The organism is Paenibacillus sp. FSL W8-0194 (assembly GCF_037969745.1).
Taxonomy (GTDB): Bacteria; Bacillota; Bacilli; order Paenibacillales; family Paenibacillaceae; genus Paenibacillus_AQ; species Paenibacillus_AQ cookii.
Map to the genome: position 1 here is coordinate 1280515 of NZ_CP150205.1, position 57671 is coordinate 1338185.

52 protein-coding genes and 2 riboswitches (2 of these 54 only partly in view) are annotated in these 57671 nt (G+C 56.9%); of the genes, 43 read left to right on the top strand and 9 right to left on the bottom strand.

The genetic code is table 11. The annotated features are described in order from the left end of the window. Together trxA and uvrC are read left to right on the top strand one after the other, a co-directional pair. On the top strand, positions 1-219 hold the 3' portion of the coding sequence (gene trxA, locus MKY58_RS05465; protein ID WP_339323768.1) for a thioredoxin. 99 nt of this gene lie to the left of the window's left edge; only the last 219 of its 318 coding nucleotides appear in the window; its start codon lies beyond the left edge, outside the window; its stop codon occupies positions 217-219. A 204-nt stretch (positions 220-423) separates the two neighbouring features. Next, positions 424-2313 (top strand): excinuclease ABC subunit UvrC, encoded by a 1890-nt coding sequence (gene uvrC / locus MKY58_RS05470; protein ID WP_339323769.1) that lies wholly within the window; start codon positions 424-426, stop codon positions 2311-2313. Here the strand turns inward: uvrC and MKY58_RS05475 are convergent. After that, the gene (locus tag MKY58_RS05475; RefSeq protein WP_339323770.1) at positions 2282-3979 is read right to left on the bottom strand and encodes a type II CAAX endopeptidase family protein; all 1698 of its coding nucleotides are present in this window, start codon (positions 3977-3979) and stop codon (positions 2282-2284) included. The two genes, uvrC and MKY58_RS05475, sit on opposite strands and share 32 nt — an antisense overlap. Before the next feature lie 260 nt (positions 3980-4239). Next, positions 4240-4380: riboswitch (cyclic di-AMP (ydaO/yuaA leader) on the top strand. 62 nt (positions 4381-4442) lie between these two features. On the opposite strand from MKY58_RS05475, the gene MKY58_RS05480 reads away from it, so the two are divergent. The 3 genes from MKY58_RS05480 to MKY58_RS05490 are packed head-to-tail and all read left to right on the top strand — an operon-like array spanning position 4443 to position 7780. Then, on the top strand, positions 4443-5786 hold the full coding sequence (locus MKY58_RS05480; protein ID WP_339323771.1) for a TrkH family potassium uptake protein: 1344 nt from the start codon (positions 4443-4445) through the stop codon (positions 5784-5786). A gap of 46 nt (positions 5787-5832) precedes the next feature. Next, positions 5833-6501: a TrkA family potassium uptake protein gene (locus MKY58_RS05485; protein ID WP_036710861.1), complete on the top strand. Its 669-nt coding sequence runs from the start codon at positions 5833-5835 to the stop codon at positions 6499-6501. A 16-nt stretch (positions 6502-6517) separates the two neighbouring features. Continuing rightward, on the top strand, positions 6518-7780 hold the full coding sequence (locus tag MKY58_RS05490; RefSeq protein ID WP_339323772.1) for a cation:proton antiporter: 1263 nt from the start codon (positions 6518-6520) through the stop codon (positions 7778-7780). Between the two features lie 93 nt (positions 7781-7873). On the opposite strand, the gene MKY58_RS05495 is transcribed toward MKY58_RS05490, so the two are convergent. Then, entirely contained in the window at positions 7874-8785 is a 912-nt protein-coding gene (locus tag MKY58_RS05495; protein ID WP_036710860.1) for a LysR family transcriptional regulator, read from the bottom strand. A 219-nt stretch (positions 8786-9004) separates the two neighbouring features. Between MKY58_RS05495 and MKY58_RS05500 the strand changes: the two genes are divergently transcribed. The 4 genes from MKY58_RS05500 (at position 9005) to MKY58_RS05515 (ending at position 13085) form a co-directional block, all read left to right on the top strand. Beyond that, on the top strand, positions 9005-9673 hold the full coding sequence (locus MKY58_RS05500; RefSeq protein ID WP_036710857.1) for a succinate dehydrogenase cytochrome b558 subunit: 669 nt from the start codon (positions 9005-9007) through the stop codon (positions 9671-9673). 15 nt (positions 9674-9688) lie between these two features. Next, a complete protein-coding gene (gene sdhA, locus MKY58_RS05505; protein ID WP_339323773.1) occupies positions 9689-11434 on the top strand; it encodes a succinate dehydrogenase flavoprotein subunit in 1746 nt (581 codons plus the stop codon). A gap of 15 nt (positions 11435-11449) precedes the next feature. After that, positions 11450-12214 (top strand): succinate dehydrogenase iron-sulfur subunit, encoded by a 765-nt coding sequence (gene sdhB / locus MKY58_RS05510; RefSeq protein ID WP_339323774.1) that lies wholly within the window; start codon positions 11450-11452, stop codon positions 12212-12214. Between the two features lie 229 nt (positions 12215-12443). Beyond that, complete coding sequence (locus MKY58_RS05515) at positions 12444-13085, top strand: ion channel (protein ID WP_339323775.1); 642 nt, start codon at positions 12444-12446, stop codon at positions 13083-13085. 14 nt (positions 13086-13099) lie between these two features. Here the strand turns inward: MKY58_RS05515 and MKY58_RS05520 are convergent, their stop codons facing one another. Continuing rightward, entirely contained in the window at positions 13100-14479 is a 1380-nt protein-coding gene (locus MKY58_RS05520; protein ID WP_339323776.1) for an aldehyde dehydrogenase, read from the bottom strand. 156 nt (positions 14480-14635) lie between these two features. On the opposite strand from MKY58_RS05520, the gene MKY58_RS05525 reads away from it, so the two are divergent. From MKY58_RS05525 to MKY58_RS05535, 3 genes are read left to right on the top strand one after another with little or no spacing between them, the layout of a single operon-like run. Further along, on the top strand, positions 14636-15502 hold the full coding sequence (locus MKY58_RS05525; protein ID WP_339323777.1) for a metallophosphoesterase: 867 nt from the start codon (positions 14636-14638) through the stop codon (positions 15500-15502). A gap of 31 nt (positions 15503-15533) precedes the next feature. Beyond that, entirely contained in the window at positions 15534-16172 is a 639-nt protein-coding gene (locus tag MKY58_RS05530; protein ID WP_339323778.1) for a GNAT family N-acetyltransferase, read from the top strand. Next, positions 16150-17118 carry a DMT family transporter gene (locus tag MKY58_RS05535; protein ID WP_339323779.1) on the top strand — a complete coding sequence of 323 codons (969 nt, stop codon included), beginning with the start codon at positions 16150-16152 and terminating at the stop codon, positions 17116-17118. The genes MKY58_RS05530 and MKY58_RS05535 overlap by 23 nt, the downstream gene beginning before the upstream one ends. A 172-nt stretch (positions 17119-17290) precedes the next feature. Here the strand turns inward: MKY58_RS05535 and MKY58_RS05540 are convergent, their stop codons facing one another. Then, positions 17291-18100 (bottom strand): histidinol-phosphatase, encoded by an 810-nt coding sequence (locus MKY58_RS05540; protein WP_339323780.1) that lies wholly within the window; start codon positions 18098-18100, stop codon positions 17291-17293. Positions 18101-18136: 36 nt separating this feature from the next. Beyond that, complete coding sequence (locus MKY58_RS05545; RefSeq protein WP_339323781.1) at positions 18137-19039, bottom strand: LysR family transcriptional regulator; 903 nt, start codon at positions 19037-19039, stop codon at positions 18137-18139. A gap of 429 nt (positions 19040-19468) precedes the next feature. Here MKY58_RS05545 and MKY58_RS05550 point away from each other — a divergent pair, with 429 nt between their 5' ends. The 5 genes from MKY58_RS05550 to MKY58_RS05570 all read left to right on the top strand — a co-directional run bounded on the left by MKY58_RS05550 (position 19469) and on the right by MKY58_RS05570 (position 24373). Continuing rightward, the gene (locus MKY58_RS05550) at positions 19469-19927 is read left to right on the top strand and encodes a chemotaxis protein CheX (protein WP_339323782.1); all 459 of its coding nucleotides are present in this window, start codon (positions 19469-19471) and stop codon (positions 19925-19927) included. Positions 19928-20073: 146 nt separating this feature from the next. After that, positions 20074-20847: an SDR family oxidoreductase gene (locus tag MKY58_RS05555; protein ID WP_339323783.1), complete on the top strand. Its 774-nt coding sequence runs from the start codon at positions 20074-20076 to the stop codon at positions 20845-20847. Between the two features lie 126 nt (positions 20848-20973). Then, on the top strand, positions 20974-22365 hold the full coding sequence (locus tag MKY58_RS05560; RefSeq protein WP_339323784.1) for a DEAD/DEAH box helicase: 1392 nt from the start codon (positions 20974-20976) through the stop codon (positions 22363-22365). Between the two features lie 35 nt (positions 22366-22400). Beyond that, a complete protein-coding gene (locus MKY58_RS05565; protein WP_339323785.1) occupies positions 22401-23147 on the top strand; it encodes an ABC transporter ATP-binding protein in 747 nt (248 codons plus the stop codon). Positions 23148-23149: 2 nt separating this feature from the next. Next, the gene (locus MKY58_RS05570; protein WP_339323786.1) at positions 23150-24373 is read left to right on the top strand and encodes an ABC transporter permease; all 1224 of its coding nucleotides are present in this window, start codon (positions 23150-23152) and stop codon (positions 24371-24373) included. Positions 24374-24708: 335 nt separating this feature from the next. On the opposite strand, the gene MKY58_RS05575 is transcribed toward MKY58_RS05570, so the two are convergent. Then, positions 24709-26007: an aminotransferase class I/II-fold pyridoxal phosphate-dependent enzyme gene (locus tag MKY58_RS05575; RefSeq protein WP_339323787.1), complete on the bottom strand. Its 1299-nt coding sequence runs from the start codon at positions 26005-26007 to the stop codon at positions 24709-24711. A gap of 136 nt (positions 26008-26143) precedes the next feature. Next, positions 26144-26803 (bottom strand): pyridoxamine 5'-phosphate oxidase family protein, encoded by a 660-nt coding sequence (locus MKY58_RS05580; RefSeq protein ID WP_212948150.1) that lies wholly within the window; start codon positions 26801-26803, stop codon positions 26144-26146. A 156-nt stretch (positions 26804-26959) separates the two neighbouring features. Here MKY58_RS05580 and MKY58_RS05585 point away from each other — a divergent pair, with 156 nt between their 5' ends. The 4 genes from MKY58_RS05585 to MKY58_RS05600 all read left to right on the top strand — a co-directional run bounded on the left by MKY58_RS05585 (position 26960) and on the right by MKY58_RS05600 (position 31459). Then, positions 26960-28411: a PLP-dependent aminotransferase family protein gene (locus MKY58_RS05585; RefSeq protein ID WP_339323788.1), complete on the top strand. Its 1452-nt coding sequence runs from the start codon at positions 26960-26962 to the stop codon at positions 28409-28411. Between the two features lie 59 nt (positions 28412-28470). Beyond that, the gene (locus tag MKY58_RS05590; RefSeq protein ID WP_036710836.1) at positions 28471-29256 is read left to right on the top strand and encodes a helix-turn-helix domain-containing protein; all 786 of its coding nucleotides are present in this window, start codon (positions 28471-28473) and stop codon (positions 29254-29256) included. Between the two features lie 314 nt (positions 29257-29570). After that, positions 29571-30581, top strand: coding sequence for a phosphotransferase (locus MKY58_RS05595; protein WP_339323789.1), 1011 nt, complete (start codon positions 29571-29573; stop codon positions 30579-30581). Positions 30582-30592: 11 nt separating this feature from the next. Beyond that, on the top strand, positions 30593-31459 hold the full coding sequence (locus MKY58_RS05600) for an SDR family oxidoreductase (protein ID WP_339323790.1): 867 nt from the start codon (positions 30593-30595) through the stop codon (positions 31457-31459). Here the strand turns inward: MKY58_RS05600 and asd are convergent. Further along, positions 31456-32262, bottom strand: coding sequence for an archaetidylserine decarboxylase (asd, locus tag MKY58_RS05605; protein ID WP_212948130.1), 807 nt, complete (start codon positions 32260-32262; stop codon positions 31456-31458). The genes MKY58_RS05600 and asd overlap by 4 nt on opposite strands. 328 nt (positions 32263-32590) lie before the next feature. Continuing rightward, positions 32591-32702: riboswitch (TPP riboswitch) on the top strand. A gap of 105 nt (positions 32703-32807) precedes the next feature. Between asd and MKY58_RS05610 the strand changes: the two genes are divergently transcribed. Genes MKY58_RS05610 through MKY58_RS05620 form a run of 3 tightly spaced genes read left to right on the top strand, consistent with a single transcriptional unit; the run spans position 32808 to position 35753 of the window. Beyond that, positions 32808-33416 (top strand): ECF transporter S component, encoded by a 609-nt coding sequence (locus tag MKY58_RS05610; RefSeq protein ID WP_339323791.1) that lies wholly within the window; start codon positions 32808-32810, stop codon positions 33414-33416. Next, a complete protein-coding gene (locus tag MKY58_RS05615; RefSeq protein ID WP_339325062.1) occupies positions 33409-34947 on the top strand; it encodes an ABC transporter ATP-binding protein in 1539 nt (512 codons plus the stop codon). The genes MKY58_RS05610 and MKY58_RS05615 overlap by 8 nt, the downstream gene beginning before the upstream one ends. Next, on the top strand, positions 34944-35753 hold the full coding sequence (locus MKY58_RS05620) for an energy-coupling factor transporter transmembrane component T (protein ID WP_339323792.1): 810 nt from the start codon (positions 34944-34946) through the stop codon (positions 35751-35753). Before MKY58_RS05615 ends, MKY58_RS05620 begins: the two co-directional genes overlap by 4 nt. 25 nt (positions 35754-35778) lie before the next feature. Here the strand turns inward: MKY58_RS05620 and MKY58_RS05625 are convergent, their stop codons facing one another. Next, a complete protein-coding gene (locus tag MKY58_RS05625; RefSeq protein ID WP_339323793.1) occupies positions 35779-36861 on the bottom strand; it encodes a YheC/YheD family protein in 1083 nt (360 codons plus the stop codon). A 305-nt stretch (positions 36862-37166) separates the two neighbouring features. Between MKY58_RS05625 and MKY58_RS05630 the strand changes: the two genes are divergently transcribed. The 19 genes from MKY58_RS05630 to MKY58_RS05720 all read left to right on the top strand — a co-directional run. Next, entirely contained in the window at positions 37167-38324 is a 1158-nt protein-coding gene (locus MKY58_RS05630) for a glycosyltransferase family 4 protein (protein ID WP_339323794.1), read from the top strand. A 64-nt stretch (positions 38325-38388) separates the two neighbouring features. Then, positions 38389-42888, top strand: coding sequence for a WIAG-tail domain (locus MKY58_RS05635; RefSeq protein WP_339323795.1), 4500 nt, complete (start codon positions 38389-38391; stop codon positions 42886-42888). Positions 42889-43091: 203 nt separating this feature from the next. Continuing rightward, positions 43092-43922, top strand: coding sequence for a glycosyltransferase (locus MKY58_RS05640; RefSeq protein WP_339323796.1), 831 nt, complete (start codon positions 43092-43094; stop codon positions 43920-43922). Between the two features lie 5 nt (positions 43923-43927). Further along, positions 43928-45040, top strand: a complete 1113-nt coding sequence (locus tag MKY58_RS05645) for a glycosyltransferase family A protein (protein WP_339323797.1) — start codon at positions 43928-43930, stop codon at positions 45038-45040. Further along, entirely contained in the window at positions 45037-45795 is a 759-nt protein-coding gene (locus tag MKY58_RS05650) for a glycosyltransferase family 2 protein (RefSeq protein WP_339323798.1), read from the top strand. The genes MKY58_RS05645 and MKY58_RS05650 overlap by 4 nt, the downstream gene beginning before the upstream one ends. A gap of 27 nt (positions 45796-45822) precedes the next feature. Beyond that, positions 45823-46554 carry a sugar phosphate nucleotidyltransferase gene (locus MKY58_RS05655; RefSeq protein WP_339323799.1) on the top strand — a complete coding sequence of 244 codons (732 nt, stop codon included), beginning with the start codon at positions 45823-45825 and terminating at the stop codon, positions 46552-46554. Then, positions 46551-47669: a GT-D fold domain-containing glycosyltransferase gene (locus MKY58_RS05660; protein ID WP_339323800.1), complete on the top strand. Its 1119-nt coding sequence runs from the start codon at positions 46551-46553 to the stop codon at positions 47667-47669. The genes MKY58_RS05655 and MKY58_RS05660 overlap by 4 nt, the downstream gene beginning before the upstream one ends. Positions 47670-47723: 54 nt before the next feature. Next, positions 47724-49067 carry a glycosyltransferase family 2 protein gene (locus tag MKY58_RS05665; protein WP_339323801.1) on the top strand — a complete coding sequence of 448 codons (1344 nt, stop codon included), beginning with the start codon at positions 47724-47726 and terminating at the stop codon, positions 49065-49067. 133 nt (positions 49068-49200) lie between these two features. Then, a complete protein-coding gene (locus MKY58_RS05670; RefSeq protein ID WP_339323802.1) occupies positions 49201-49488 on the top strand; it encodes a nucleoside-diphosphate sugar epimerase in 288 nt (95 codons plus the stop codon). Positions 49489-49518: 30 nt separating this feature from the next. Next, positions 49519-49857 carry a restriction endonuclease subunit S gene (locus MKY58_RS05675; RefSeq protein ID WP_339323803.1) on the top strand — a complete coding sequence of 113 codons (339 nt, stop codon included), beginning with the start codon at positions 49519-49521 and terminating at the stop codon, positions 49855-49857. Further along, positions 49854-50129, top strand: a complete 276-nt coding sequence (locus tag MKY58_RS05680) for a hypothetical protein (protein WP_036714360.1) — start codon at positions 49854-49856, stop codon at positions 50127-50129. The genes MKY58_RS05675 and MKY58_RS05680 overlap by 4 nt, the downstream gene beginning before the upstream one ends. A 24-nt stretch (positions 50130-50153) precedes the next feature. Beyond that, on the top strand, positions 50154-50513 hold the full coding sequence (locus tag MKY58_RS05685; RefSeq protein WP_339323804.1) for a hypothetical protein: 360 nt from the start codon (positions 50154-50156) through the stop codon (positions 50511-50513). Between the two features lie 375 nt (positions 50514-50888). After that, complete coding sequence (locus tag MKY58_RS05690; RefSeq protein ID WP_339325063.1) at positions 50889-51893, top strand: DUF3880 domain-containing protein; 1005 nt, start codon at positions 50889-50891, stop codon at positions 51891-51893. 116 nt (positions 51894-52009) lie between these two features. Then, on the top strand, positions 52010-53122 hold the full coding sequence (locus tag MKY58_RS05695; RefSeq protein ID WP_339325064.1) for a glycosyltransferase: 1113 nt from the start codon (positions 52010-52012) through the stop codon (positions 53120-53122). Between the two features lie 144 nt (positions 53123-53266). Next, positions 53267-54685 (top strand): glycosyltransferase family 4 protein, encoded by a 1419-nt coding sequence (locus MKY58_RS05700; RefSeq protein ID WP_339323805.1) that lies wholly within the window; start codon positions 53267-53269, stop codon positions 54683-54685. Positions 54686-54697: 12 nt separating this feature from the next. Next, positions 54698-55789 carry a UDP-N-acetylglucosamine 2-epimerase (non-hydrolyzing) gene (gene wecB, locus MKY58_RS05705; protein WP_339323806.1) on the top strand — a complete coding sequence of 364 codons (1092 nt, stop codon included), beginning with the start codon at positions 54698-54700 and terminating at the stop codon, positions 55787-55789. Beyond that, a complete protein-coding gene (locus tag MKY58_RS05710) occupies positions 55782-56765 on the top strand; it encodes a polysaccharide biosynthesis protein (protein ID WP_339323807.1) in 984 nt (327 codons plus the stop codon). Before wecB ends, MKY58_RS05710 begins: the two co-directional genes overlap by 8 nt. Continuing rightward, positions 56765-57613 carry an SDR family oxidoreductase gene (locus MKY58_RS05715; protein WP_339323808.1) on the top strand — a complete coding sequence of 283 codons (849 nt, stop codon included), beginning with the start codon at positions 56765-56767 and terminating at the stop codon, positions 57611-57613. Before MKY58_RS05710 ends, MKY58_RS05715 begins: the two co-directional genes overlap by 1 nt. Further along, positions 57574-57671: the beginning of an NAD-dependent epimerase/dehydratase family protein gene (locus tag MKY58_RS05720; protein ID WP_339323809.1), read on the top strand. The gene runs 835 nt beyond the window's last position; the window shows 98 of its 933 coding nt (coding positions 1-98); it begins with the start codon at positions 57574-57576; its stop codon lies off the right edge, out of view. Before MKY58_RS05715 ends, MKY58_RS05720 begins: the two co-directional genes overlap by 40 nt.

Consider the following 57671-nt stretch of genomic DNA (forward strand, 5'->3'; position numbering starts at 1 on the left):
AAAATGATCGCTCCGATTCTGGATGAGCTCGCAAGCGAAATGGGCGACTCCGTCAAAATCGCGAAGTTGAACGTGGATGAAAATCCGGAAACGGCTTCCCGTTTCGGCGTGATGAGCATCCCGACGCTGATCTTCTTCAAAGACGGCCAGCCGGTTGACAAAGTGGTTGGATTGAATTCCAAGGAAAACCTGAAAAACATCATCTCGAAACACCAGTAATTCAAGCCATATGCATGATCAGCCATAAGATGCGCCTCCGGAACTTCCGGGGGCGCTTTGCTGCGTTCACATAGCCGCCTTTTTTCAGGCATGTCGTACATTCTCCTATAAAAATGCGCTTTGGATTTTGGAGAATTCCCCATATAATAAAAGTTATATTTCCGATTCTTGATACATGTTATGGAGAGGGGGAGAGCGGAATATATGGACGAAAAAAAGACAGAAACGTTAGCCGAGCTGGAAAAAGCGCAGGAAAACATCCGCAACAAGCTGGCGCTGCTGCCGGATTTGCCCGGATGCTACCTCATGAAAAACGCGGCAGGCACCATTATCTACGTCGGCAAGGCCAAAGTGCTGAAAAACCGGGTCCGATCCTATTTTACCGGCAGCCATAACGGAAAAACCCAGCGGCTTGTAGCGGATATCCGCGATTTCGAATATATCGTCACCGGGAGCAATATCGAGGCGCTCATTTTGGAATGCAACCTGATCAAAATGCACCAGCCCAAATATAACGTGCTGCTGAAGGACGACAAAACGTTCCCTTACATCAAAATCACCTACGAGGCGCATCCCCGCCTGGAAGTCACGCGGCGCGTGCTGAAGGACAAGGCCAAATATTTCGGGCCATACCCGAACGCGTACGCCGCCCAGCAGACCAAAAAGCTGCTCGACCGGATGTATCCGCTCCGCAAATGCGGCGTCATGCCGAAGGAGGTTTGCCTGTATTACCATATGGGCCAATGCCTCGCGCCTTGCGAAAAAGAAGTCGACCCTGCGGAATACGAACGGATTACCCAGGAAATACAGTCGTTTCTGAGCGGCGGGCATGAGGAGATCAAAAAAGAGCTGCAGCGGAAGATGGAAGAGGCGGCCGAAGAATTGTATTTCGAACGGGCCAAGGAACTTCGCGACCAAATTATGAACATCGACGCCATCATGCAGAAACAAAAAATTACGACGTCCGACGCAAAAGACCGCGACGTGCTTGGTTTCGCCGTCGACAAAGGCTGGATGTGCGTGCAGATTTTGTACATGCGCCAAGGAAAGATGGTTCAGCGCCATGCTTCGGCGTTTCCGTTTTACGGCGAGGCGTACAGCGATTTTATGTCGTTCGTGACCCAATATTACAGCGACAACCCGGCCCTGCCGCAGGAAATACTGCTGCCCGATTCCGGGAAGGATGCCGAAGGCTCGGACAAGGCGGCGGAAACAGAAAACGGCGGCGACGTTCTGGATGCGCACAGCGCGGCTGCCTCCCTCCAGGAATGGCTGGGCGTCAAAGTGCTCGTGCCGCAGCGCGGCCAAAAACGGCAGATGGTCGGCATGGCCGTGGAAAACGCGAAGGTGTCCTTGGACGAAAAATTCCGGCTGATCGAGCGGGACGAGGAAAGAACGCTGAAAGCGGCAGCTAACTTGGGCCAATATATCGGCATCGAACATCTTCACCGTATCGAAGCTTTCGACAACTCGAATATCCAAGGGGCCAATCCCGTGTCCGCCATGGTCGTTTTCATCGACGGGAAGCCGGATAAAAAGGAGTACCGCAAATATAAGGTCCGCACCGTGCAAGGACCGGACGATTACGAAACGATGCGCGAGGTCATCCGCCGCCGGTATGAACGCGTGCTGAAGGAGAACCTGGAAATGCCCGATCTCATCGTCGTGGACGGAGGCAAGGGCCAAATTTCGGCCGCGGTCGACGTGCTTGAAAACGAGCTCGGATTGTTCATACCCGTATGCGGACTCGTCAAGGACGCCAAACATAGAACGGCGCAGCTTATGGTCGGCGACCCGCCGGAGCCGGTCGACCTGCCGCGCGACAGCCAGGAGTTTTATTTGCTGCAGCGGATTCAGGACGAGGTTCACCGTTTTGCCATCTCGTTCCACCGCGAACAGCGGGGCAAGTCGATGGTGGCGTCCAAGCTCGATTCGATCCCGGGCATCGGCGAGAAGCGGCGCAAGCTGCTGCTGAAGCATTTCGGATCGCTGAAAAAAATAAAAGAGGCCAGCATCGAAGATTTCCGGCCTCTTTCCATCGGAGACAAGCTCGCCAAACAAATTATTGCAGCCCTCCGGGATGAGGAGTCATGACATATGGCTCCTCTTTCTTTTTGTTGCGGTTGTACAGGTAAACGATATAAGCGACGACGGCAGGCATGACGATCGTGACGATGCCCGCGATGATGTCCGGCACGTCGCCCAGCGCGAACAGGCTGAAGCTCATCAGGACGCTGTCGAAGACGACGTGGCTGAACATGGCGGCGATATAGCCGTGCTTCAGGAAAATGAAGCTGAACAGCAGCCCGATGACCGTCAGTTCGATCGGACGCGTAATGACGGGGTAAATCGGATAAAGCGTGTGTCCGAGCGCCCAAATCAGCGTCGTGATCAGACAGGCGGCAAACGTGCTGCGCAGCAGCTTTTTCAGCATCGGAATGCCGAACAGGCGGTAGACCGCTTCCTCGGAAATGCCCGCCATCCACGCCATAATCGGCAGCAGCCAAGGATATAACATGTTGTACGGCGATTGCGTGGCATCGGTCGTCGACCAGCTGTGGATCGTTTTGTCGAGCACGATGTAAATGACGGACTGGACGCCCATCAGAATAAACGCCCATAGGTACCCGGTGTACATGCTGTGCAGCACGTAAGGCCCGTAGCCGGGTTCTTTGGCTTTGGCCCAGGCATTGATGCCGGCTTTGCGCCATAATCCGTCCCCGCCCACGAGCGAGAAGTACAAAAGGGCAGCCATCACCAGGTTAAAGAAGGTCTGGAAACCGAGCATGAAGACAAGGCCGAAATTCGAAACCCCCTCGCCTTGAAATACCGGCAGCATGTTGTACGTGCTGAACGTGGCGACCGCAAAATAAAACACGCTCAGGAAAATGCCCCTCTTGAACGACGTATGGGCCCGGGTCAACGCGCTGTATACGATGGCCAGTACGCCTAGCACGAACGTCAGCAGACCGTAGCCCAAGATGGTCAGCCATTTGGCTTTGGACGTTTCCTTTTCGACGTAGGCCGCATGCGCCTCCGGCACGCTAAAGGTCTGTTCGAAGGAATGAACTTTCCCTTCCTCGAACGTCAATTTGACTTGAAGGCTTGAACGGCCGATCGCCCGGTTCGGGTCGGTGTATACGAGTCCCGCCTCGTTCTCTTTGGTCGACAGCTCCAGCTTGCCCGGGTCGTGACCCATTTGCTGCAGCCAAGGTGCGGCAAGCTCTTCTTTTTTCTCCAGCGACAGGCCGCCTTCCACGATTTTCAGCTTGGTTTCGCGTTTGGTTTTATTCGGGTCCGCCATGGCCGCGGCATAATTCGAATAGCGGGGCGTAACGGAAAAAGCGACGACCTTGCCCGAATTCATATGTACGTCGATATTGGCGTAACCTTCGTTTTGGCGTTCGGCCAAACGGACGCGGAACACGTCGTAGGGATAACTTTTTTCAAACGTTTTGTTGTATTCGTTCAGCAGCTTTTCCCGCGACAAATAGCCGTATAGATCCGAGTTGGACTGGTACGTGATGACCGCGTCCTTGCTCGGGTCCGGCTCCAAATGCAGCGTGTTTTGCATGAAGGCCTCCGCGGCGCGTTGGGCCTCCGCCTTGCTGATGACCTTCGTGTTTTGCTGCTCCAGCGTTTCCGAGGCGGTGGAAGGGAGAATCTGGAACAAGACGAATAAAACGAGTCCGATGACCGCAAAAATGCCCAGCCATTTGTAATTGGCTTTGAGCCGCAGCGGTTGTCCGACGGGATTCATGAAATGCCCCCTTTGTTTGGATTGTAAAGATATATACCTAGTATAAACGTAAACATAGCATACGATGTCCCTCGAAAGCCAGTTTTCTCCCTCATTGGCCGTGAAAAAATGATGAAAATCGTGGAAAGTGATTGTAAACGCGAGAGAAAGGCAGACTTTTATGAGATTTGCGATGCAATCGGGCCGTATTCCCACGTATTCATTCGAATAATGGCTTTGTGATGTAAAACGAATAGGATTATAATCTTTGAAGCAAATGAATAATCCGTACGCCGAATTTCGATATGAAAACGGGGGAACCATTATTTTGGGGTGAATTTCGCTTTTATCCATAGCGAATAGGGCAACCTGTGCATGCCCGAATCCGTCAGCTAACCTCGTAGGCGTTATGCAGCAGGAACCAAACCGAAAGGCATTGGATTTCCGATGCTTTTTTTCTTTTGACTTTTTTAAAGAGGTGACTATGTTGACAGCGAAAATCAGGTGGTTTCGATTGGCTCCCCCGCAAATTCTTGTATTGGGGTTCGCCGGCATTATATTGATCGGAGCCATACTTCTCACCTTGCCGATTTCGAACACGACGGGCAAGCCGCTCCGGTTCATCGATGCTTTGTTTACGGCGACTTCGGCGACTTGCGTTACCGGTTTGGTTGTTAAGGATACGGGAACGTTTTTCAGCACCTTCGGACAAGTCGTTATTATGCTGCTGATTCAGGTCGGGGGGCTCGGTTTCATGACGATGGCCACCTTGTTTTCCCTCGTGCTGAAGCGGAAGATTTCGCTGCGCGACCGCCTGATCCTCCAGGAAGCGATGAACCAGAACACGATGGAGGGCATCGTGCGGCTGATCCGGAAGGTGCTTATCTTTTCGCTCGTGATCGAAGGCTGCGGAGCGGTTTTGTTCGCCATCCGCTGGTCCTTTGACATGCCGGTCGGCCGGGCGGTGTACTTCGGGATATTTCACGGGGTATCGATGTTCAACAACGCGGGCTTCGACCTTTTCGGCCATTTCAACAGCCTGACGGGGTATGTGTACGATCCGCTCGTCAATATCGTCGTCATGTTTTTGATCGTTTCGGGCGGGATCGGATTTATCGTCATGTCGGACCTGGTGGATTACCGGCACAAACGGAAGCTTTCGCTGCATACGAAAATCGTGCTGTCCATGACCGGGGCGCTGATTCTGATCGGGGCGATCGTCATTTTCGTTTTCGAATTCACGAACCCGAAAACGCTCGGTTCCTTGAATTGGGGCGGCAAAATTCTTGCGTCGTTTTTCCAATCGGTCTCGCCGCGGACCGCGGGGGCCAACACGCTGGATCTCGCAAGCATGCGGCAAGCGTCCCAGTTTTTCATGGTCATCCTGATGTTTATCGGCGCATCGCCGGGATCCACCGGAGGCGGGATCAAAACGACCACCTTCACCATTCTGGTCGGCGCGGTCATCGCCATGATCCGCGGACGCGACGATATCGTGCTTTACCGCTACCGCCTGGCGCAGGATCGCATCTTTAAGGCGCTGACGATCACCTTCCTCGCGTTGTTTCTGGTGGTCGGGGTGTCGATGGTGCTTTCGACGACGGAGGACAGCAACTTTTTGACCATTTTGTATGAAACGACTTCGGCTTTCGGGACGGTCGGGCTTTCGCTTGGACTTACGCAGCATTTGACGCTGGTCGGGAAAATATTGATCTGTCTCACGATGTTTGCGGGACGGCTTGGGCCGCTGACCCTGGCTTACGCACTTGGCCCGAAAAAAGGCAAAGAGCTGTACCGGCATCCGGAAGGCAAAATCATTATCGGCTAGTTTCAAAGAAAACAGAAATTGATTAAATAAGGAGTATCAGGAGAGAATGAAAACACAGCAGTTTGTCGTCATCGGTCTGGGACGTTTCGGCTCCAGCCTTGCACTCGAGCTCGTCGATTTGGGATACGAGGTGCTCGGGGTCGATAAAAACGAGGAAGTCGTCAGCGACATGAGCGAATATTTGACGCATGCCGTCGTGGCCGACGCCACGGACGAGGAAGTCCTCAAATCGCTCGGGATCCGCAATTTTGACTGCGGCATCGTCGCGATCGGAGACGATATCCAGATGAGCATCCTGGCCGCGATTTTGCTGAAGGATTTGGGCGTGCGCACGGTCGTGGCCAAGGCGATTTCGGTGCTTCACGGGCGCGCGCTGGAGAAGCTGGGCGTCGACCGGGTCATTTTTCCGGAAAAGGACATGGGGATCCGGGTTGCCCATCAGCTTGTGACGCCGAACCTGCTCGACTACATCGAGCTGTCCAAGGAATACAGCATCGTCGAAATGAAGGTGCCTGAAAAACTGGACTGCAAAACGTTAAACGAAATCAACACCCGCGCCAAATTCGGCTGCAGCATCGTAGCGATCCACCGCCAGGGAAAAGTGATCGTCGCTCCGACCGCAATGGATCAGCTCCGCGCCGGCGACATTATGGTGATCATCGGCGCGAACGACAACATCGACCGGTTCGAAAGCGAAGCCGTCAATGCAGACTAGATGGGAGTAAGTTAACGTGGAAACCCAGACGACCGAAATCATTCATCATATTTTAATCCTGCTGCTCTTTATCATTACCGTCGGGATGTTGGCCGGAAGGCTGGCATCCTGGCTTCGTTTGCCGGACGTTGCCGTGTTTATCATCGCCGGCATGGTGCTGGGGAGAGGTCTGCACCTGATCCATGCGGAAAGCAGCTCGCTGATCAATCAGTTTATTTTGACGGCCGGCTCGGCTTTGATCCTGTTCGATGGCGGCCGGAACCTGAGCTTTGGCGGACTGCGAAAGGTTTGGATCACCCTGTCGCTATTGAGCGTCCCCGGCGTAATTATTACGACAGGCATCGTGGGCGCCGCGGTGCATTTTTTGTTTGGGCTCGATTGGATCGTTTCGTTTCTCGCGGCCGCCGTCATTGCCTCGACCGACCCGGCTTCGATCATTCCCGTCTTTAAACAGGTGAAAATCAAGGAACGGGTCAGGGAAACGGTCGAAAGCGAATCGGCGTTCAACGACGCGACCGGTTCGATCCTGACGTTTTCGCTGCTTGCGGCGGTTACGGGAGGAAAGGCGCTGCAAGCCGGGGACATGGCTTGGGAATTCGTCAAAACGGCCGTCGGCGGGATTGCCGTCGGGGCGGTCGTTTCGGTCGTTCTCACCTATTTGGTCGCCCATTTCCGCCTCGGCGTGTTAAAGGACTATACGACCATCGCGATGCTCGTCGTTGCACTTTCTTCCTATTTAATAGGGGACATGCTGCACGTCAGCGGATTTATGGCGACGTTTGTCGCCGGGCTGGTCTGGGGAAATGCGGACACGATGGGTTTGTCGATGGACGACAAGCTGGAGGAAACCGGGGCTTTTGCCGACAATACGAGCATCATGATGCGGATGCTGATTTTCATTATGCTCGGCAGCCAGGTGGATTTTCAGGCGCTCGGCGATTATTTCTGGCCTAGCTTTGCGGCGGTCCTGGTGCTCATGTTCGTGGCCCGACCGCTTACCATCCTGCTCTGCGCGCTGCCTGACCGGAAGGTCAAATGGACTTGGCGCGAGCTTCTGTTCATGATGTGGGTACGCGAGACGGGGGTCATTCCCGCGGCTTTGTCCGGCATGATCGCGGGAATGGGCGTGGCGCATGCCGGGGCGATTTCGGCGATGACGTTCATGGCGATCATGCTCACGATTTTGCTTCAGGCAAGCACGACCGGCCTTGTCGCCCGCAAATTGGGGCTCGAAATCAAATCTGACGGCCAACCCGCATCCGCCGGCTCAAAAGCATAGAACGAGAGGTTCGCCGCTCAAAAAAAGCTGCTTCCGGCCGTAACGAAACGACGGCGGAGAGCAGCTTTTTGGTGTGCAACAGAGGTTAGTTTTTTATGAATGATGCTGCCGGGCAAGTTGGCCGAAGATCGATTTCGTTTCTTCCACCCAGCGTTTGGCGCCGGCGCTGAGCCCGCCGTTGTCGGGATAAATAAGCGAGGTCGTACGCCGCGTTTCCTTCAAATCCGGGACATGGATCGTGGCGAGATCGTTATCCTCGAGCAGCTGGCTCCGCAAATACGATTTCGGCAGCAGCGCGGCGGCCTTGCAGGCCGGAAGCAGCCGGACGATCGCTTCGAACGAGTCCATCTCCATCCGGATGTCCGGCACGACGCCGGCGCGATGAAAAAGATCGTCGGTCAGTTTACGGTACCAGGTTCCGGTTGAGAATATGATCATAGGAAGGCCGTGAAGCATGTCCATGCTTACGTCATCCTTTTCGAGCAGCGGATGGCTTTTCGGAAGCACCAGCTCCAGATGGTCGTCGAACAATGCGGTGCAGCGCAGCCCGGGTTCCTCGATGGAAGAGGCGACGATGCCCGCGTCAAGCTTTTTGTCGCGCACGGCGGAGACGATTTCATGCGTTTTGCCCGTGATCAGCTTCAGCTCGGCCGTCGGGTGTTTTTCCATGAACGCGGTCACGAGCGGCGGCAGGGTCGTCTGCAGGGTGGTGAGGCTGGCGCCGAGCGTAACGGAAATTTGATCGTCGCCTTTGTATTTGGAGATCATTTGCATGAATTTGAGCTTTTGCTGCCGCTGCTCCAATGCGAAGTTGTAGGCGGTTTGCCCGAAAGCGGTAAGCTCCAGCCTTTTGCCGCGCCGATTGAACAGGCTGACGCCCAGCTCGTCCTCCAGCTTTGAAATTTTGCGGGACAGGGCCGGCTGCGACAAATTCAATATCCGGGATGCTTTGTTCAGGCTGGATTGTTCGACAATCGTCGCAAAGACGTCCAAATCCTCGAACATCAGATTCACCTTCCTTCCCATGGAATGGGGGTCAACGTTTATTACATATGCATCTAAATTATAATGATTAATAATTATATTGCAATTCCATTATAAGAAAAAAAAGAGTAACATGAAAAGTGCCACAAGTTGTTCACACTTTCGTGTGCGAACTTCCGTGAAATGTCGGAAAATGAAAAATTGAAAACGTTATAATGTGAGAAAGGGGCACGTCAATCTATGAATGGTTATTATTCCAGAAAGCTGCATTCGCTTCTTGGAGTCATTCCGCTCGGCTTGTTTTTCATCGAGCATGCGCTGACGAACTTCGGCGCATTCGAAGGAGGGCTCGCGCGTTTTAACGCCGGCGTCAAGCTGATCAATGATCTTCCGCTTCTCTGGTTGCTCGAGTGGGGGCTGATCTACCTGCCGCTGATTTACCACGGCGTGTTCGGTTTGTATATCGCCTACCAAGCCAAGCCGAATAACGGGCGCTTTCAGTATTCGCGCAACTGGCGTTACCTGTTCCAGCGGATAACAGGTGTCATCACGTTCGTGTACATCATCTGGCACGTATACGAAACCCGTATTCAGTTGGCGCTCGGCAACATTACCCATGAACAGCTGGGGAGCACGATGCACGACATCTTCGTCCAACCGGGACTGTTCATCCTGTACCTGATCGGCGTCGTATCGGCTTCGTTCCACTTCGCCAACGGCCTCTGGTCTTTCTTCGTCAGCTGGGGCATCACGGTCGGGCCTCGCGCGCAGCGCGTATCGTCTTACATCTGCATGACGTTGTTCGTCCTTGTAAGCGTGATGCTCGTGTTGTCCATGATCGCATTCCGCGGCGCGGAATTCCAGGAAGCAACCGCTTGGCTTGATACCGTAAAGTCAGTTCTTAGTTAAGGAGAGTGAGCAAAAATGGCATCAAACAACATCATTATCGTGGGCGGCGGTTTGGCCGGCTTGATGGCTACCATCAAAGCGGCGGAAGCGGGCGTCCATGTTCACCTGTTTTCGCTTGTCCCTGTTAAAAGATCGCACTCCGTATGCGCGCAGGGCGGCATCAACGGAGCCGTCAACACGAAAGGCGAAGGCGACTCGCCATGGATCCATTTTGACGATACCGTCTACGGCGGGGACTTCCTTGCCAACCAGCCTCCGGTCAAAGCGATGTGCGAAGCGGCTCCGGGCATCATTCACCTCATGGACCGGATGGGCGTCATGTTCAACCGGACGCCTGAAGGTTTGCTCGATTTCCGCCGTTTCGGCGGAACGAAACACCACCGTACGGCCTATGCCGGCGCAACGACGGGCCAGCAGCTGCTGTACGCGCTGGATGAGCAGGTTCGCCGCCACGAGACGGCCGGACTGGTCACGAAGCATGAAAACTGGGAATTCCTTCAGGCCGTCATCGATGACGAGGGCGTTTGCCGCGGCATCGTCGCGCAGGACCTGCGCTCGATGGAAATCCATACGTTCGCAGCCGATGCGGTGATCCTCGCCAGCGGCGGTCCCGGCATCATTTTCGGCAAAACGACCAACTCGGTCATCAACACGGGGACGGCGGCAAGCGCCGTTTACCAGCAGGGCGTATATTACGCCAACGGCGAATTCATCCAAATTCACCCGACGGCCATTCCAGGGGATGACAAGCTGCGCCTGATGTCCGAATCCGCGCGCGGCGAAGGCGGCCGGATCTGGACTTACAAGGACGGCAAACCTTGGTACTTCCTGGAGGAAAAATATCCGGCTTACGGCAACCTCGTTCCGCGGGATATCGCAACCCGGGAAATTTTCGACGTGTGCGTCAACCAAGGCCTCGGGGTCAACGGCGAAAACACCGTCTATCTCGATCTGTCGCATAAAGATCCGAAGGAATTGGACGTCAAGCTCGGCGGCATCATTGAAATCTATGAAAAATTCGTCGGCGACGATCCTCGCAAAATCCCGATGAAAATTTTCCCTGCCGTTCACTATTCCATGGGCGGCATGTGGGTCGACTACAACCAAATGACCAACATTCCGGGCCTGTTTGCGGCCGGCGAATGCGAATACCAATACCACGGCGCCAACCGCCTCGGAGCGAATTCGCTCGTATCCGCGATCTTCGGCGGCATGGTGGCCGGACCAAAAGCGGTCGAATATATCAAAGGCTTGAAGAAGTCCGCGGCGGACGTATCCTCGATCGTCTTCGACCAGTACAAAAAGAAGCAGGAAGACAAATACGAAAACATCCTCAAGATGGACGGAAACGAAAACGCCTATGTGCTGCATAAAGAACTGGGCGAATGGATGACCGCCAACATGACGGTGGTTCGCTACAACGACAAGCTGGAAAAAACGATCGGCAAAATCAAGGAATTGAAAGAACGCTACAAAAACATCAACATCAACGATAAATCGCGCTGGAACAATCCGGGGGCATCCTTTACCCGCCAGCTGTGGAACATGCTTGAGCTGGCCGAAGCGATGACGCTGGGAGCGCTGCTGCGCAACGAAAGCCGCGGTGCGCACTACAAGCCGGAATTCCCGGACCGCAACGACGAGGAGTTCCTGAAAACGACCAAGGCGGCCTGGACGCCGGACGGTCCGGAAATTTCCTATGAGGCGGTCGACGTGTCGCTCATCCCGCCGCGGATCCGCGACTATTCCAAAGACAAGTAAGAAGGGGGATTTGACATGGCGGAACAAACTGCTTCTACCAAAAAAGTGAAGTTTATCATTACCCGTCAGGACAGCCCGGAATCGGCGCCGTACACCGAGGAATTCGAGCTTCCTTATCGCCCGGGGATGAACGTAATCAGCGCGCTGATGGAAATTCAGCGCAATCCTCAGAATGCCAAAGGCGAAAAAGTCGCCCCGGTATGCTGGGAATCCAACTGCCTCGAAGAGGTTTGCGGCGCCTGCTCCATGGTGATCAACGGCAAGCCGCGCCAGGCGTGCGCGGCGCTGGTCGATAAGCTGGAGCAGCCGATCCGCGTGCAGCCGATGCGGACCTTCCCGGTCGTTCGCGACCTGGTCATCGACCGCAGCCGGATGTTCAACGCTTTGAAGCGCGTCAAGGCGTGGATTCCGATCGACGGCACGTACGATCTGGGTCCCGGACCGCGCATGGCCGAGAAAAAACGCCAATGGGCATACGAGCTGTCCAAGTGCATGACCTGCGGCGTTTGCCTCGAAGCCTGCCCGAACGTCAACGACAAATCCGACTTCATCGGGCCGGCGGCCATTTCCCAGGTTCGCTTGTTCAACGCCCATCCGACGGGCGAAATGAACGCGGACGAACGGCTGGACGCCCTGATGGACGACGGCGGCATCGAAGGCTGCGGCAACTCGCAGAATTGCGTGCGTTCCTGTCCGAAAGGCATTCCGCTCACCACATCCATCGCGGAAATCAACAAGCAGACGACCAAGCATTTGTTCAAAAAATGGCTTAGCGTATAACGTTCAGCCCAAGCGTAAAGCCCCTCCGCCATCGCTGCAGTGAACTGCAGGGCGGAGGGGCTTTTTGCTGCGGAATCGCTCAAGGATCGGCCGTACGGACGAAATATGTGACGAAATGCCCGCCCGGGGGTAATGCAAATTAAAGAAATTTTTACAAATCCAAGGCTTACCGGGGCCGCAAGGACAAAAAGCACCCGGGACTCCGTAACGGGCGGGAGCGTGTTCGATCATGACGTGGTGGATGTGGCTTTTGAATATCGCGGGTTTATTGGCGTTGATGGCCGTTTTTTACCGGCTGGAGAAAAAATGGACGAGCAAGGCGGTGCTGCTGGCGCCCGTCATCATTTACGTGCTGGTGTCGCTGGAGGATTTGTTCGGCCTGATCGACCTGATGAGCATCGTGCCGGGACGCGGGGGCATGAGGGCGCTAATCCTGCTGTTTTGCCTTGCCTCCGTCATTTTTTACATATTGTACATTTTTAACGGCATTGCCGAGTCCGCGCTGAAAAAAAGGAAGTTTTACATGAAGACGCTGCTGATTCGGATCAGCGCGGCCGCACTCATGTGCGTGTGCTTTTTTACGATCATTTATACGTCGATTTACAAGCTGTTCGGACAAAATGCGTTTGACGGGGAAAACATCGGCAGCGATCTTGTCAGCCAGCTGGTTTCTTTCCTCTATTTCAGCGTGGCGACCTTTGCGACCGTCGGATATGGCGACATATCGCCCGTGGACAGCACGTCCCGGCTGGCGGTCATCATGGAAGTATGCTTCAGCTTCATTACCGTGGCGTACGCTCTGTCGATGCTGACCGAATTCCGGCGGATTTTTAGCCCGGGACCCGACGACAAGCTGCCGGAGGAGCTGTAGCGAGGGGCCAGGCTTTACGGCTTCATCAGCTTGCGCAACAGTTTGAGCCCGTTTTTGGAGGACGGGTAACGGAAGGCGATATCGAAACGGGTCGTCTGCTTCAGGACGCTTTTGTAATGCGTGAAGGTGTCGAAGCTGCCTTTCCCGTGATAGGCCCCCATGCCGCTTTCGCCGACGCCGCCGAACGGCAGGTAGGGGGTGGCGATATGCATCAGCGTGTCGTTGACGCAGCCGCCGCCGTAGGAGACGCTGCCGACAACCGCCTTCTCGATCCCGGCATCCCGGGTGAACAGATACAAAGCAAGCGGCTTGGGACGGGCGTTAATCATGTCCACGGTTTCCTGGATGTCGTCGTATTCCAGGATCGGCAAAATCGGGCCGAAGATTTCCTCCTGCATGACGGGCATATCCCATGCCGCTTGATCCAGAAGCGTCGGCTCGATGCGGAGACGGTCCGGATCCGTCCGGCCGCCTGCGGCGATGCTGCCGCTTTCCAGGAAGGATACAAGCCTTTTGAAATGTTTTTCGGAAACGATGCGGCTATACGACGGGTTAAATAACGGATCGGGTCCGTAAAGCTCCCGGATGGCTTCCCGCAGGTGCGGGATGAGCTTGTTTTTGATGCTGCGGTGCGCCAGCACATAGTCCGGGGCAATGCAGGTCTGGCCGGCGTTCGTGAATTTGCCGAAAACGATGCGCCGGGCGGCGAGCTTAAGCTCGGCATCTTCGTGGACGATGCAGGGGCTTTTGCCGCCGAGCTCGAGCGTCAGCGGAATAAGCCGTTCGGCGGCTGCCTGCATGACGATTTTGCCGACGTTGACGCTGCCGGTAAAAAAGATGTAGTCCACGGGCTGGGCCAGCAGCTCCTGGCTGACATCCGGCCCGCCTTGCACCACGGCCACGTATTCCTCGCCGAAGATGCCGCCGAGCATGTCGGCCAACAGCGCCGACGTGGCGGGGGTGAGCTCCGAAGGCTTCAGCAGCGCGGTGTTTCCGGCCGCCAATGCCCCGATAAGCGGGGATACGGCGAGCTGGAACGGGTAATTCCACGGGGCTATAATCAGCGCGGTGCCGTAAGGTTCGGGGATGATTCGGCCTCGGCTTCCGATATGCGTCAATGCGGTTCGGACCCTTTTGGGCGCCATCCAGCGGCGCAGATGTTTGAGCGTAAAGGCCAATTCTTCGTACACGATGCCGATCTCCGTGGAAAAGGCTTCGAACTCACTTTTGTTCAAATCGTTGTTCAGGGCTTCGATGATCCTTTTCTCGTTTGCGGTCAGCGCGTCCCGCAGCTTTTTGAGCTGCTCCAAACGATAAGCCAAGGGGCGCGTCATGCCGCTTTTGTAAAAATGTTTTTGTTTCTGAATCAGGCTTGACATGGTATCGTTAGACATAGGGAATCATCCTTTTCCTTTGATCTATTTGGATTGATGGAGAACGGATAAGTATTTTTGGCAAATGCCGTTCTTTCTGGAAACGGTCTCAGGGTTCGAATCATCAACGTAAAAAGACGCTTTTCTTATCATTATTATACAGGGAGCGGGCAAGCGATGAAAAACAGTCCAAAGTCCGGCAGGATGACGCGCAGGGCGTTTTTGAAGCGCTCGGGGGCGGCTATTTTGGGCGCCGGCATGCTGGCCGGGGGATACGCCTCGTTTTGGGAGCCCGTGCAGCTGGACATCGTCCACCCGTCCTTCCGCTGCCCCAGGCTTCCGGCCGCATTTGACGGGATTCGGATTGCGCATTTCAGCGACCTCCATCTGGGTTTCTACTCCAGGAAAAGCGTGATTGCCCGGCTCGCCGAAGCGATCGAAAGCGAAGCGCCCGATCTGGTCCTTTTTACCGGGGATGCGGTGGATTCGGAGGCGGACGCTTTGCCCGAGTATCTTCCGCTGCTGGCTTCCATGAACGGGGCGCTCGGCAAGTTTGCGATCCTCGGCAACCATGATTACATGACCCGCCCGGATTTGGTCGCCGACATGCTGAAGGCCGCAGGCTTTCAAGTCTTGAGAAACGGGAGCGCCCTTGTGGAGCGGCGAGGAGAGGCGATCGCCATCGTGGGCCTGGATGACGGGTTAAAGGGTTTCCCGGACCCCGTAAAGGGGCTTGGCGGCGTTCCCGACGGCCTGTTTACGCTGCTGATGATGCATGAGCCGGATTATGCGGACACGGCGGCCGCGTACCCGTTCGACATGCAAATATCCGGACACAGCCATGGAGGACAGGTCCGGGTTCCGCTCATCGGAGCGATGCTCACGCCGCCGGGAGCAAGACGTTACGTGATGGGAGCCTACGCGGTCGGGGAGCGGGCCATGCCGCTTTACGTCAACCGCGGCATCGGCGAAACCCATTTGCCGATACGTTTCCTGTGCACGCCGGAGCTGACCATGATGACGCTGAGGTCGGGAAACGCCTGAATCATGCAGCGATGCAAAGGAGAGGAAGCGGATGTTCGCGGAAAAGTTTCGGTTTTCGCCCGAATTGACGGGGGAGCGCCTGGCGCTCCGGCAGGTCGAGAAAAAGGATGCCCCCGCTTTGCTTGGCATCCTCTCCGATCCGCAGGTCATGAAATACGTCACGCAAGGATCGCTGTTCAGCTTCGGGCGGTCGCGCCGCGTGGCCGCGGAGCTATTGAACGACAGCCGTCCGGATTCGATGCATTACGGCATATGGATTCCGGGGACGAACGTTCCCGTCGGGGTCGTGTCGCTGCAAAACTGGAGGCAGGAGCAAATGGACGCCATGATCGGCTACATGCTCGACCGGAGGTTTTGGCAGCAGGGATTGGCGACCGAAGCGGTAGGCGTGCTGCTGCAGTATGTTTTTTCCGGGCTGCGGCTGCATCGGGTAGAAGGGCGGTGCCATGCGGTCAATACCGCTTCGGAACGCGTCATGCAAAAAAACGGGATGGTGCTGGAGCGTACGTTCTCCCATAAAAGGATGTTTTTTGCGGCACCGCTCGAGATGAAAATTTACAGCCTTACGAACCTGCAATACCAGGCCCTTCAGGACAAGGGCATGATAAGCGACGGTAAGGATTTGAAGGGAGATTCAGCACAGCAAAGTGAAGGCAGAAAGATGGTTTAAACATCCGGCAGGCATTTTGATCAGCTCAGCGGGGGCAACCCTGTTGTGGGGCAGCGCGCTGCCGGTCATCAAGATCAGCTATGGGCATTTTCATATCGATTCCAAGGACGTGTTCGGGGAATGGGTGTTTGCGGGCTACCGGTTTGCGCTGGCGGGACTCATTTTGATCCTTCTGGCCATGCTGACGGGACAGACCCGGAATCCGGGGCGCAAGCCGCTTCCCATGCCCCGCCTCGCACGGCTCGGTTTCATCCAAACCTTTTTGCAGTACCTCGTGTTGTACGCGGGACTCAGCTACAGTTCCGGCATCGAAGGCTCCATTTTGGTGGGCTCCACCTCGCTGTTTCAAATTTTGTCGGCACGGCTTCTGGACAAGTCGGAAGGGTTGAACCCGGCGAAATGGATGGGGCTGCTGCTCGGATTCCTCGGCATTCTGGTAATGGGTTTTGCGCAGCAGGGCGTGCAGTTCCATTTCGGCATCGGCGCCGTCCTGCTCTTGGCATCGGCCGCTTTCGGCGGATTCGGCAACGTGCTTTTCCGCAAGGAAAGCGTGAGCGAATCCGTCATGGCGCTGACGGGAAAGCAGATGCTCGCCGGCGGCCTGGGGCTTCTCGCCGTAGGGGCCGTCCGAAGCGGCATCGCGCCGTTTTCCTTTGACGCCAAAGGGTGGCTGCTCCTCATGTACCTGTCCGTGCTTTCCGCCGCAGGGTTTGCGCTGTGGAACACGGTCATGAAATATAACGCGGTCGGCAAAGTATCCTTATACCTGTTCCTGATTCCGGTTTTCGGCGTCCTGCTGTCGGCGGTGCTGCTGGATGAACGCGTGTCGGCCTGGATCGGGCTGTCGCTTGGCCTGGTCGTTGCCGGCATCCTGATCGTGAACCGTTCCGGTCAAGCAGGGAATCAAAAGCGGATCGTTAAAAAAGGGGTCGAAAAAAGCCTGTAACGGAAGCTTGCAACGGGGGAATGGTTTTGTAACATAAATGAAATATTGCTGTTATGCGTCTCTAACAGAGACGGGGTACACTTATTGCATGACCCCCTTTTTGAAAATATAAATGATGTTTTGAGGACCCGCTCGTGACGGGTCCATTTTTTTTGCGTTAGATAGCAGCGGATTACAGCGGCACGCTGATCTTTTGCTTGTTTTTGAAATACACCCATTCTTTGAAGCCGATTTCCTTCAGCCGCGCGGCCACTTGGTTCAGCTCGTCGCCCACCCGGGAAGGTTTGTGCGCGTCCGAGCCGAACGTCACGTCGACGCCGAAATGCAAGGCGCGCGCAAGAATCGCGTCGGAAGGGTACCAGCCCCCGCTCAGCTTCGTTTTGCCGGAAGTGTTGATTTCGATCGCTACCCCGTTTTCCGCGATGACCTGCAGCGTTTCGTCCAACATCCGTTCGGCGGGAATATCGGAAAAAGCGGGATAATTTCCTTTCATGGCGTCGATATGGCCCAAAAATTGAAAGAGGCCGCTTCGCGCCGAATCCTGGATCAGCCGGTAATAGTCTTCCTTGACTTCGATTTGCTGCTGATCGCTTAGCTTTTTCCACCGGTTTTTATTGAAAATGCTGATGCCCCCCACGTTGTGCACCGACCCGATGATGTAGTCGAACGGGTAATTGGACAGCACCTTGCGGTAGGTTTCGAAATGCTCGGGAAAATAGTCGGATTCGATGCCGAGCAGCACGTCGATTTTGCCCTCGTATTCTTTTTTCAGCTCCAGCACTTCTTCGACGTAGTTGGCGATTTCGGATTTCCCCATGGCGATTGCCGGAAACGCCTGCTCTGCTTTTTCCCCGAAATAAGGGGTGTGGTCGGAAATGCCGATGGCCTGCAGCCCGGCGGAAATGGCGGCTTCGACGTAATCGCGGATCGTGCCGTCCGCATGGCCGCAGCGGAAATGGTGGGTATGAAGATCGAATTTCATCCTGCAGTCTCCCTTCGCTATAATAGATGCCCCAATTTATTCGGAGCTGATGAACTGGGTTTCCGGCATGCCCTTGAGATCGCTTAAAAACTGCTGCATAGCGGAGTTCAAATATTTTCCGGATTTGTAGATCACGCCGACGGGATGGCTGACCTCGAGCTCCCTGAGCGGGATGATTTTGAGGGTGCCGTGGCGGAGCTCGCTTGCGACCGATTGTTTGGACATGATGGCCGCGCCAAGGTCGATTTCGACCATCCGTTTGATTTCCTCGCTGCTGGACAGCTCCATGACCACGTTGGGGACGATGCCGTGTTTTTTGAATATGTCGTCGCTGAACTTTCTGCCGACCGTATCCTGGGACAGCAGGATCAGCGGCGTATCCTGAAGAACGTCCATCGATACCGTCGTTTTGCGGGCAAGGGGATGCCTCGGGGACACGATCAGCTCGAAGGTGTCGTAATAAAGCACGGATGTAATCAAATTGGGATTGCGTTCAATCAAGTAACCGATGCCGACATCGATCTGGCCGTTTTCCACGCTCGTATAAATTTGGGAGGAGGCCATGGACTGGATCGACGTTTTGATCAGCGGGAACTGGTTCTGAAAATAGGAAAGCACCCGGGGCAGGATTTGGATCGCGATGGAGGTCGTCGTGCCAAGCACGATATGCCCCTGCGGGATCTGATCCAGATCGGACAGCCGCTGCTTCAACTCCTCCACGACGGCCAAAATCCGCTCGGCATGTTCAAGGAACACTTGCCCGCGGTCGGTAAGGGTTACCGGCTGATTCCGGTCGACCAGAACGGTTTTGAACTCGTCCTCCAAGCTTTTGATTTGGGCGGATACCGCAGGCTGGGTCAAATTGAGCAGTTCTCCGGCTTTGCGGAAACTCATCGTCTTCGAGATGGTAATCAGTGTCTCCAGTTGACTGATGTTCATGCAGTTCCTCCTTAGACTCTTATTTGTACCCTCAGGATTTTGCAAATCCTCACCTTAACTGAGCCTCGACCCAATGTATATCCTTTAATTATATGGGATTCGGAAAGTGACGGCAATGCCGCTCGGCTTAAGGGTTCGGGCTTTGCCCGGAAAGCAGGGCCTGCCGGAGAAGGAAAAAATGCATCTACAAAATTCGCCAAGGTCTTCAAAATTATGCCTTAAGGACCGATATACATATCAGGATTCGGCCTCTTACAATTCTTAAATAGGAAAAAGGGATTAATCATAAGGGTAATTATACCCTAGTTATTAAACCGGATATGAATTTTTCGTGATTTGTGAAGGGGTTTCACGTATAATTGGTTCAAACGGGAATGGGACTTTTGGAGCGTAGTGCTGCCATTTATCTGGAAGGGGTGTTAAACATTAATGAAAGCGGAGGTTATTAATCCTTTTCTGGAATCCGCACGGCTTGTCATTGAGCAGGTGATACAGGTATCCCCTTCGACGGGAAACCTGGGGGTCAAGACGGTCGAGTTTATTCAGGACCATATATGGATTCAAATCGGAATGACCGGACAGTTGAACGGAAACATCATGTTCGGCATCCATGAGCGCGTGGCGCTACGCATGGTTTCCGTCATGATGGGAGGCTACGTGCTGACGGAAATGGACGAGATGGGGCAAAGCGCCATTTCCGAGCTTGGCAACATGATCAGCGGCAACGCGAGCACCATTTTGTCCAATCAAGGCGTCAGCGTCGACATTACGCCGCCGAAGGTGGTCAAAAGCGAGCATGTGACGTCGGTTTTTCCGCAAAAAGCGCTCAGCATCCCTCTTGTAATGGACGGAATCGGGGAGCTGGACATTCAGGTCATGATTTCCTAGAAAAACGCAGTCCTAAGCGGGTCCCGGCCGGTTCGTTCCGGTGGATTTTCTCCCGGCGGCAGTTTCTGCTATCTTTAGAGGAGAAGCAAAAAGCGCATCGCGGGCATGGCCCGTTAGGATGCATCGCTTAGGAGGAGGTCGGGAACATGTTAAAGGATAAAGTGGTTTTCATTACCGGGGCTTCCAGCGGAATCGGCCTGTTGACGGCGCAAATGCTCAGCGAAAAGGGAGCGGTACCGGTCCTGGCGGCGCGCTCCGGGCGCAAGCTGGCCGAAGCTTCCGCAGGCATTGCCGGGAAACACGGGATCAAGACGCTTGACGTGACCCGGGAAGACGAAGTGAAGCGGGCGGTCGAAGAAGTGATACGGGAGTACGGGCACATCGATATTTTGCTGAACAACGCGGGGTACGGCAAATTCGAGCCTGCGACGGACATGCCTTCCGCGGAATTCGAGCGGATGATGGACGTCAATTATATGGGAACGGTGCGCTGCGCCAAGGCGGTGCTTCCCCATATGCTTGAACGCCGGAGCGGACAAATCGTCAACGTCGCTTCCATGGCCGGAAAAATCGGCACGGCGAAGTCGACCGCCTATACGGCGACGAAACATGCGGTGCTCGGCTTCAGCAACGCCCTGCGCCAGGAGCTGCGCGGCACGGGAATTACGGTGTCTACCGTCAACCCGGGCCCCATCGACACGCCTTTTTTCGATATCGCGGATCCTTCGGGAGGCTACGTAAGCAACGTCAAATGGCTGATGATGAAGCCGGAGCACGTGGCCCGCAAAATGGTGCGCCTGATGGATACCCGAAAGGAAGAGCTGAACCTGCCGCTCAAAGCAGCCGCGGCCATGCGTTTGTACCAGCTGTTCCCGCGCCTGTCGGATCGGCTTACCTATCGGATGATGAATAAAAAATGACAGGCCGGCTCGGCATAGAGCCGGTTTTTTCACGTCCTCCGCCGTACGCGCAAATTAATTTTTTGGTGCGGCGGCCCTTTTATCATATAATGGTTAAGAATGACTTCTATAAAAGGATGGAATGGAATGAACCCAACTTCGTTTACAGCGCTGGGCATTGAACAATCTTTGATGGACAGCTTATCGGAATACGGCATTACGGATCCGACCCCGGTGCAGGCGGAAGCGATTCCCGCGATTTTGAAAGGGGCGGACGTGCTTGCCCGTTCCCAGACCGGGACCGGCAAAACGCTTGCCTATCTGCTGCCGATCCTGCAGGGCATCGACGCCCAGCGGAAATCGGCGCAAAAGCTCGTGATCGCGCCGACGCAGGAGCTTGCCATGCAAATCGTCAGGGAAGGCGAAAAATACGGACAAAACCTCGGCATCAACGTGCTTGGATTGATCGGCGGCGCGGCCCTGAAACGCCAGGTGGAAAAGCTGAAGCAGCACCCCCAGCTTCTCGTCGGGACGCCGGGAAGAATCCGGGAACTGATCGAAATGCGCAAGGTGAAAATGCATGAAGTAAACACGATCGTCGTGGATGAAGTCGATCAGGTGTTTCAGCTTGGCGGCGCGGCCGATGTCGACCGCATCCTCCGGAGCGCGCTCCGGGACCGGCAGCTCGTGTTTTTGTCGGCGACCGTCAGCGAGGAAACGGCGGCGCTCGTCAAACGCGAGATGAACGCTCCGGTCGAAATCGGCATCGATCCCGACCAGTCGACCGCCAAAGGGCTTGAGCATTATTATTTTGCCGGCGACGAACGGGATAAAATCGAGACGCTGCGCCGGGTGATCCGCCATTACGATCCGAAAAAGGCGATCGTGTTCGTCAATCAGACGGAAACCATCGCCGAAGTGCAGGGCAAATTGAATTATATGGGGCTTTCGGCAGAGGGGTTGTACGCGGATGCGGATAAGCTGACCCGAAGCAGGGTGCTCTCCGGTTTCCGCAGCGGCAAGTTCAAGGTGCTGGTCGCGAGCGACGTCGCCGCCCGCGGTCTCGACATCGAAGGGCTCGAGATGGTCGTCAACTACGATCCGCCTGCCGACTCGGAGCACTACGTGCATCGGGCCGGCCGTACCGGTCGCATGGGGCGCAGCGGCCTCGTTCTCTCCTTGGTGACGCACCGGCAAATTTTCATCATGAACAAATTTGCCAGGGAGCTCGGCATAACGCTGGAAGAGCGCAGGCTGTACGGCGGCAAAGTGCTGAAACCCGGAGCGCTGCCCGGCGGGCGCGGTCCGTCCGGAACGCGTAAGCCTTCGAACCAGAAAACGACGGCGGACGTGTCGGGGAGCGGGGAAGGCAGAAACCGCATAGCCAAGGAAGAAACGCGCCGGGCAACGGGCCCGGCCAAAGGCAAAAACGAAGGGATCCGCGGCGGCAAGCAGCCGGAACGAAAAGGCAGCGAGCGGGACCGCGACCGGAAAAACAAAGGGGCTCCCAAATGGCTGAAAGACAAAAAACGTCCATAAGCGGATGAGCCGGGTATTTTTTTGGAGGTGATGCAATGAACGGAAATACGGTGCTGGATATTCAAGGCTTGAGCGGCGGATACAGCTTGAACCGCCCCGTGCTGCATGATGTGTCCTTTCAGGTGAATCCGGGCGAAATGGTCGGCTTGATCGGGCTGAACGGCGCGGGAAAAAGCACGACCATGAAGCATATTCTCGGGCTGATGACTCCCCAAAAAGGAGAGATTCGCGTCAGGGGGAAAAAACGGGACGAAGATTCCGAAACCTATCACGGCTCCCTGGCATTCGTACCGGAGTCTCCGCTGTTATACGATGATATGACCGTCCGCGAGCATCTCGAATTCACGGCGAGGGCCTACAACGTTCCGCGCGGCAATTACGAAGAACGCGCGGACAGGCTTTCCCGGATTTTCCGGATGCAGGACAAGATGGACAGTCTTTCGACGCAGCTGTCCAAAGGCATGCGGCAGAAGGTCATGATCATGTGCGCCTTCGTCGCCCGCCCGTCGCTGTACATTATCGACGAGCCGTTTCTCGGACTCGATCCGCTCGGCATCCGGTCTTTGCTTGATTTTATGGTTGAATTGAAAGAGGGGGGCTCTTCCATTCTGCTGAGCTCCCATATCCTGTCGACGATCGAAAACTACTGCGACCGGTTTGTCGTGCTGCATCAGGGAAGCATTATTGCGCAGGGGACGCTGGAAGCGATCGAAGCGCAGGCCGGAACGACCGGGGCAGGGCTGGAAGATATGTTTTATACCCTCGTGCAAGGCAGGGATTGACGATGGACTTGATGAAGTTAAGGGCCGAGCGCCGGAGCCGCTTCTGGGGGAAAGAAGTGCTGCCGTATCTCGGTTATGTACTGCAAAGCGGGGTCGCGGCGCTGATGCTGTTCGCGTTGATCGTTTTTTCGGCATGGTATACGTCCCTGGTGCAGCATATTCCGGCGGGGCTCCCGATTCGCTGGATCATGCTCGTATTATTGGTGCCGCTGACGGTCAACAGCAGCTTCAGAACCTATCTCGCGCCGGCGGACACCGTATTCCTGCTGCCGCAGGAATCCCGGATGAAAAGCTATTTTCAAGGAAGCTGGACCAGCGGGGTCGTGTACAAACTGCTGGGACTCGCCCTCATCTTTCTCATTTCGTGGCCGATTTACGTCCGGAGCGACGGACAGCCCAAGCCGTTTTGGCTGTTCCTGCTCGTTCTGATCGCACTGAAGCTGCTCGCCAGCTACGGCTGCTGGAAGGAGCTGCGCATGGTTTCCCGGCGCGCCGCATTTGCCTATAGAGTGCTGCGCTACGTCGTGCTTGCGCTTTGCGTCGCGGCATGGATCTGGCAGCCGGCAGGCCGGAGCCTGATATTTATCGTGCTGCTTGCGGCTACGTATACCGCTGCGCTTCGACTTCCCGCCAAACACCCCGTCGCATGGGAAAGGCTTATTGCCCAGGAGAAAATCCACAGCGGGCGGGTGCTGATGGTGCTGGGGTGGTTCGTCAACGTTCCGGGACGGGAGCAGCGCGTTTATGCCAGAAAGTGGCTTTCGTGGGCGGGAAACAACATTCCGTGGAAGCCGGAAGCGGCTTACCGGTATTTGCTGATGAAAAGCTTTGTGCGCAGCGACATTCTCGGCATCGTGTTCAGGGTCGGCGTTTTGGCGGCGTTTTTGGCTTGGTGGCAGCGCGGAAGCAACGTCGGCATCGGCATCTATTGGTTTTTCGTGTTTCTGGCAGGCATCCAGCTGTCGTCGCTGCTGCGTTTTCACAGCGAATCTTTCTGGCTTCACGTCTATCCGATCGCGCCGGGCAGCCGGCGAAGGAATGCCATCAAACTTGCGTTTCAGATTCAACTGACGTTTGCGGCAGTCACATGGCTTCCGCTGCTCGGGGCCGGGCTCGAACGAATGGGGACCGTGCTCGTGGCGCTGCTTGGCGGGATCGTTCTTTGCCTGTTGTCCCGATTCTTTGCAAGCAGGAAAAAGACGGAAGACGATGAGGACGACGAATAACGCGCAAGTATCGAAAACAAAAAGGCAGAAGGCCGGAATCCCGGCCTTCTGCCTTTTTAAGCGGTGCTTATCGATGCCTGTAAGTCAAGGGTATGCGATTATACCCAGAAAGAACGAGTGATGATAACCAAGAGGATGAAGAGAACCAGGATAGCACCCGTGTTACCGAATAATCCAGGTCCACAACCGTATCCGTATCCGCCTCTTACTTCTTCGCTCATTGTTCATTCCCCTTTACTTTGGATTGTTTTGCGTTACACGGTATCTTATGTCTCGGGGAAAGACTGTGCTTGGGCAATCACCCGTTCCTGACTAAAAAATCTATTCCAGGCGCCTTATTTCCGTAAATCGGCAATGCCTTTGTACACGAGGTCAAACAAGTCCTCCAGGTATTCCTCTTCGATGCAGGAAAACGCGATGCGAAGGTCATGTTCGCCGAGCGCGATCGTTCCGACGCCGTACTGATGGAGGATATGCGTGCGGAGCTCTTCGGCGGAAACGTCCTTCAGCTTCAGGCACATGAAGTAACCCGAGTTGAACGGGTAATATTCCCACACGTCGCCGTATTTTCCGCTGTCGAGCAGCGCCTTGACCTTGTTGGCGCGGCCTTTCATGATTTGGAATTTTTCTTCCTTCTGGGCTTTGAACTCCGGCGATTTAAGCGCATCGAGCACGAACGTCTGGGAAGGATGGGAGCAGCTGGAGACGGTGGCGCGGATGATGCCGAGCGTTTTTTGTTCCAGCGCGTTCAGCACGTCTTTGCTTTCGGATGCATAGGTAATGAAGCCGACGCGGAAGCCCCAGACGAATTCCTCTTTGGTCGCGCCGTCGACCTTGACGGCCAGGACGCGCGGATGAAGATCGGCAAGCTTGCCGAACAACGATTCCTTCAAGGAATCCTCGAAAAAGAGTCCGAAATAAGCGTCGTCCGTTACCACGACCACGTTGATGCCCGCTTCCGCCGCTTCCTTGACGGCCGCAACGATTTCATCGCCTTCCTTAAGGCCCGGCGTATACCCCGTCGGGTTGTTCGGGAAGTTGAGGATCACGATCGCTTTGCCTTTGTCTTTTTGCGCTAACAGTGCCTCGCGCAGGCCTTGGCTGTTGAACGTCATTTCGTCCGTAAAAAGCGGATAATTGACGATCTCCGCGTGGCGGCGGATGCCGAAGGTCAGCTCATAGTTCTCCCAGTTTTTGTCCGGGAAAATGACGGCGTCCCCTTCATCGACGAACAGGTCGGCAACGATGCTCAGCCCGTGCGTCAGCGCGTTGGTCACGATCGGGCTGCTGAGCGATTTTCCTTCCAGCGAAGGATTTTCCTCCTTCATCTTGGCAAGCCAGGCGGTCCGGAGCTCCGGTTTGCCGGCAGGCGGCGCGTACGGATAAAGGTCCTTCGGCTGATAGGCGGACAGCTTGCTTTGGATGACGTCCAAATGCATCGGAATGCCGCCTTCGGTCGCAATGCCGATCGTCGCGTTGTACTTTTTGGCATGGCCGGCAGCTTCGGCGGATTGGCTTAGAATGCCTTCTTTCGGAAAGTAGATCTCCTTGCCCAGCGTGGACAGCATGTCGTATACATGCGGATTGCCGGATTTGATGCTTTCGTTCAATTGTTCAGCAGGTCGGTTTACCATGTCTTCCATCCTTCCAAATCGGTTGTAAGTTCGGAAATGCCGTGGGATTTCCATGTCAGGTTTCCGTTTTCACTGCCTTACATTATATCATTTGCCGCCCGAACCGTCACGGACAAAACCGCTTTGGACAGGGATATCATTCGATATTTTCCATGGATTGGCACGGCGATTCGTTTTTCTTCCGGGGACGTTCCGGAACGCTGCTGCGGACGAGCTCCGCCGTTTCAAGGTCTCGTTCCCGGTTCCGGGCTTCCAGCCCGCAGAGGATTTGGCGTCTTTCGCCTTCTTCCAGGTTTTGGCCGAATTTGAATTTGGCGGTGAGGCGTTCCGGAACGATTTTGACGACGGCCACGTTGCGCAGTCTCGGAGCATATACCGGATGGTCGGCATCGATCGGATCATAGCCGCCTTCCGGCTGGAGTTTGTGCATCAGCAGCGTGAACACCGCCGCTTTTTCGCGCACGTCGGTCACGATTTCGGCCCGTCCGCTTACCGTGACGCTTTTGAAATACGTCGTGGCCGGACAGGCAAGATTGGGATCCGTGAAGTAGGACGGAATGAGGGCATATTCGTCGGCGACGCTGAAGCTGACCATGGGGCTCGCTTTCAAATGGTTCATTTTTTCGCCGATCCGGCTGCCGTGAAAATAAAATATCCCCTGATCGTATACGAAGTTGAGCGGCGTCACCCGCGGACGTCCGTCCTCCCCGACCGTGCCGAGAAAGCCGAAGCTCATCCCGGACAAAAATGCTTCGATTTCCTTTTCTTCGTCAACGCTGAATTCATCTCTTCTCATCTGGTTTCCCTCCAATATTTCTTTTGCGGGTATCGCAGCCCTTCAAGCCGCGAAAGCTTGTTGTCAGCATAATGGAGACATTGACAATAAAAAAGATCCAATTTAGATTAATTTTAATAGTCCAATTTTGCCTTTCGAACAAAGGAGACGACGGGGATGGAATTGACGCTCCATATGGAGGCATATCTCGACCGACACCGATTCAAATACCTGGCGCTGTATCATGCGTTAAGGGAGGCCATCCAGGAGGGCCGCTTGCCCGGCGGCATGAAGCTGCCGTCGACCCGCGAGATGGCGGAGCGGTACGGCTTGTCCCGCGGGGCGGTGGCCCAAAGTTATGACATGCTGATGGCCGAAGGGTACGTATATGCCGAAACGGGCCGGGGGACTTTCGTCACGGATGCGGGCTATTCTCCGCCGTCGACGGAAAAAATAAAGGAAACGCCGATCAAGCTTTCCCAATGGGGGCAGCGGCTGCTCCGCATCCCGAACATGCCGCTCGATGCCGCGAAGCGGGCGGAGATCAGCTTCATCAACCAGCCGCTCGAGATGAGCCGTTTCCCGTACGAAGAGTGGCGGAGCGCCTTGTCTTTTGCCGGGGGGCGCAAAGGAATCGGCCTGCAGCATAAAGCGCCCCCGGAAGGGGACGGACAGCTGCGCGAGGCGATCGCTTCCCATTTGCGCGTGACGCGGGGCATTATGGCCCGTCCGGAGCATGTCGTCCTTTTTAACGGTTCGATGCAGGCCATCGTTTTGCTTTTTCAGCTGCTGATGAACGATGGGGAGGCCGCCGTCGTTGAAAATCCGGGATTCCACGGCATCCGGCGGGCGGTCGAGGCCTGCGGCGGTAACCTCATTCCGGCGGCGGTCGACCGGCAGGGAGTGCGGCCGCAGGAGTGGGATGCGGGCATTTTGTTCGTGACGCCGAGCAGGCAGTACCCGACGGGGGCCGTGCTCAGCCTGAAGCGGCGGCGGCAGCTTCTCGACTGGGCGCAGCGGCATGATGCGGTCATCATCGAGGACGATTACGACAGCGAATTCCGTTTTGGCGGGCGTCCGATCGAGCCGCTGAAAACGCTCGATACCCAGGAGCGGGTCATTTATATCGGCTCCTTCTCCCAGACGATGTTTCCCGGCCTGAGGCTGGGGTTTGCGGTTCTGCCGGAAGGGCTGGTCGAGGCCGCTGTGCGCGCCAAATCGCTGTATGAGCCGATGTCGCCGGGGCTGCTGGAACAGCGGGCGCTCGCCAGGTTCATGTCCAAAGGAAGCTACATGCGCCATTTGCGCCGTCTAACCCGGTTGTATGGGGCGCGGCACGGACATTTCTGGGGACTGATGCATGCGCTCGCCGGGGATCTTTTCGAACTGATGCCCGGCGATGCCGGGCTGCATGTGTATGCGAACTGGCTGAAGTCCGCGGATGAATACGAGGCGTTTCGCGGCGCAGCGGTCCGCCGGGGCGTTGTATTCCGGGATGCGCAGGCGTATTGGATGGGACAGGGGCCTCCGGCGGCCTGTTTCGGGTTCGCCCATCTGACGGAGGAACAGATCGCGGACGGCGTCCGAAGGCTGGTGCTTGCGTGGCAGGATGTGCAAAATTTCTCGTGAAAGGGTATCATGATAGATGGATTTGCGCTTCAGTAAATATCATAAGGGGGAATGACGCCATGCTGCATGCGTCGCCGTCTTCTTTTCAAATACTGCCTTCGCTGGCGAAAATCGTATGCGAGCCGGGATGGAAATGGCAGAAACGCGAAAAAGCGCTGGAGAACTACGATTTGTTTTATGTATGGAGCGGGGAAGGAACGGTGATCCGCAACGACGAGCCGTTTGAGGTCGGCAAAGGCAGCTGCTTTTTGTTCAGGCCGGGGGATCATACGAGCGCGACCCATAATCCGCAAAAACCGCTCGTGCTGACGTACAGCCATTTCAGGATCAACGAGCCGGTGACCGACATTCCGCAGCCTTACCGGAGGCTCACGGACACGGTTGATTTCGAGTACATGCTTTCCCGGTACGTGAGGCTGTTTCTGGTGAACACGTTCGCCGCGCAGGAGGAAGGACAGCTGATCCTGAAGCAGCTCATGATCCATCTGCTGCGGCATGACCGCGAACAGCCGGAGGAGAAAAAGGCCAGCAACCAGCTGACCGAGGCCATCCACGAAATCGCGAACTACGTCCAGCAGCATCCGGGCAAACCTCACCGGGTAGAGGATCTTGCCGCCCGAGCGGGATTGTCGCCGCGCTATTTTTCGATCAAATTCAAGGAGCTGATCGGGACGCCGGTCCAGTCCTACATCATCCGGACGCGAATCGAGCGCGCGCAGCATCTTTTGCTTCATGCGGGCATGAACGTAACGGAGGTGGCGGACGCCCTCGGCTATCGCGACATCTTTTTCTTCAGCAGGCAGTTTAAGCAATATACGGGAAAAAAACCTTCCGAAATCCGTTGATTCCTTATCGGAGCCTTCCTCCGACGATCGCGGGCGGACAGGCAACGGGTCCCGTAGAAGAGGCAAACATACGCATGGCGGGCGGGTCGGGTCGACTCCGCACCGCCATTTTTGCTGCAAATGAGCTTTTTTGGGGAAGGGCAAGCGATGGAGCCGGAGGCCTGCAAGAGGGGATGGCGAGGACCGGAGCAGGCGGCACGGCGGCGATGGCTATCGAAATTTCCGGGCCCGGTATGCTATGCTGGCTATATGGAATTTTGTAATCATGGAACAGAAAAAAACGGCAATAGAGCGAAAACAAGGGGGAGATACCCATGAACGAAGCGTTTCATGCGGATTCGGAGGACAGCAGAAGGCTGCTGCTCGTTCAGGCGGAGGCGGCTCTGACGGCTGCCCTGGAGCATTACGATATTCAGGAAAAACATCTGGATTTCATTCAGGTGTCGGAGCATGTCACCTATAAAATCGAAGATGAAGCGGGAAGATTGTATTTGCTCCGCGTGCATCCCGCAGCGGTATCCTCAAGGGAAACCGTTTCGGAAATGGAGTGGCTCGAATATTTGGCGCAGGTCGAAGGGCTTGTGGTCCCCACGGGCGTTCCGAACCGCGAAGGCTCGTACGTCACCGAGGTGGAGACGGGTCGGGGGCAAAGCTGGAAGGTGTCGGTGCTTCGCTGGATCGATGGCGACCATTGGGAGGGACAGTACAGCGAAGAGCAACTCCTTCTCATGGGCGGTCTGCTGGCGAAGATGCACCGGGCAGCCCTCCGTTTCAAGCCTGCCGAGGGCTTTGTCCGCCCGGTATGGGACGGGGAGCCGTTCGCGCGGGAGACGGCCAGGCTCAAGCAGCATTATGGGAGTTTTCTAACCCCGGACGAATACGCGATTTATGAGCAGGCGGCCGCCAAAGTGACGGCCCATATGTCCGGCATGCAGCGGGAACGCGAAAGCTTCGGCCTCATTCACGGCGATTTCCACGAAGGAAACATGGTGTTCAAAGGCGGGGAGCCTTATCCGATCGATTTCGGGCGCTGCGGTTTCGGCTTCTATTTGTATGATTTGGCGCAGTCGTTTATCGGCTTGTACCCTGTGCAGCGCCAATGGTTCATGGAAGGATACGAGCGGCTGCGGCCCGTTTCCGGCCAGCCGGGCTGTATTCCTGCGCTCGAAACGTTTTTTGTCAAAGCGCTGATCGAAAACCAGAGCTTCCATGCCCCGCATCCGTGGGAAGCGGCGGAGCTGAGGGAAAGCAAGCCGTATTCGCTGGCGCTCCTTCGGCATTATTTGGACGGGAAGCCGTTTCTGTTCGAAGCGATTCCCGTATAAGGTGGGATAACATGAAAACAATGCAAGGGGAGCCGGTAGCCCTGGTAACGGGCGGTTCAAGCGGCTTCGGTTTGCTGACGGCGGTTGAGCTTGGCCGGCGGGGATTCGCCGTCATCGCAGGCATCCGGAGGATGGAGGCGCAGGCAGAGCTGATGGACGCGGCGGCGCAAGCCGGGGTGCAGGGGAAAATCGTTGCCGTGCGGCTGGACGTTACCGACGCCGCAGGCGTGACGGACGCGGCGGCATACATACGCCGGCAGTACGGCCGGTTGGACGTGCTGGTCAACAATGCCGGAACGGCCTACGGAGGTTTCGTCGAGGAGGTGCCTGCCGCGATTTGGCAGGAACAGATGGATACGAACTTTCACGGCATGGTGCGGGTGACGCAGGCGGTGCTGCCGATCATGCGGGAGCGGGGGAAAGGCCGGATCATCCAGATGAGCAGCATCAGCGGCCGCCTTGGATTTCCGGGATATGCGCCGTACGCTTCCTCGAAATTCGCCATGGAGGGTTTCAGCGAATGCCTTGCGCTCGAAGCGAAACCCTTCGGCATCGATGTGGTTCTGGTAGAGCCCGGGGCCTACGGAACCCCGATTTGGGACAAGGGATTCGCGCAAATGAGCGCTCCCGAAGGTTCGCCTTACCGGGCCATGATGGACAAGGTGCTGGCGTTTTCGCGAAAAAGCGCACGACAAGGAGGCGACCCGAAGGAGGTAGCCGAACTCGTTGCGCGTATCGCATGCATGAAGCGGCCCGCGTTCCGGTACGCGCTGCCGGGGAGCACCCGGCTGACGCTCCGGGCCAAAGCGATCCTGCCGGGGCGTTTGCTGCAAAAGATGATCGCTTCCGTTCTGGGACGGGACGAAAGCGGATCTTAGCCCTTGTCCCGCGGGACCGGAGGGTGAAGCGTTCCGAGAAGCTGGCCCATCCGGACGTGGTCCCCGGGTTTCAGGCCGGCCCTTGGCGTAAACGTTCCGTCCTGCGTCAGCAGCACGACGGTCGAGCCGAATTCGAAATAGGCCAGGTCGTCGCCGTTGTTCCAGCGGGACACGGATTCGTCGTCGTAACGGATGCTGCTGACGTTCATGGCGCCGACCTTCACGACGGCCACCTCGCCGTATTCCCCGGCGATGTAGGTGATCAGCCGCTCGTTCCGGCACAGCACCGATTTCATCCGGGTCATGCCGAATTCGTTGACCGGATAAGCCCGGCCCTTGATATGCTCGCTTTCCGTACGCACCCCCGTAATGGGGGAATGGATGCGGTGGTAGTCGGTCGGGCTTAAATAAAGCACAAAAAAATAGCCGTGTTTGTACAGCTCCAAATGGGGGGAAAAGTTCAGCAGCTCCGCCACGGAATAATCCTGGCCTTTGACGTTTAATATCGTCCCCGCGCTAATGTCGCCCATGGCCGTTATTTTGGCGTCGACCGGGCTTGTCAGCACGTTCGGCCCTTCCTCGACCGGGCGCATGCCCGGCTTCAGCCGGCGCGAAAAAAACTCGTTCAGCGTCCGGTATTCGTGGATTTCCTTTTCGGCTTCGTCGGCCGGAATCTGATAGCTTTTTATAAAATAAGGGATGACGCCCCTGCTGAGCCTGCTGTGGGAAAAACGCCCCATCAATGCGGACAGCCACTTTCTTGAGGAGAGCTCCGTCATCAGCCTTAACAATCGTTTTGCCATGCTATTTCTCCCTTCGGATGGTGCTTCGAGTCGATTTATAGAGTTAACGTTCGCGGCCGCCTTATGGTTTCACCGAATTTCGGCCGGATCCGAAATGCGCAGCATACTATTTTTGGAACACTCTGAAATATATTGACATAGAATAGCGGTTAAATCAATAAGGTCTAACGCAAGACAGACGGCCGCATGCAGGGGGAGGGAAGTAGGGCAGGGGCTGCCGAGGAAAAATTTTTTCTGTTGCCAACCGGCACGGAATTGGTGTATTTTGGAACCAGGAACCGGACGCTTTCGCATGCTTCGTTTTTTTTGGCGAAGGGCGGTCCGTTACATATTGGGATGCGGGAGCTTGAGTGAATCAGGCTGAGATTGCAGCTGTATCCGCTGCTGACCGGGAATCTGATCTGGATAATGCCAGCGTAGAGAATTCGCGATAGAAGCCCATGGATTGGGCTTATTTAACCGTCTCTCTTTGCGTATCCAGGGCGGTTTTTTTCATGCCTATTTTTGCGCATTCCCGCTCACCGAAGAAGAGAGGAAGATGTAGGATGAATCACGTGCTTCAGGCGGAAAAAAGGAAAGGGCTGCGGCTGAGCGATTTGCTGGTCACGATTTTGCTGTCGCTTGTGCTTGGCGTCGTCTATCATTTTTGGAGCTCGGTGTACGATCTGTTCAAGCCGCTGTTTTTTCAGGCAGATGAGCTGGTGTACGGGGTCTGGTTTTTGGCGCCGACGCTCGCCATGCTGCTGATTCGCAAACCCGGCGTTGCCCTGTTGGCGGAGGTGGCGGCGGCCCATGTGGAAATTTTGTTCGGCAGCGAATGGGGCGTTCAGCTGGTGCTGTACAGCGTCGCGCAAGGCCTTGCGGCGGAACTGGTTTTTGCCTTGGTGCGCTACCGCAGCTTCAAGATGGGGACGGCGGCATTTGCGGGCGCGGCCGCTGCGCTCGGTTCGTTTGCGGTCGATGTTTATTTCGGTTACGTGACGGACTATACGCTCGGGATGATGCTGTTCAAATACGTACTCCGTATCATCAGCTCCGCGATTTTGGCGGGATATTTGGCGTTTGCGCTGGCGAAGGCGCTGGAGGCTACCGGCGTGACGCAGCTGCTGCGGCCCGTGACCCAAAAGGATTATGAAGCGCTTGACCATGATTGAGCCGCTTGATTTAGAACCGTTCGGGCCGGAGACCGTGGCGGGAGTCAGCAAGCTCAGGCTTAAATTTCCAGGAGAGCCGTCTTTTGTGTTCAAGGATTTGTCCCTGTCCGTTCGCCGCGGCGAGAAAGTGCTGCTGCTCGGGCCCAGCGGCTGCGGCAAATCGACGCTGCTGCAGGTGCTCGGCGGGCTGATTCCGCAAGTGATCGAGGTCCCGATCAAAGCGGAAGGCATCGTGGCGCCGGATTCCAGAGGGTACGTGTTCCAGGATCCGGATACGCAGTTTTGCATGCCATACGTCGACGAGGAGCTGGCGTTCGTATTGGAAAACCGCGGCATTCCGCGGGAACGGATGGTGCCCGAAATGCGCCGGGCCCTTGAAGCGGTCGGTTTGCGTCCGGATCTGCTGCATGTTCCGGTAGACAGCCTGTCCCAAGGCATGAAGCAGCGGCTGGCGCTGGCCTCCGTGCTGCTGCTGGAGCCCGAGGTCATTTTTCTGGACGAACCGTCCGCCCTCCTGGATCCCGAGGGAAGAAAACAGATGTGGGAGTCCGTCTGGAAAGCGGCGGAAGGGCGGACTTTAATCGTCGTGGAGCACCGGATCGAAGAGATTGCGGACCGGATGGACCGGATCGTCCTGCTGGCTCCGGACGGGAGCGTTCTCGGCGACGGCCCTCCCGCATGGGTTTTCGGCGCCTTCCGGCGGGAGCTGCAGCAGTACGGCATCTGGTATCCGGGCGTATGGGAGGATTTTTTCAAGGTGCTTGACCTGAGGCGGGGCGGAGCGGCGAAGCCGCTGGAGCCGGACGCATCCGCTCCGCTTCTGACGCTGCGGCGGTTTGCGGGATTCCGGGCCGGTCGGCCCGTGGTGCGGGCAGACGAGGCGCGGGTCGATCCCGGTGATTTTATCGCGGTCGTCGGTCCGAACGGGGCGGGCAAAAGCTCGCTTTTGCTCAGCCTGATGTCGCTCCTGCGCTTTCGCGGGGAATACCGGTTATGCGGGGAGGCCATGTCGGAAACGGAGGGCGCCTCCCGGAGAGCGCGCTGGGCCGTTCGTCCGCCCTCGGACCGGATCGGTTACGTGTTCCAAAACCCGGAATTCCAGTTCGTCGCGGAATCGGTGCTGGAGGAAGTCGGCTTTTCCGCGAAAGCGAAAAAAGAGGGGGAGGCCGAGGCCGAAGCGAAAGCGCGCGGGTTGCTGCGATTCTTTCATTTGGAAGGGCTGGAACGCCGCCATCCGTACCAGCTTTCCACCGGCCAAAAACGGAGGCTCAGCATGGCGGCCGCCGTCGCGGGCGAGCAGCCCGTCCTTTTGCTGGATGAACCGACCTTCGGCCAGGATGCCCGGAATACGTTTGCGATCCTCGATTACTGCCTGGAGATGCAGGAAAAGGGCGCAGCCATCGTGATGGTCACCCATGAAGAGAACATCGCCCGGCGTGTTGCCACGAAGGTGTGGGAGGTGCTGGACGGCGCGGTTGCCGAACGTCCGGCGATCGAGGCCGACCGGGCAGAAAGGCGGGCGGGCACATGATCGAATTGCTGAAACCGGCGCGGCAAACGGTGCTGCTGCGCACCAACCCGGCCATCAAGCTCGTCCTGTTTGTCGCGTTGTGCCTGGTCACGGTGCTGACGCGGAACATCGACTTCGCGGCGTACCAGGCGCTGGCATATACCGTTCTATTATTCGCGTTCGGCGGGTTTCCGGTCCGGAAGACGCTGCTGTTGGTTCTGCCGTTTGGTTTTCTTTTCGTCTCCTCCTCCATGACGATGATCCTGTTCGGGAAAGGGGACACGTTGTGGTGGCAGTGGGGGCTCTTTCGCATTTCGGAGGAAAGCTTTTACCGCGGGCTGCATCTGGGATTCCGCTCGATAGCGTTTGCGGCCGAAGGGTTGCTTTTTGTCAGCACGACGCCGTCCGTAAAGCTGTTTTACGCCTTGATGCAAAATTTCAGGCTGGCCCCGCGGTTTGCTTACAGCTTTATGGCTTCGATCCGCCTGCTGCCGATGGTGTGGGAGGAATTTATGATCCGCAGGCAGGCGCTTCAGGTACGGGGGATCGCGGTTCGCGGAAAAGGGTTGCGGGGGATGGCGGAGCATGTCCGGCTGTACGCCGTGCCGCTCCTGTCCCAAAGCATCCGCCGGGCCCACCGGGTAGCCGTTGCGATGGAGGCGAAGCAGTTTGACGGCGGGGGAAAAAGAACCTATTACTACCCGTCGAACGTCTCATGGACCGACGCGGCCGCCGTCCTGCTGCTTGCCCTCGCTCCATGCGCGGCTTATGCCGCCGCGGCCGTCTTCCCGTGGTTCGGCATCGCCGATGTCCGCTATCATTCCTAAACATGAGGGAACGAGGGAGCGGGCATCAGTCCCCAAGAAGATAACGCGCATAGGCCATGGGTTTGCGGTACGTTTCCTTCCACAGCCCGTTCAGGCCGGCCTTCCGGAAGCCGTAACGCTGATCGCGTCCGTTGCATTCGATAAAATAAGGTTTCCCCGTTTTCGACAAGCCGATGTCGAGCCCGAAGTCGGCCGCCCAGGGAAGATGCAGCTCCAATCTTGCGGCGATCCGCAGGGCAAGCTGTTTTACGTCCGTCAAGACGACATCGGGCGCCAAACCGGGAAGGCTTTCGGCAAGGACGGTTTCGGCGGGAAAAGCCCGGCCCCCTTGCGCCACGTTTGAAACGAAGGTACGGGAGGAGGCTGCCTTTGCATATAGACCGGTGATCTCCCATTGCCCGCTGATGCCCCGCTGCACGGAAACGCGCAGGTCGTACGGCCGGTCCTTGTACTCCGCCAGGGCGATGCGCTCCTGTACGAGGTAAGGCATGCGCGCGAGCCGTCTCCGCAGCATGGCCGGCAGCTGGTTTTGATGCAGCGTTACCGTTTTCCAGCCGGAGGATCGGCCGCTGGGGGAATAGGTAAGCTTCCAGGCCGCCCCGGCCCGGCGGAGCCGCCATATGCCGCGGCCGACGCTGCCGACGCAGGGCTTCATGACCAAATCGTCGTAATGCCGCATCATGTCCGTGATGGATGAGGATGTGGCATTTTGCGTTTCCGGGAGGTGGGGCGCAAGCAGCGGGTCTTTTTTGAGCAGATGATGTATTTCATCTTTTCCATAGCGGTTAAAAGCATTAAAGATAACGTAACCCTGGCGGAGCAGGAATTCGACTTTTTGCCGCGACCCTGCGTCCAGATAGATCGCCCGGTTATGAATGACGCGCGGGATCGGCATGCGCACGAGCGTCCAAGCATGGTCCCTGAGCACGTAAGCGCTGCACTGCCCGTTGTCCGGGTCAAGATCCTGAAGCCGCATATAGCAGGGGATCAGACCGTAAACCCGCGCGGCCTCATCATAGTTCGATAGGGATTCCTGCCCGGTTGTTCCATGCGGAATTCCCCGGTGCACAGCCGCATTCAACAGAATCCCGACATAAGAAAACCACACATTTCATCCCTCCTGTATCTTTATCGTCGTTTTTCAACTCTCGCCACGGATGCCCGTGTTCTTAGGATGCGTAAAACTTGGTGCCGGTGCCTTCCGAATGGCGTTCCTCCGGTCGATATAGTTTATGCCGCTGGTTTCGTGACAGCAAGGGACGTTTGTCCGTTCGTTTTCAGCCTATTTTGGCTTCGGGCCTTCCCCGTTTGTCACCGCCCTCCCCCATGGTTGTATAGGCTAGAGAAGGGAAGGTTCAGTCGCATGTATATACCGAACAGGCACATCAACCTGATGGGAAGGAGGGACAGCAAGTGGAAAAGCATAAAGCCGCCGTCGTAACGCCGGGTTCGTTTTATATTCCTTCGGGACGGAGCAGCTCCGTGGAACGGGTGGTGGAACAGATGATCCCTATGGTGCCGGCAGGTTTCGATACGAGAATTTACGGAGTCCGGGAGCCCGGACGCCCTGTCGTCGGGTCGATCGACGGCGGGATCCCGGTTCATCGCCTTCCCGGAGGCGCCCGTTATGCTTCGGCCGTGATCCAAGCCCTGTCGGCGTGGAGGCCGCGGGTGGTCGACGTGCAGAACCGTCCGCTTCTGGCCTGCAAGATTAAAGAAGCTTTGCCTGACAGCAAGGTGGTGTCATCCATTCATTCGCTTACCTATATTTCGCCGCCGTACATGGATCGGGAGTCGGCAGGCCGGGTCCTGCAGCCGCTGGACGGAATCGTCGTCAACAGCATGTATTTGAAGCATGAGGTAACCGCGCGCCATCCCGCGCTCCAGGATAAAATAAGCGTCAACCCGCTTGGAGTCAGGCTCCAGGACTTTACCCCGCGCTGGAATCCGTCCTCCGAGGCGCTTCGCGAAGCCAAACTGAGGGACAGGGGCTGGCAGGGAAGGCGGATCGTCATGTATGCCGGAAGGCTGCTGCCGATCAAGGGCGTGCATCATCTGCTTGCCGCTCTACCTGAGCTGGTGCGGGCCGTGCCGGACGTCATGGTGCTGATCGTCGGCAGCCCGTATTACCAATCCGGCAGGCCTCATCCTTATGAACGGTATCTTCACGAGCTGGCAAAACCTTACCCCGGGCATGTGACCTTCATCCCCTTCGTCCCGTACCCCGCGATATCGTATTGGTACCATCTGGCCGATGTCGTGGCGGTTCCTTCCGCGGAAGGCGAAGCCTTCGGCCTGGTGAACGTGGAAGCGATGGCATCGGCGGTTCCGGTGGTGGCTTCGGATGCCGGCGGGATCCCGGAAATCGTAGAGAATGGGAAAAGCGGGATCGTGCTGCCGCTTCCCTCCCTCGGAAAGCAGCTTGGCGCTGCCGTGATCCGGCTTTTAAACGATGAACGGCTGCGGCGGGAAATGGGGCAAGCGGGGCGCTTGCGGGCCGCCCGGTCCTTCCAATGGCAGCAGACGGCCGCCAGATGGCATGAACTGATGCAAAAGCTCGCCTCGTTGTGACAAAGGCCCATCCGGGCGCATATGATGCCAAAGGATGTTACGGCCAGGAAGGGAGCGAGGGTACTTGAAAAAGAAGGGTAAAAAACAGCCCGACAGAAACGGCAGACGCCGCTATTTCGTGGATAACCCGAATATTCATGAGTTGGAAATGATACCTAAACCAAAACTGGATCTTATACCGAAAGTCCAGGAAACGCATGCTCAAATCAAATCGGTCGTTGCGGAGGCACCGCCGGAGCCGGCGATCCCCGTGGAGCCGGAGGCAGAAGAACAGCAATATGAAGCTGAGCAGCAAGAAGTTCCGGCAGCGCCGGATGCAGGGGCAGAGGCCCTTGGGATCAGCGTTCTAGAGCCCCAGGAGACGATCGAGGAATGGATTGCGGAGAAAAAGCTGCCGGAGTCGGCGAAGCCCTTTATTTATGCCGAGGATTTGAGCGACGGAGCGGTTGTCACTTCCAAAATCGCATTCCGCGCGGTCGATTCGTCCAGACTGAAGCCCGGCGCGGTCGATGGCGAAGCGATCGCCGATTATGCCGTCACCCATGTCCATTTGGCCGACGGGGCGGTAACGTCCTCCAAAATCGCGGCGTATTCGATCATCGAAGACCATGTGGCGGACGGCGCGTTCGGCGGAAGCAAGCTGAGGGACCAATCGATCGGCGGAGAAAAAATCCGTGCTGGCAGCATCACCTCCGACAAACTGCAGGATCAAGCGATCGCATCGGAAAAAATCGCCGACGGCTCGATCAAAACGCGCCATCTCGCGGAGCTTGTCGTCTCGAGCCGGCTGATCCAGGATGAAGCCGTCACCGAGGAAAAAATCGCCGGCTCCAGCATCCAATCCCGCCATCTCGTAAGCGGTGCGGTGGACACCTCAAAGCTGGCGGACGGCGCGGTCACGGCCTCCAAATTGCGCGACGGCGGAATTACCGGGGAAAAGATCAAGGAACGAACGCTTGAAGGCATCCACATCCGGGAACGGTCGCTGACGGGCGACCTGATTGCGGACGGTGCGATCTCAAGCGGGCAGATCGCGGCCGGAAGCATCGGCACGGCCCAGCTGGCTGAGGGATCCGTCACCTCGAGCCATATTCAGCCGGGGTCCATCGGCGGCGGCATCATAGCTCCGTCATCCATTTTCGGCATCCATTTCGCGGACGGCACCATTCAAGGCCGGCATATCGGGGCGGGGGAAATTACCGCGGCACACATTGGCGATCAAAGCATCGGCTCCTCGAAACTGGAGGAGCAGTCCGTCAGCACGGCCCATATCGTGGATCAGACCGTCACGTCCTCCAAAATCGCCGATCAGAGCATTTTGCCGAGCAAAATCGCAAGCGAAGCGGTCCAAACGCGCCATTTGGGGCAGGGGGCCGTACAGGAAGGACAGATTGCGCCTGATTCCGTTTCCGGCCGCCATATTCGGCAGGGAGCCGTTACCGCGGGGCATTTGGCGGATAACAGCGTAGGGTCCGGACAATTGCAGCCGGCTTCCGTTCAGGACATCCATCTGGGCGGGCAGGCCGTGAAACAACATCATATTACGGCGGGAGCCGTCGGAACGGGACAACTGGAGTCCGCTTCCGTTACGTCCGAGAAGCTGGCGGATGCGAGCGTTACCGCAAGCAAGCTCGGGCCCCGCTCTGTCGGAGGGGAAGTCATCGCGGCAGAGGGCATCGGGTCGGAGCACATCCGCGCAGGGGCGGTCGGCAGCCGCCATCTTGCCGGGCTTAGCGTGGAATCCGGCGCGATTGCAGACAAAGCCGTCGAGACCCGCCATATCGGCCCCGGCGCGATTTCGGCCGAACATCTCCAGCCCGGCATCGTCGGCACGGATATTCTCGGCAGGGAAGCGGTCACGTCCGACCGTCTGGCTGCAGGCAGCATCCAGATGAGACATCTGAATCCGTCCATCGTGACCCATGTCCATCTCGCCGATCATGCGGTCACTTCATTAAAGCTGTCGCCCGAAAGCATCGCCACGGACAAAATTCAAGACTTGGCCATCACGGCCAACAAACTGGCGGACGGCAGCATCCTCTCCGCCAAAATCCGCCAGGGCGCGGTTGGCGGGGAACATTTGGCGGACAACAGCGTGGAGTCAAGGCATTTGCGGCAGGCCTCCGTTCAGAACATCCATTTAGGCGACCAGGCCGTGGAACAAAAGCATATTTCGGAAGGAGCCGTCGGAGCCGGCCAACTGCAGTCCGCTTCCGTAACGACCGAGAAGCTAGGGGATGCGAGCGTTACCGCAAGCAAGCTCGCCCCGAACTCCGTCGGTGGGGAAACGATCGCGGCAGAGAGCATCGGGGCGGAACATATCCGCGCAGGAGCCGTGGGCAGCCGCCATCTCGCAGGCCGGAGCGTCTCGCCCGATGCCCTTGCGGATGAAGCGATCCAATCCCGCCATATCGGCGCGGGAGCGATTGCGGCCGAACATCTTCAGGCCGGGATCGTCAACACGGACATTCTCGGCAGGGAAGCGGTCACGTCGGACCGATTGGCCCCAGGCAGCATCCAGACGAGACATTTGAATCCTGCCATCGTGACCCATGTCCATCTCACCGATCATGCGGTCACTTCGCTGAAGCTGGCGCCCGAAAGCGTCGCCACGGATAAACTCCAAGATTCGGCTGTCACGCCGGAGAAGCTGGCGGACGGCAGCATCCTCTCTTCCAAAATTGCCAGAGGCGCGGTCGGAAGGGAACATATGGCCGAGGGGGCCGTCCATTCCCTGGCGATCGAAGACGGCGCGGTGGAATACCGGCATTTGGCGGCGGAGTCAGTCGGATCGGAGCAGCTGCAGCCTGGGATCGTGCAGGAACGTCACCTTAGCGTCGGATCAGTCGGATCGGAAGCGATCGAAGACGGCGCGGTAGAATACCGGCATTTGGCGGCGGAGTCAGTCGGATCGGAACAGCTGCAGCCGGGGATCGTGCAGGAACGTCACCTTAGCGTCGGATCGGTAGGCGCGGAAGCGATCGAAGACGGCGCGGTAGAATACCGGCATTTGGCGGCGGAGTCAGTCGGATCGGAGCAGCTGCAGCCTGGGATCGTGCAGGAACGTCACCTTAGCGTCGGTTCGGTCGGATCAGAAGCGATCGAAGACGGCGCGGTGGAATACCGGCATTTAGCAGCGGAGTCAGTCGGATCGGAACAGCTGCAGCCTGGGATCGTGCAGGAACGTCACCTTAGCGTGGGTTCGGTCGGATCGGAAGCGATCCAAGGCGGTTCCGTTGCCGCCCAGCATTTGGCGCCAGAGTCGGTAGCAAGCGTGCATTTGCAGCAAGAGGCCGTTCGTTCCATCCATCTTCACGAAAAAAGCATTCAGCAGCGGCATATCGCGCCGAATGCCGTCGTATCGCGCCATTTGGCCGAGGATTCCGTCGGACCGGAGCAGCTCCAAAACGGATGCGTCGGAGCGGAGCATCTGAGCGAAGGCTCCGTTTACGGCGGGGCGATCCAGGACGGTGCCGTAACGCGAAGCAAAATTGCCTTCGAGTCGATCGGAAGCCATCAGCTGGCAGAGGACTCGGTTGGGGCTTACCATCTGCAGTCTGGCTCTATACAAGAACGGCATTTGGGGGACGGCGTCGTCAATTTCTCCCATCTCGCGCCGGAAGCCGTCGGCGGCGGCCATCTGCAGGAAGGAATCATCACGGAGCGGCATCTTGCTTACGGGGCCGTATCGGGTGATGCTTTGCAGGAGGAAGCCGTCACCGGGGATAAAATTGCGCCCGGTTCGATCGGGCACGGGCACATCCTGCCAGGGTCGGTATCCGCGGCTCAGCTTCAGGAAAAATCGGTACAAAAGTGGCATCTCGCACCGGGGGCGGTCGACTACATGCATTTGGCCGCCGAATCGGTCGGCGAAGACCATCTGCAGCCGGGCGTCGTCAGCGAGCGGCATCTCGCCAGCGGGGCCGTGAGCACGGAGATTTTGGGCAACGAGGCGGTCACGTTCGAAAAACTGGCGGAATCTTCGGTCGGAAGCGTCCATATCCAATCCGGAGCGATCGGAGCCCGGCATTTGGTACCCGGCGCCGTGCACGGCGAAGCGCTCCGCGACGGCGCGGTGCATTCGGCCAAGGTCGCGCCCGGCGCGATATCCGCCACCCATATTCAGCCGGAGTCGATCCGTTCGCTTCATTTGCAGGCCGAAAGCGTTCAGGAATGGCATTTGCAGCCGGGGGCCGTGAACGGGAACCATCTTCAGGACCAATCCGTTGAGGCAAGGCATTTGGCCGATCAATCGGTGACGGCCGCCCATTTGGCCTTCGCTCCGGTTCGAAGCGCATCGCGGGTGCCGACCGTGCAGCAGTGCGGAATGACCTCTTTCCGCATCGGGGAAGGCGAGACGAAGGTCGAAGTCCCCGTCATGCTGCAGGAGCCGTACCCAAGCAACCAGTACGTCATCGTGGCGATGTGCAACCACCCTGATTTTTATGCCGTATTGAAAACCCAACGGGAGGATACCGCGTTCATTGAAGTGGTTCGCCGCCAAAACGGGGCCGAAACGTTCGGATTCCTTTCCTGGATTGCCGTCGGCAGCGCCCCGATGTAATCAAAGCCGGACATGATGCGAGCCGGGTCAAGGTTGGAAGGACCTTGATCCGGCTCTTTTTGCCGTTTGAGGCCACGCGAGCCGTTGCCGCTCAACCGCTGCGGAGCGAAGCAAACATGCACAAACGCCGCGTCCGCTCTTGTGGCCGCCGCATAGGATACTTAAGGAATATCAGCCGACTCGAACAGGGGGAGTATGCCCGCATGCACAAGCCATCTGGACGAATACGAACTACAAATCGGCCGCGGCGGAGGAGAAGCAGCCGCACCGTTCCAAGCTTTTTGACGCGCAGGACATGCGGGAGCCCGGTCGTATCGGTCATTATCCCGGCAATGAACGAGGAAAGGACCATCGGCCACGTCATCAGGGAAGCCTGGAAGGTCCACGAGTCCTGCGAAGTGATCGTCGTCGCTAACGGTTGTACCGACCGAACGGAGGAGATTGCCGCAGCGATGGGAGCCCGGGTCCTGCATTACGACGAGCCGCTTGGACACGACGCGGGCCGGGCCGTTGGCGCCGCCGCGGCCGCGGGTCGGGCGTTGTTGTTTGTCGATGCCGACATCAGAATCGGCGGTTCGGATCTTAAACCGTTTGTGACTGCGGTGCTAAACGGGACGGATGTCGCGTTGAACCGTTACGGCGGGCCGGTCCGCCTGCGACATCCCCATCCCGTCGTATTAGCCAAGCATACGCTGAACACGTTTTTGGGGCGCCCCGATTTGTCCGGCGCCTCGATGACCACCGTTCCGCATGCGATCAGCCGCAAAGCCGCCGATTGCATCGAAGCAAGCAATCTTTCCGTTCCCCCGCTTGCCCAGGCGATCGCCGTACGGAGCGGCCTTAAGGTAGCTGCCGTTCACGAAGTTCCAGTCGGAAGGATGAACCGGCGCAGGGGCAAACATTACGGGCAGGATCCGCTGCAGCAGATCGTCATCGACGACCATTTGCGGGCGATGGAATGGTATTTATCCCATACGGATTCCAGGGCCGGGTTCACCGATCTGGGCCGGGATAGAGACAGGGTGGGGAGGTGAAGGGCATGGGTGCAGGAACGGGCCGGTCGACAAGAAAACGCCGGAATAGCGGGCGGTCCCGCCGCCCCGAAAGGAAACATCGCGTATCCATAACGAAAAAGCGTTCATCGGTTTACCGCGGAGGAACCCGGAGGGACCCGTGGCTGCGCCGCGCGGCGAGCGCCGGCTGGAAAGCCGGAAACGCCGCCCCGCCGGATTCCGGAGCCTCGGCGTTCCATGCTTCCGCGCTTCAGCAATCGTTTGCGGAATGGATGAACGAAAGCATAAAAGAAAAACCGGGTTACGCCAGAATGAAACGTTTGTCGGAAGCCTACGCGCAAGGTTACTCCGATGCCGCCGGGCGCAAGGACAGGGGGATTCCGCTTCCGCTGCGCGGGAGCGCGGCTGCGGTGGTGTGCGCGAGCAGCGAAGAGGACAGCATCGATGCCGTGCTGCGCGAGCTGGAAAGGCTGCCGCTCCGGCAGATCATCGTCGTGCTGAACGGATGCCGGGACCGCAGTTACGCGCTTGCCCGGAAGCACCGCCGGGTAACGGTCGCGTATTATCCGGACCTGCTGGGGCACGACGTAGGCCGGAGCCTCGGCGCCAAGCTCGCCGAAGCGGACATCGTATTGTTCTGCGACGGCGACATGGCCATCGCCGCGGAGGATCTGGCGCCCTTTTTATATGCCGTTGACGCAGGGTGCGACGTGGCCTTGAATGACCTTAACGGATTTTTGCCCTTGTTCGCCGATCAGGATGAGGTCACGCGCTGCAAAAGCTTTTTGAATGCCGTTCTTTCCCGGGGGGATTTGGGCGCAAATTCCATGACCGCCGTGCCGCATGCCCTGTCCGGGCGGCTTCTCCGGCAGTTGGATCCGCGCCATTTGTCCGTTCCGCCGAAAGCGCAAGCGATAGCGGTGCTTGAAGGGTACCGCGTGGAGGCGGTGCATGCCGTAGACGTCTTTTCGGGCAACCGGAGGCGGGCAGGCAACACGGGCAGGGGCAACAGCGTTGCAGGCATGATTATCGGCGACCATGCGGAAGCGCTTGGAGAAGTGCTGAGACGGAGGGGAGTTTCCGGCCTGAAGCCCCCTTTGTCCCGCAAGGACGTCGCGATGCGGAGGAATGCGATGTGAAAAGGGAACGGGGTTTGACCAGCATTATCATTCCCACCTTCAACGGCTTGGATATGCTCGTCTCGTGCATCGAGTCGATCCGCGAATACACCGATGTTCCATACGAAATTATCGTCGTGGATAACGCGTCCACCGACGGCACGGATGAATATTGCGTCCGGGAAGGCGTCGTTTTTATATCCCTGCCGGCCAACGAAGGATTTCCCAAGGCTTGCAATCTCGGGATGAAGGCAGCCCGCGGGGAGTATCTCCTCCTGTTGAACAACGACGTGACCGTTACGAAAAACTGGCTCGGCAATTTGCTTGCCGCCGCCGACAGCCGCCCGGACATCGGGCTCGTCGGGCCGGTCACCAACGAGGCAAGCGGAATTCAAAAGGTGGAGATCGCCTTTCAGGACCTGTCCGAATTTCAGCGGATCGCCTTCGAAAACAACCGTCCGGATCCGGGGCGTTGGCTCGAAGTCAAGCGGATCATCGGCATGTGCCTGCTTATCAAAAGGGAAGTGGTGAACCGGATCGGCTATTTTGACGAAGCGTTTTCCCCCGGCCACTATGAAGACGACGATTATTGTCACCGGGCCCGGCTTGCGGGCTACCGTTTGCTGATTTGCAGGGACGTGCTCGTGCATCACCGGGGAAGCGTCAGCTTCAGACAAGCGCAGCCGGAGCAGCTGCAGGCATTGATCGAACGAAATTACCGGTTGTTTATCGAAAAATGGCATTTTGATCCGCGCCAGTTTATCGAAGAACACTAAAACCGAACCCGAAGGAGGGAAAGTGCAGTGAAAGGCGTCGTATTGGCAGGCGGCACAGGAACCAGATTGTACCCGCTGACCCGGCTGATCAACAAGCATTTGCTTCCGGTAGGGAAGTACCCGATGATCCTCTACGGCTTGGAGAGGCTTCGCCAAGCAGGGATTACCGATATATTGATGGTGATAGGCAAGCAGTCCGCCGGGTTGTACACGGACTTTTTGGGCAGCGGCAAGGAATTCGGGGTCCGTCTGACCTACCGGATTCAAGAAGAGGCGGGCGGCATCGCCGAGGCGTTGGAATTGGCCCGGGGATTTGTGGCGGAAGGAGAACGTTTTGTCGTGCTGCTCGGCGACAATCTGTTTATGGATGATTTGAAGCCGTTCGTTGACGGCTTTGTTCGCCAGCCCGAGGGAACGGCCAAAGTCCTCTTAAAGCAGGTGAAAGATGCGAGACGTTACGGAGTCCCCGTTTTCGACGAAAAAAACAAGGAACTGATCGCCAAAATCGAAGAAAAGCCCGCGCAGCCCAAGTCCTCTTATTGCGTCACCGGAATATATATGTACGATACGGCCGTATTCGATATCATCTCGCAAATTCATCCCTCGGAACGCGGGGAGCTTGAAATTACGGATGTGAATAACGTGTATGCAGCGGAAGGAAAGTTGGAATACGACATTCTCCAAAAATGGTGGAGCGACGCAGGCACCTTCGAATCGCTGCAGGAAGCCGGGCGGCGCATGAAGGGGATGATTCCATGACACGGCCATATCATACCACGGCAGCCTTCGTTCCTTTAGGGAAGAAGGCTGCTCGTGTCAGGAGCGCCAAAAGGCGAAGAAACGGCGTACGGGCGGCCGCCCGATCCGGCAAGCGGCATGCAAGACGCGGACGCAGCCCCTGGAGAAAAGCGGCCCCGCTCTCTCATCGGCGCAGGCGAATGGCCGATTTTTCAGCAGCGTACACTCAAGAACTCAACTTGCCCGGCACGGGGGAGGTGCAGGATTGGCGAACGGACCAAGCCGAAGAGTCGGCGTACGCCAAAGGATTTGACGCAGGTTACAAGGCGGGCGCCGCGACCGGAGCGGAAGAGGAGATGACGTCGCTGCTTCCGCCGTACACGATCCTCCCGGGCGTCTCGGCCAAAGAGGTGATGGAGGCTGGATTACAGCGTTTTTTGCCCCGGCTTCAGCCGCTTTTGAAACCGGAGGAGGTTCATGTTCGCCTCGAACAATCGTTAGCCTTAAAAAAACCGTTGTCGGTCGTTCGGCTGGGGGACGGGGAGCTGCTTGCTTTGGCCCACGACACCGTGCTTCCGCTGGCGCATGCCAAGGCGGCGGGTCCGTTCCTGACCCGAGCCGGGATCACCCTTCCGGATTACGAGGCGAGGGATCGGCTGGCGGAAGCCGTCCGGGGAGCGGACATCATCGGCATTCCGGCGTCGCGGTTGCCTACTTATCAGGGCCTGCTGTTTCCGGTTCTCCGTTATTACGGCATCGGCCATGATCCGCACCGTTTCACCATCTCAACCATAAATTATGCGCTTCATGAGCATAAGCTGCTTCAACCGCTGCTGCGAAACAGGCAAGTGCTGGTCATCGGCAACAAGGCAGAACCGTTGGCTGAAGTCCTTTCCGCCTCAGGTGTGCATATTACGGGGACGGTCGCCCCCGTCAACGGGTTCAGGGACGTTCCTGGCGCGCTTGCGGCGACGGCGCAGCATACGTTCGATATCGCGCTGGTTGCAAGCGGGATTCCCGCGGTCGTGATCTGCCAAACCATCGCCGCGGAGCTTGGCAAAGTAGCGCTCGATTTCGGCCATTTGGCCGATAAGCTCATTTCCGGCGAGCTGACCTACGATGACAACGCATCGTAAGACGGCCGGTGCCCGGCACCGGCGGACATCATGCCAGGCGAGGAGGGTTGATCTATGAACAGGAAAAAAAACGGCGTCCGGGCGAAGGATGCCGCCCTGCGTTACCAAGCCGGGTTCGAGCGGGGCTACGAACAGGGGCTTGCCCAAGGCAGAGAAGCGTTCGGACGCCCGTTCCACGGCACAAGCATCGTCATTCCCAGCTATAACCAGCTGGATTACCTGTCCCGCTGCATCGACAGCATCGAAACGCACACGGCCGAACCATACGAAATCATCGTCGTCGATAACGGTTCGACGGACGGGACGGAAGCCTATTTGAATCGAAAAGCGGGCCGGCTGCGGTACAAACGATTGGAAACCAACCGGGGGTTCGCCGGCGGCGTGAATCAAGGGCTCATGATGGCCAAAGGCGACACCATCGTCATTTTGAACAACGATACGCTGGTCACGGGAGGCTGGCTTACCCATATGCTGCGCTGCCTGGAAAGCGACCCCCGAATCGGCGCCGTAGGACCGGTGACGAATTACATCAGCGGCGAGCAGCAGATCCCGGTGCCCTATAACGACGTGGAGCAGATGTGGGAGTTTGCGGCTGCCTTCAGCCGGCCGGATGCGTCCAAATGGCGGCAAACCGACAGGATCGTCGGATTTTGCGTGCTTTTCCGGAAGGAGCTGCTGGAGCGGGTCGGTTATTTCGATGAAGGCTTCCGCGTCGGAAATTACGAGGATGACGACTGGATGATCCGAATCCGGCTGTGCGGCCTTAAGCTCGTCATTGCGGGCGATGCGTTCATCCATCATTTCGGCAGCGTTAGCATGAAGAATCTGGGACGGGAACGGTTCGAAACGGTTCAAGGATATAACGAGCGGTATTATGCGGAGAAATGGGGGAATCCCCATGCGTGGGTAGAGGAGGCACGGCAGCTTGGATACCGCGGTGCCAATGGTGAGGCTGAGCCTTGCGGCTCGCCCGCCGACTTTTTCCCCACCCAAGTGCTGATCCGGGATCAAGGGGGGCGTCAGTATGTTCTCTGCGAAGGAAAAAAACATCCGTGCAGCGGAATGGAAGAGAAGGCGGGAATCCGGTCGGTGATGTTGTCCAGGCTGGATCTCCGCAGCATCCCGGCGGCAGAGGCGCCGATGGGGGAACAGGAGATGCTGGCTTTGCTTAGGCCCGCCGAAGGCGAGCTGAGCGACGGGCAAATCGTCAGCTGCGGCGACGGAACCGTCTATCAGTGGCGCCAAGGTTCGGTTCGGCCCTTCGTATCGGACTATGCCCTGAAGCGCTGGAACCTGAAAGAGCGGAACATCGTTCATCTCCCGCCTGAAAAGCTGCGCTTGATCCCCCGCGGATTGCCGATCATCGCTCCCCCGGTGCTCGAAAACCCCGTGCTGTAATAAATTTTTGGCTGCGAGCCGGGTTACCCGTAACTGTATGTAGGCGGCCGGCATAAGATATAGCAGGCAGAAGCGGATCAGGAGGGGCGGGCCTTCGCGGCTTTTCGCGGAACATCTACAGGAGGAATCGACCATGCAGAATAAAATCGATGAAATGTTAATCCATATGTCCCATTCCCATCAACAGATGGCCAGGGTTCTGGATGCCGAGCGGCAGATGGCCGTCCGGATGTCCCAGATCATTCACGACCTTCCGGACGCCGATCCCGAATTCGACGGGATTAGCGGATTGATCGAGAACTCCGGGCAAATCAATAAAAGCATCATCGCCTATCTGGGAAGTATCGCGGATCTTCAGGAAGCGCTCGCGGAGACTCTGAATCATGTCGTGAAAGAGCTCGGCAGCCATGAGGAAGAGTAATTGGAGACTTGATATAGGAGAGTGCTGCAGATGAGCAGGGAGCAGGCATTTTTGCATATGCTGGACGCCGCATCCAAAATTCAGTGGAACATTGCGATGATTTTGGAGGCAAAGGCGGTTGAGGCGGAGAAAGTCCGGAACTGGGCGATCAACCACTTGACCGCGGATGCATTTGAAACGCATGATCATCAGCTCAACGAACCGCTGCAAATTCACGGTCAAATCGTCGAGCTGCTCGAAGGTTTGACCAAACTCGAAAACGGGCTTTGCAGCAATTTAAAAGCCGTGCTCGTTCAGGATGAAGGAGGCTTCGGCGGCGAGGACGGCATGTTCGGCCCGGGATTCGATATGGGAGACATCGAAAAATGAGTCTTTTCGTAAGAGAACAGGAAGCAAAGCTTGAGCTGATCGCCTCCATCGCGCGCAGCCAGCAGGCGCTTGCCCGGATTCTCGGCAGCATTGCGGATATTTCCTCCCATTCGGAATTGTCCGCGCGGAGTTTGAGCGAAAACATCCGTCTTCTCACGCAGTATCAAGCCGCCATGTGCGAGATGCTGCAAGGAATCACGTTATGCCACCCCCGCAGCGGTACTCCTGCGCCGCCCTGGTTAAACGCATCCCGACTGCCGCATGCACGATGACCGAACTAACAGGAGGAATAACGGATGAAGACCAAGAAACGTGTTTCCCGGTCCGCGAGATCCGGCACCCGGAGGCGGAAGCTTCTCGTTGCCCGAAAGGCCCGAGCGCAAAGAACGGGAAAGCTCCGTGCGAACAAAACCAGGCCGCGCCGGCTTGTCAAGGGCAGAAAAAGACGGCTTTCCCGGCTTGGCGCCCTTCGCAGGAAGCGCAGACGCGGGTGGGGTAACCCCGTCCTTCCGGCTCCGGTAGAGCAGGGCTCGCTGCCGCAATCGCCGGACGTCGCTTATAATGAAGGATACGACGAAGCTTACAACGAAGGTTTTAATGCCGGATTCGCCAAAGGCTATGAAGATGGGCATCAGCTCGCTTATCAATCGAAATGAGGATTTGGCCAAAATCCTGAAATAAATGAGCAGGGATAGGAACACAGTCAAGCCTTCGCTCCATGGGAAACCTATGGGGTTGAAGGCTTTTTTGCGCCCGTAAAACGTGATACGCGCCAATTTCCCGCCCGAAAGGCAGTCGTCCATGATGCATGTGCCTCTTCCGCATATATTTATCATTATAGAATGATATAAGCCTTCGGCGAATGCCGAGCCGGCTTAGATCAGCCGCAAATAGGAACACTTTTCCGCATGTTACATGCGGCCGGAATTCTACCTTATTTTACGACAGGCAGGGTGAGAGCTGTGGAAAAAAATGTTGCAGAACAAAGCGAAGGTTACCGAAGCGGTTACGGTGCCGGCTACCGGCTCGGCATGTGTCAAGCCGTCGAGAAACGAGTCCCGCCGCCGCCGCCCTATTTCCGGGATATGAAAATACTTTACGTTCCCCAAGGCTTTCATGCCATTGATCAGGGAGTTGCTTCGGCGCTCCGCAGCCTGGTAAAGGAATGCATCGTCGGGGAAGCCCCGAAAATGCTGGAGCTGGCCGTCAAGGAACGGCCCGATCTCGTCCTTGTCATGAACGGGCTGCACATATTCCCCGACAATCACCTGGAGGATGTGGCCAGAATCCGGGGGATGGGGATCAAAACGGCGATTTGGTTCGTGGATGATCCGTATTTTACGGAAGATACGGCCCGCATGTGCACGGGCTACGATATCGTGTTTACCCATGAACTCAGCTGCGTCCCGTTTTACCGCGGACTTGGCGCGGCGAAGGTGCATTATTTGCCCCTGGCCGTCAACACCGCCATGTTTAAGCCCCAACGTCCGGCCCCCCAGCATTTGTACGACATTTGCTTTATCGGCAACGCCTTTTGGAACAGGGTCGCGATCTTCGACGAAATGGCCCCGTTTTTGGAAGACAAAAAGGTGCTGATCGCTGGCGGTTTTTGGGAAAGGCTGAAGGAGACCCGGATCCTCGGGCGGTTCCTGCACCTGGGGTTCATTCCGCCGGAGGAGACCGTGAACTATTACAACGGTGCAAAAATCGTCATCAATATCCATCGCCCGGACGAGTATGGGCAGGACAACCGGAACACCCACCGCATCCGCGCCAAATCCATCAATCCGCGCACGTACGAAATCAGCGCCTGCGGCACGATGCAAATTACGGACATCCGGGAGGATACGCATTCGCATTACCGGCCGGGCTACGACATCGAAACCTTCGGTTCGGTCAAAGAGCTGCAGGACAAAATCAGCCATTACCTGGCACATGACGACGAGCGCTTACAATTGGCATGGCGCGGTTTATGGACGACGCGAAAAGAGCATTCCTTCGTTTCGAGAATCAAAACGCTGCTGGAGCATGTTTAACCAAAACTTAATTCAAAGACGGGGCACCGAACCCCGAAGTTCGATAGGTCTGAAAATTGTTGAAAAAAAAAGAAAGAGGAGCGGGTTGTCACATGTCAATCGTAAAACACCGGAACATGGTGCACCACTATCAGCCGAGTCCGGCCGAAGAAGCGCGGGCGCGCGGACGCGAGGCGGGTTATTCGGGGGGATACGAAGAGGGATATTTAAAGGGCCGGGCCGACTATATCGTCAAAAGCCACACGGAATCGTTCCCTTTCCGCCAGCTTCATGTCCTGTACGTCGCCTCGGGGAAAGGGTTCCCGTATTCTCCGATGGACGAAGCCATTTCGACGACGCTGCGCGGGCTGGTTGCCCAAGTCACCGTCATTGAGCCCGGCCAGCCGGTCAGCGAAATCGCTTATCAACTGATGCCGGACCTCGTTCTCGTGCTGGACGGCATGTTTGTTCAAAACGAGCAGCTGGACGATATCCGCCGCCAAGGGATCAAAACGGCCGTCTGGCTGACGGATGATCCGTATTACACGGATATGACCACGGAAAACGTCAACCATTACGATTACGTATTCACATTGGAATCCAACTGCATTCCATATTACCAGCAGCTTGGCTGCAAGCAGGTTTATCATCTGCCTTTCGCCGCTTTTCCGGATTTTTACAAACCGGCAAGAACGCCTTCCCCGCAGCGCAGGGACGTCAGCTTCATCGGTTCCGCCTACTGGAACCGGATCGAATTCCTGAGTCCGATCATGGACCGGTTAATGCAGTATAATACGCTCATCAACGGCATTTGGTGGGACCGTCTGCCCAATTTTGCCGCTTACCGGGACCGGATCGAAGTCAATAAATGGATGGGACCGCAGGAAACGTCGGATGCTTACAACGCCTCGAAAATCGTCATCAATCTTCACCGTTCCCACGAAGATGATTCCGTCAACAACAATGCCGTAAAAATTCCCGCCGCATCCCCGAATCCGCGCACGTTCGAAATCTCCGCCTGCGCCACGCTGCAGCTCACCGATTCCCGAAGCGACCTCGCCAAACTTTATACGCCCGGCAAGGAGATCGAAACGTACAACTCGCCGGAAGAGCTGTTAGACAAAATCCAATATTATCTCCATCACGAGCAGGAGCGCAGGGAGATCGCCCTGAACGCGCTGGACCGCACGCTCCGCGAGCATACGTACGGCCATCGCTTGAACCAATTGCTGTCCATCGTATTTCCGTAAAAGGGGAGGTTCCCCTCCACTTTTGGACATCTGGAGGGGAGCATATGTCGTGCCGGTACAGATTCACTTCTAATATATTGTATTACTTGGGTGAAAGGAGGTGCGAATCGTACCCTGTGCTTTTTTGCAGCGGTCTCAACGCCCATGATGACGTATAAGCCTAAGATGATGCTGTTCTCCCATGTCAGCAATACAAGCAGCATCACGGGGGCCGAAAAGCTCCTGCTGATGTTCTGCCTTCAAATCGCGCCTTATTTCGAGTGCATTCTGGTCGCTCCGCAGGAAGGCAAGCTGACGGCTTCTGCCCGTAAACAAGGCATGACGGTACGAATCCAATCCTGCCCCTTGCTTTTTGGCATGTATCAGCCCGGCGAACGGCTCGAACAGGAAGCGGAAGGGCTTCGGTACCATCCGGATTTTGCTTCGGTTGTCCGCTGCATGGCGGAGACGGCTCCCGACATCGTCCTCACCAATACCATCGTGAACGTGATGCCCGCCATGGCTGCCAAATTGCTTGGCATTCCGGTCTTATGGAAAATAACCGAAACGATGCAAACGACGGCATACACGTCTGCGGCCACGGCCGTGGTAGAGAAGTACAGCGATTGCCTGATCGCGATTTCGGAGGCGTCGGCCCGCGTCTTTCGCGGAACGGTCTCCAAACCGATCACGCTGCTTCCCCCGTCCGCGGACAATGAGCTTTTGCAGCCTTCCCAAATGCTGATCCGGAACGGCTATCGTAAAATTCTCCGCCTGAAAGACTCCCATATCTGCATCGGCTATATCTCTTCTTTTATCCATCCCGAAAAGGGGCTGCTTGAATTCATCCGCATGGCGAAAATTCTGGCGGCGTCGTACCCGAATTGCCGGTTTGTCGTGATCGGGAAACCCGCCGACCAGTCCTATTACGACCGCTGCGTTCAGGAAGTGAATGATTCCGGCCACCGAAATTCTTTCCGCTTCATCCCGTTTGTGGAATCGGTGCATTCGGCTTACAGCGCCATGGATATCCTTGTCGTTCCTAGCATGGTGCAGGAAGGTTTCGGGATGACGGCGCTGGAAGGCATGCTTTGCGGCAAGCCGGTCGTATCCTTCGATTCGGGTGGTCTCGGCGAGCTGATGAAAAATACGGGCAACGGTCATTTTGCGGTTCCGACGGGCGACTATGGAGCGCTGGCGGCCAAGGTATCCGAACTTGTCAATCAACCGGAGTTCCTGCAGTATACCGGAAGCATGAACGCGAACGCCGCGAGGACGGCATACGGCATGGAGACCTACCGGCAGCGGGTTCACGGATTCGTTCAGGAGCTGCAGCGGGGATGCCCCGATTGGATGAGCGGGGACGTTTCCCGCCGCGTATCCGCTGCGGGCGTCCCTGCGTTGAACGTTCCGCCGCCTCCGGCTGGGCAAGCTGCCCCGGCAAAAAGGAAGGCGGGCAGGAGAAGGAAACATGCAAGGAAAGCAAGAAGACCGGCGGCCGCGGTTCGAGCACGCCGGATCCAAAGAAAGGCAGGAGCAGGCAAACGTTCCAAACGTCGCTCCAAGTCCATTAAACGAAAGTAGGGGACGGACGCTATGAGAATCATGACGATTTTGGGCACCCGGCCCGAAATTATCCGCCTCAGCCTCATCCTTCCTAAGCTGGACCGGTATGCAGAGCGGCATGTGCTGGTGCATACCGGGCAAAATTTTGCAGAAAGGCTGAGCGGCATTTTTTTTAAGCAGATGGGCTTGCGCTCACCGGATTACGTTTTGCAGGATGCAGCCGCAACGCTTGGGGAACAGCTGTCGTCCATGTTCCTTCAAATGGAGCGGATTCTGGAAAAGGAGAAGCCCGATACCATCCTTCTGCTTGGCGATACCAACAGCGCGCTGTGCGCGGTGCTTGCCGAAAGGCTCGGATATCCCGTGGTTCATATGGAAGCCGGCAACCGCTGCTTTGACCTGGGCGTGCCTGAAGAGAAAAACCGGCGGGTCATCGACGCGATCTCTTCGATCAACATGCCGTATACGGAACAGAGCAAAAAACATTTGCTTGCCGAAGGTTTTCCCAGCTCGCGCATCGTGCTGACGGGAAATCCGATCTATGAAGTGATGGAGCACTACAAGGATTCGATCGAAGCAAGCCGCATTTTGAACAGCCTCTCCCTGAAGCCGAAGGAATATTTTTTGGTTACGGCCCACCGCGCGGAGAACGTGGATCATCCGGAACGGCTGCGGCAAATCGTCGAAGGGCTGAACATGATCGCGGAAAAATACGGCCGCCGGCTCATCTGCAGCATTCATCCGCGAACGGCCTCCCGCATTGCGGGGCTGAAAGATTTGCGCACGCACCCGCTGGTGGAATTCCACGAGCCTTTCGGATTTTTCGATTTCGTCAAGCTGGAAAGGCACGCCTGCTGCGCATTGACGGACAGCGGAACGGTCCAGGAGGAATGCTGCATCATGCAGGTCCCCACCGTCACGATGCGGCATACGACCGAACGTCCGGAAACCGTCGACTGCGGCAGCAACATCGTATCAGGCCTTGAAGCGAAGCATATCGCACGCGCGGCGGACCTGATGATCAGCTTGAACCGGGAATGGGTCTGCCCGGAAGGGTATTTGGCCAAAAACGTCTCGGATAAGGTAGTTAAATTTCTGCTTGGAGGGAAAGTGCATGTTTGAAAATCAACGTATTATGGTGACTGGGGGGACCGGATCCTGGGGGTATGAATTGGTTGCCCAGCTGCTTATGCAAAATCCGAGGGAGGTGATCGTGTTCTCCCGCAACGAATCGTCGCAAGTGGCGATGAGCCGGACGTTCGAAGACAAGCGCCTGAGCTTTCGGATCGGGGACATCCGTGACAAGGAGGCGCTGACCGCCGTTTGCCAAGGCATCGACTACGTGTTCCATCTTGCCGCGCTCAAGCATGTTCCGGTGTGCGAGGACCAGCCGTACGAAGCGCTTAAAACCAACGTCATCGGCACCCAAAACGTGATCGAAGCAGCCATCGACAACAAGGTCAAGAAAGTGTTTTACATCTCGACCGACAAGGCGGCCAACCCTTCGAATTTTTACGGCATGACCAAAGCCATCGGCGAAAAGCTGGTCGTGTACGCGAATCTGCTCAACAGCGAAACCCGCTTTGTTACCGTTCGCGGCGGCAACGTGCTTGGGACAAACGGCTCCGTGGTGCATGTGTTCAAGGACCAAATCCGGAGCAAAGGCCAGGTGCTGATTACGGACATGGAGATGACCCGGTTTTTCCTGACGCTGCCGGACGCGATTAAACTGCTGTTCAAGGCCGCGGAGGAAAGCTACGGCGGGGAAATCTTCGTCATGACGATGCCTGCTTGCAGAATCGTGGACCTGGCGGAGGTGCTGATCGAAGCCTCCGGCAAAGAAAACGTAAGCATCGTGGAATCCGGCATCCGCCCCGGAGAGAAGATCCACGAAATACTGATGAGCGATTTCGAAAGCATGACGACGGTGGTATACGACGAAGAGTACCTCGTCATCCTGCCGACGCTTCATATGCCCGAGCTGAAGGAACGTTACAAACACTGCAGACCGGTAGAATTCAGCAGCTTCAGCTCCAACCATCATTTGATGAATAAAGAGGAGATCAAAAACATTCTCCAGCGCGGAGGGTTTCTGTGATGAAACTGCTTATTCTTGGCGGAAACGGAATGGCGGGCCATATGCTGGTTCATTACTTTCGGCGTCAGGAAAAACATCACGTCTTCTACACCACCCGGGAAGCCCGAAGTCCCGGGGGACTTTACCTTGACGCCTCCGAACCGTGCATGGTCGACCGGCTGCTGGATATCGTCCGGCCCGATGTCGTGATCAATGCCATCGGCGTCCTGAACCATCATGCCGATGACGACCGGATCAATGCGTATCATATCAACGGCTTTTTGCCCCACCGGCTCTGCCGGGCCGCGGACCGGATCGGTGCCCGCCTCATTCATATCAGCACGGACTGCGTCTTTGAAGGAACCCGGGGCGGCTACACGGAGGAAGACCAGCCGGATGGAACGAGCATGTACGCGATGACCAAAGCGCTGGGCGAAGTGCGGGCTCCAGGGCATCTGACCATCCGGACGTCGATTATCGGTCCCGAGATCCGAAGCCATGGCATCGGGCTCATGCATTGGTTCATGTCGCAAAAAGGAGCCGTTACCGGCTACCGCAACGTCATGTGGAACGGCGTGACGACGCTGGAGCTGGCGAAGGCCGTCGATCGCTTCATGAATTCTTCCGTGTCGGGTTTGATCCATCTGGCCCACCCGGTCCCGATCTGCAAACATGACTTGCTGCTGCTGTTTCAGGAAATATGGGATCTTCGCGACGTCGTGGTTTTGCCTGTCGACCAACCGGTGCAGGACCGTACGCTGGTGTCGACGCGGGCCGACATCGATTATGCCGTCCCCCATTACCGAGACATGCTGAAGGAGTTGAAGATATGGATGAACGAGCTTCCCTCCGCAAGCGCGTCATTATGATTACCGGAGCTTCGGGATTTACCGGCGGCCATGCCTGCCGGTATTTTGCCGGGCTCGG

Bases quoted from the DNA above. Each gene is read 5' to 3' on its own strand.
- MKY58_RS05515 (WP_339323775.1), top strand. From the start codon at position 12,444: ATGACGTGGTGGATGTGGCTTTTGAATATCGCGGGTTTATTGGCGTTG.
- MKY58_RS05595 (WP_339323789.1), top strand. From the start codon at position 29,571: ATGAACGAAGCGTTTCATGCGGATTCGGAGGACAGCAGAAGGCTGCTG.
- MKY58_RS05550 (WP_339323782.1), top strand. From the start codon at position 19,469: ATGAAAGCGGAGGTTATTAATCCTTTTCTGGAATCCGCACGGCTTGTC.
- MKY58_RS05615 (WP_339325062.1), top strand. From the start codon at position 33,409: ATGATTGAGCCGCTTGATTTAGAACCGTTCGGGCCGGAGACCGTGGCG.
- MKY58_RS05690 (WP_339325063.1), top strand. From the start codon at position 50,889: ATGTGTCAAGCCGTCGAGAAACGAGTCCCGCCGCCGCCGCCCTATTTC.
- MKY58_RS05695 (WP_339325064.1), top strand. From the start codon at position 52,010: ATGGTGCACCACTATCAGCCGAGTCCGGCCGAAGAAGCGCGGGCGCGC.
- MKY58_RS05545 (WP_339323781.1), bottom strand. From the start codon at position 19,039: ATGAACATCAGTCAACTGGAGACACTGATTACCATCTCGAAGACGATG.
- MKY58_RS05585 (WP_339323788.1), top strand. From the start codon at position 26,960: ATGGAATTGACGCTCCATATGGAGGCATATCTCGACCGACACCGATTC.
- MKY58_RS05565 (WP_339323785.1), top strand. From the start codon at position 22,401: ATGAACGGAAATACGGTGCTGGATATTCAAGGCTTGAGCGGCGGATAC.
- MKY58_RS05575 (WP_339323787.1), bottom strand. From the start codon at position 26,007: ATGGTAAACCGACCTGCTGAACAATTGAACGAAAGCATCAAATCCGGC.
- uvrC (WP_339323769.1), top strand. From the start codon at position 424: ATGGACGAAAAAAAGACAGAAACGTTAGCCGAGCTGGAAAAAGCGCAG.
- MKY58_RS05525 (WP_339323777.1), top strand. From the start codon at position 14,636: ATGAAAAACAGTCCAAAGTCCGGCAGGATGACGCGCAGGGCGTTTTTG.
- MKY58_RS05645 (WP_339323797.1), top strand. From the start codon at position 43,928: ATGGGTGCAGGAACGGGCCGGTCGACAAGAAAACGCCGGAATAGCGGG.
- MKY58_RS05710 (WP_339323807.1), top strand. From the start codon at position 55,782: ATGTTTGAAAATCAACGTATTATGGTGACTGGGGGGACCGGATCCTGG.
- MKY58_RS05620 (WP_339323792.1), top strand. From the start codon at position 34,944: ATGATCGAATTGCTGAAACCGGCGCGGCAAACGGTGCTGCTGCGCACC.
- MKY58_RS05610 (WP_339323791.1), top strand. From the start codon at position 32,808: ATGAATCACGTGCTTCAGGCGGAAAAAAGGAAAGGGCTGCGGCTGAGC.
- MKY58_RS05675 (WP_339323803.1), top strand. From the start codon at position 49,519: ATGAGCAGGGAGCAGGCATTTTTGCATATGCTGGACGCCGCATCCAAA.
- MKY58_RS05520 (WP_339323776.1), bottom strand. From the start codon at position 14,479: ATGTCTAACGATACCATGTCAAGCCTGATTCAGAAACAAAAACATTTT.
- MKY58_RS05685 (WP_339323804.1), top strand. From the start codon at position 50,154: ATGAAGACCAAGAAACGTGTTTCCCGGTCCGCGAGATCCGGCACCCGG.
- MKY58_RS05540 (WP_339323780.1), bottom strand. From the start codon at position 18,100: ATGAAATTCGATCTTCATACCCACCATTTCCGCTGCGGCCATGCGGAC.
- MKY58_RS05590 (WP_036710836.1), top strand. From the start codon at position 28,471: ATGCTGCATGCGTCGCCGTCTTCTTTTCAAATACTGCCTTCGCTGGCG.
- asd (WP_212948130.1), bottom strand. From the start codon at position 32,262: ATGGCAAAACGATTGTTAAGGCTGATGACGGAGCTCTCCTCAAGAAAG.
- MKY58_RS05560 (WP_339323784.1), top strand. From the start codon at position 20,974: ATGAACCCAACTTCGTTTACAGCGCTGGGCATTGAACAATCTTTGATG.
- MKY58_RS05530 (WP_339323778.1), top strand. From the start codon at position 15,534: ATGTTCGCGGAAAAGTTTCGGTTTTCGCCCGAATTGACGGGGGAGCGC.
- sdhB (WP_339323774.1), top strand. From the start codon at position 11,450: ATGGCGGAACAAACTGCTTCTACCAAAAAAGTGAAGTTTATCATTACC.
- MKY58_RS05485 (WP_036710861.1), top strand. From the start codon at position 5,833: ATGAAAACACAGCAGTTTGTCGTCATCGGTCTGGGACGTTTCGGCTCC.
- wecB (WP_339323806.1), top strand. From the start codon at position 54,698: ATGAGAATCATGACGATTTTGGGCACCCGGCCCGAAATTATCCGCCTC.
- MKY58_RS05475 (WP_339323770.1), bottom strand. From the start codon at position 3,979: ATGAATCCCGTCGGACAACCGCTGCGGCTCAAAGCCAATTACAAATGG.
- MKY58_RS05660 (WP_339323800.1), top strand. From the start codon at position 46,551: ATGACACGGCCATATCATACCACGGCAGCCTTCGTTCCTTTAGGGAAG.
- MKY58_RS05715 (WP_339323808.1), top strand. From the start codon at position 56,765: ATGAAACTGCTTATTCTTGGCGGAAACGGAATGGCGGGCCATATGCTG.
- MKY58_RS05480 (WP_339323771.1), top strand. From the start codon at position 4,443: ATGTTGACAGCGAAAATCAGGTGGTTTCGATTGGCTCCCCCGCAAATT.
- MKY58_RS05500 (WP_036710857.1), top strand. From the start codon at position 9,005: ATGAATGGTTATTATTCCAGAAAGCTGCATTCGCTTCTTGGAGTCATT.
- MKY58_RS05665 (WP_339323801.1), top strand. From the start codon at position 47,724: ATGAACAGGAAAAAAAACGGCGTCCGGGCGAAGGATGCCGCCCTGCGT.
- MKY58_RS05495 (WP_036710860.1), bottom strand. From the start codon at position 8,785: ATGTTCGAGGATTTGGACGTCTTTGCGACGATTGTCGAACAATCCAGC.
- sdhA (WP_339323773.1), top strand. From the start codon at position 9,689: ATGGCATCAAACAACATCATTATCGTGGGCGGCGGTTTGGCCGGCTTG.
- MKY58_RS05555 (WP_339323783.1), top strand. From the start codon at position 20,074: ATGTTAAAGGATAAAGTGGTTTTCATTACCGGGGCTTCCAGCGGAATC.
- MKY58_RS05700 (WP_339323805.1), top strand. From the start codon at position 53,267: ATGATGACGTATAAGCCTAAGATGATGCTGTTCTCCCATGTCAGCAAT.
- MKY58_RS05580 (WP_212948150.1), bottom strand. From the start codon at position 26,803: ATGAGAAGAGATGAATTCAGCGTTGACGAAGAAAAGGAAATCGAAGCA.
- MKY58_RS05640 (WP_339323796.1), top strand. From the start codon at position 43,092: ATGCACAAGCCATCTGGACGAATACGAACTACAAATCGGCCGCGGCGG.
- MKY58_RS05670 (WP_339323802.1), top strand. From the start codon at position 49,201: ATGCAGAATAAAATCGATGAAATGTTAATCCATATGTCCCATTCCCAT.
- MKY58_RS05600 (WP_339323790.1), top strand. From the start codon at position 30,593: ATGAAAACAATGCAAGGGGAGCCGGTAGCCCTGGTAACGGGCGGTTCA.
- MKY58_RS05680 (WP_036714360.1), top strand. From the start codon at position 49,854: ATGAGTCTTTTCGTAAGAGAACAGGAAGCAAAGCTTGAGCTGATCGCC.
- MKY58_RS05570 (WP_339323786.1), top strand. From the start codon at position 23,150: ATGGACTTGATGAAGTTAAGGGCCGAGCGCCGGAGCCGCTTCTGGGGG.